The sequence below is a fragment of the Arthrobacter sp. AL05 genome (assembly GCF_029960715.1).
In the GTDB taxonomy this organism is placed as follows: domain Bacteria; phylum Actinomycetota; class Actinomycetes; order Actinomycetales; family Micrococcaceae; genus Arthrobacter.
The window spans coordinates 1-56,511 of record NZ_JASBRC010000015.1 but is presented as its reverse complement, the minus strand read 5'-3'; the positions used below and the strand labels follow the sequence as shown (position 1 = coordinate 56,511).

General features: G+C 62.3%; 56 protein-coding genes. 27 read left to right on the top strand and 29 right to left on the bottom strand.

Features of this window, described 5'->3' with window-relative positions:
* Positions 1–222: 222 nt before the first annotated feature.
* Positions 223–522, bottom strand: coding sequence for a hypothetical protein (locus QK287_RS16005; RefSeq protein ID WP_282360761.1), 300 nt, complete (start codon positions 520–522; stop codon positions 223–225).
* A 223-nt stretch (positions 523–745) separates the two neighbouring features.
* Between QK287_RS16005 and QK287_RS16000 the strand changes: the two genes are divergently transcribed.
* From QK287_RS16000 to QK287_RS15990, 3 genes are read left to right on the top strand one after another with little or no spacing between them, the layout of a single operon-like run.
* Positions 746–1,141 (top strand): MobC family plasmid mobilization relaxosome protein, encoded by a 396-nt coding sequence (locus QK287_RS16000; protein ID WP_282360760.1) that lies wholly within the window; start codon positions 746–748, stop codon positions 1,139–1,141.
* Entirely contained in the window at positions 1,141–2,781 is a 1,641-nt protein-coding gene (locus QK287_RS15995; RefSeq protein WP_282360759.1) for a relaxase/mobilization nuclease domain-containing protein, read from the top strand. Before QK287_RS16000 ends, QK287_RS15995 begins: the two co-directional genes overlap by 1 nt.
* Positions 2,782–2,811: 30 nt before the next feature.
* Positions 2,812–4,044 (top strand): hypothetical protein, encoded by a 1,233-nt coding sequence (locus tag QK287_RS15990; RefSeq protein WP_282360758.1) that lies wholly within the window; start codon positions 2,812–2,814, stop codon positions 4,042–4,044.
* Between the two features lie 108 nt (positions 4,045–4,152).
* Here QK287_RS15990 and QK287_RS15985 read toward each other — a convergent pair whose 3' ends face one another.
* The 12 genes from QK287_RS15985 to QK287_RS15930 all read right to left on the bottom strand — a co-directional run bounded on the left by QK287_RS15985 (position 4,153) and on the right by QK287_RS15930 (position 16,816).
* Entirely contained in the window at positions 4,153–5,247 is a 1,095-nt protein-coding gene (locus QK287_RS15985) for a pentapeptide repeat-containing protein (RefSeq protein WP_282360756.1), read from the bottom strand.
* Positions 5,248–5,423: 176 nt separating this feature from the next.
* Complete coding sequence (locus QK287_RS15980) at positions 5,424–5,879, bottom strand: DUF4913 domain-containing protein (protein ID WP_282360754.1); 456 nt, start codon at positions 5,877–5,879, stop codon at positions 5,424–5,426.
* Positions 5,880–5,890: 11 nt separating this feature from the next.
* Entirely contained in the window at positions 5,891–7,660 is a 1,770-nt protein-coding gene (locus QK287_RS15975; RefSeq protein ID WP_282360753.1) for a type IV secretory system conjugative DNA transfer family protein, read from the bottom strand.
* A complete protein-coding gene (locus QK287_RS15970) occupies positions 7,657–9,255 on the bottom strand; it encodes an ATP/GTP-binding protein (RefSeq protein ID WP_282360752.1) in 1,599 nt (532 codons plus the stop codon). The genes QK287_RS15975 and QK287_RS15970 overlap by 4 nt, the downstream gene beginning before the upstream one ends.
* Positions 9,255–10,763 (bottom strand): SCO6880 family protein, encoded by a 1,509-nt coding sequence (locus QK287_RS15965; RefSeq protein WP_282360751.1) that lies wholly within the window; start codon positions 10,761–10,763, stop codon positions 9,255–9,257. Before QK287_RS15965 ends, QK287_RS15970 begins: the two co-directional genes overlap by 1 nt.
* Positions 10,750–12,039 carry a hypothetical protein gene (locus QK287_RS15960; protein WP_282360750.1) on the bottom strand — a complete coding sequence of 430 codons (1,290 nt, stop codon included), beginning with the start codon at positions 12,037–12,039 and terminating at the stop codon, positions 10,750–10,752. The genes QK287_RS15965 and QK287_RS15960 overlap by 14 nt, the downstream gene beginning before the upstream one ends.
* 1 nt (position 12,040) lies before the next feature.
* Positions 12,041–12,790, bottom strand: a complete 750-nt coding sequence (locus tag QK287_RS15955; RefSeq protein ID WP_282360749.1) for a hypothetical protein — start codon at positions 12,788–12,790, stop codon at positions 12,041–12,043.
* Positions 12,791–12,817: 27 nt separating this feature from the next.
* Positions 12,818–13,087 carry a hypothetical protein gene (locus QK287_RS15950; RefSeq protein WP_282360748.1) on the bottom strand — a complete coding sequence of 90 codons (270 nt, stop codon included), beginning with the start codon at positions 13,085–13,087 and terminating at the stop codon, positions 12,818–12,820.
* A 13-nt stretch (positions 13,088–13,100) separates the two neighbouring features.
* Complete coding sequence (locus QK287_RS15945; protein WP_282360747.1) at positions 13,101–13,706, bottom strand: DUF6668 family protein; 606 nt, start codon at positions 13,704–13,706, stop codon at positions 13,101–13,103.
* A gap of 34 nt (positions 13,707–13,740) precedes the next feature.
* The gene (locus QK287_RS15940; RefSeq protein WP_282360746.1) at positions 13,741–15,177 is read right to left on the bottom strand and encodes a chromosome partitioning protein ParA; all 1,437 of its coding nucleotides are present in this window, start codon (positions 15,175–15,177) and stop codon (positions 13,741–13,743) included.
* 41 nt (positions 15,178–15,218) lie between these two features.
* A complete protein-coding gene (locus tag QK287_RS15935; RefSeq protein ID WP_282360745.1) occupies positions 15,219–15,740 on the bottom strand; it encodes a hypothetical protein in 522 nt (173 codons plus the stop codon).
* Positions 15,737–16,816, bottom strand: coding sequence for a CHAP domain-containing protein (locus QK287_RS15930; RefSeq protein WP_282360744.1), 1,080 nt, complete (start codon positions 16,814–16,816; stop codon positions 15,737–15,739). The genes QK287_RS15935 and QK287_RS15930 overlap by 4 nt, the downstream gene beginning before the upstream one ends.
* Before the next feature lie 177 nt (positions 16,817–16,993).
* Here QK287_RS15930 and QK287_RS15925 point away from each other — a divergent pair, with 177 nt between their 5' ends.
* On the top strand, positions 16,994–18,145 hold the full coding sequence (locus tag QK287_RS15925) for an alpha/beta fold hydrolase (RefSeq protein WP_282360743.1): 1,152 nt from the start codon (positions 16,994–16,996) through the stop codon (positions 18,143–18,145).
* Here the strand turns inward: QK287_RS15925 and QK287_RS15920 are convergent.
* Genes QK287_RS15920 through QK287_RS15910 form a run of 3 tightly spaced genes read right to left on the bottom strand, consistent with a single transcriptional unit; the run spans position 18,142 to position 19,968 of the window.
* Positions 18,142–19,056, bottom strand: a complete 915-nt coding sequence (locus tag QK287_RS15920) for a hypothetical protein (RefSeq protein ID WP_282360742.1) — start codon at positions 19,054–19,056, stop codon at positions 18,142–18,144. The genes QK287_RS15925 and QK287_RS15920 overlap by 4 nt on opposite strands.
* A 3-nt stretch (positions 19,057–19,059) precedes the next feature.
* The gene (locus tag QK287_RS15915) at positions 19,060–19,509 is read right to left on the bottom strand and encodes a hypothetical protein (RefSeq protein ID WP_282360741.1); all 450 of its coding nucleotides are present in this window, start codon (positions 19,507–19,509) and stop codon (positions 19,060–19,062) included.
* Positions 19,510–19,968, bottom strand: coding sequence for a hypothetical protein (locus tag QK287_RS15910; RefSeq protein ID WP_282360740.1), 459 nt, complete (start codon positions 19,966–19,968; stop codon positions 19,510–19,512).
* 239 nt (positions 19,969–20,207) lie between these two features.
* Here QK287_RS15910 and QK287_RS15905 point away from each other — a divergent pair, with 239 nt between their 5' ends.
* The 5 genes from QK287_RS15905 (at position 20,208) to QK287_RS15885 (ending at position 24,240) form a co-directional block, all read left to right on the top strand.
* Entirely contained in the window at positions 20,208–20,411 is a 204-nt protein-coding gene (locus tag QK287_RS15905; protein ID WP_282360739.1) for a hypothetical protein, read from the top strand.
* Between the two features lie 86 nt (positions 20,412–20,497).
* Positions 20,498–20,725 carry a hypothetical protein gene (locus tag QK287_RS15900; protein WP_226761981.1) on the top strand — a complete coding sequence of 76 codons (228 nt, stop codon included), beginning with the start codon at positions 20,498–20,500 and terminating at the stop codon, positions 20,723–20,725.
* 375 nt (positions 20,726–21,100) lie between these two features.
* Entirely contained in the window at positions 21,101–22,717 is a 1,617-nt protein-coding gene (locus tag QK287_RS15895; protein WP_282360738.1) for a hypothetical protein, read from the top strand.
* Positions 22,718–22,960: 243 nt separating this feature from the next.
* Positions 22,961–23,875, top strand: coding sequence for a ParA family protein (locus QK287_RS15890; RefSeq protein WP_282360737.1), 915 nt, complete (start codon positions 22,961–22,963; stop codon positions 23,873–23,875).
* Positions 23,872–24,240 (top strand): hypothetical protein, encoded by a 369-nt coding sequence (locus QK287_RS15885; protein WP_282360736.1) that lies wholly within the window; start codon positions 23,872–23,874, stop codon positions 24,238–24,240. The genes QK287_RS15890 and QK287_RS15885 overlap by 4 nt, the downstream gene beginning before the upstream one ends.
* 110 nt (positions 24,241–24,350) lie before the next feature.
* Here the strand turns inward: QK287_RS15885 and QK287_RS15880 are convergent, their stop codons facing one another.
* Together QK287_RS15880 and QK287_RS15875 are read right to left on the bottom strand one after the other, a co-directional pair.
* A complete protein-coding gene (locus tag QK287_RS15880; protein ID WP_282360735.1) occupies positions 24,351–24,662 on the bottom strand; it encodes an Lsr2 family protein in 312 nt (103 codons plus the stop codon).
* Positions 24,663–24,939: 277 nt separating this feature from the next.
* Complete coding sequence (locus QK287_RS15875; RefSeq protein WP_282360734.1) at positions 24,940–25,524, bottom strand: hypothetical protein; 585 nt, start codon at positions 25,522–25,524, stop codon at positions 24,940–24,942.
* 315 nt (positions 25,525–25,839) lie between these two features.
* Between QK287_RS15875 and QK287_RS15870 the strand changes: the two genes are divergently transcribed.
* The 7 genes from QK287_RS15870 to QK287_RS15840 all read left to right on the top strand — a co-directional run bounded on the left by QK287_RS15870 (position 25,840) and on the right by QK287_RS15840 (position 35,297).
* Positions 25,840–26,745, top strand: a complete 906-nt coding sequence (locus QK287_RS15870; RefSeq protein ID WP_282360733.1) for a GIY-YIG nuclease family protein — start codon at positions 25,840–25,842, stop codon at positions 26,743–26,745.
* Positions 26,746–27,387: 642 nt separating this feature from the next.
* The gene (locus tag QK287_RS15865; protein ID WP_282360732.1) at positions 27,388–29,415 is read left to right on the top strand and encodes a site-specific DNA-methyltransferase; all 2,028 of its coding nucleotides are present in this window, start codon (positions 27,388–27,390) and stop codon (positions 29,413–29,415) included.
* Between the two features lie 3 nt (positions 29,416–29,418).
* Positions 29,419–32,034: a DEAD/DEAH box helicase family protein gene (locus QK287_RS15860; RefSeq protein WP_282360731.1), complete on the top strand. Its 2,616-nt coding sequence runs from the start codon at positions 29,419–29,421 to the stop codon at positions 32,032–32,034.
* Positions 32,035–32,239: 205 nt separating this feature from the next.
* A complete protein-coding gene (locus QK287_RS15855; protein WP_282360729.1) occupies positions 32,240–32,488 on the top strand; it encodes a hypothetical protein in 249 nt (82 codons plus the stop codon).
* A gap of 197 nt (positions 32,489–32,685) precedes the next feature.
* Complete coding sequence (locus QK287_RS15850; RefSeq protein ID WP_282360728.1) at positions 32,686–33,297, top strand: recombinase family protein; 612 nt, start codon at positions 32,686–32,688, stop codon at positions 33,295–33,297.
* 417 nt (positions 33,298–33,714) lie between these two features.
* Entirely contained in the window at positions 33,715–34,311 is a 597-nt protein-coding gene (locus tag QK287_RS15845) for a hypothetical protein (protein ID WP_282360727.1), read from the top strand.
* Between the two features lie 170 nt (positions 34,312–34,481).
* The gene (locus QK287_RS15840) at positions 34,482–35,297 is read left to right on the top strand and encodes a hypothetical protein (RefSeq protein ID WP_282360726.1); all 816 of its coding nucleotides are present in this window, start codon (positions 34,482–34,484) and stop codon (positions 35,295–35,297) included.
* A 224-nt stretch (positions 35,298–35,521) separates the two neighbouring features.
* Here the strand turns inward: QK287_RS15840 and QK287_RS15835 are convergent, their stop codons facing one another.
* Together QK287_RS15835 and QK287_RS15830 are read right to left on the bottom strand one after the other, a co-directional pair.
* On the bottom strand, positions 35,522–36,367 hold the full coding sequence (locus tag QK287_RS15835) for a hypothetical protein (protein WP_282360725.1): 846 nt from the start codon (positions 36,365–36,367) through the stop codon (positions 35,522–35,524).
* 72 nt (positions 36,368–36,439) lie between these two features.
* Complete coding sequence (locus QK287_RS15830) at positions 36,440–37,165, bottom strand: hypothetical protein (protein ID WP_282360724.1); 726 nt, start codon at positions 37,163–37,165, stop codon at positions 36,440–36,442.
* An 863-nt stretch (positions 37,166–38,028) separates the two neighbouring features.
* Between QK287_RS15830 and QK287_RS15825 the strand changes: the two genes are divergently transcribed.
* Positions 38,029–39,252, top strand: coding sequence for a Shedu immune nuclease family protein (locus tag QK287_RS15825; protein WP_282360723.1), 1,224 nt, complete (start codon positions 38,029–38,031; stop codon positions 39,250–39,252).
* Positions 39,253–39,409: 157 nt separating this feature from the next.
* Complete coding sequence (locus QK287_RS15820) at positions 39,410–39,589, top strand: hypothetical protein (RefSeq protein ID WP_282360722.1); 180 nt, start codon at positions 39,410–39,412, stop codon at positions 39,587–39,589.
* Between the two features lie 258 nt (positions 39,590–39,847).
* Here the strand turns inward: QK287_RS15820 and QK287_RS15815 are convergent, their stop codons facing one another.
* The 4 genes from QK287_RS15815 to QK287_RS15800 all read right to left on the bottom strand — a co-directional run bounded on the left by QK287_RS15815 (position 39,848) and on the right by QK287_RS15800 (position 42,959).
* Positions 39,848–40,162: a hypothetical protein gene (locus tag QK287_RS15815; protein ID WP_282360720.1), complete on the bottom strand. Its 315-nt coding sequence runs from the start codon at positions 40,160–40,162 to the stop codon at positions 39,848–39,850.
* A gap of 50 nt (positions 40,163–40,212) precedes the next feature.
* Positions 40,213–41,493 (bottom strand): Y-family DNA polymerase, encoded by a 1,281-nt coding sequence (locus QK287_RS15810; protein WP_282360719.1) that lies wholly within the window; start codon positions 41,491–41,493, stop codon positions 40,213–40,215.
* A 29-nt stretch (positions 41,494–41,522) separates the two neighbouring features.
* Complete coding sequence (gene umuD, locus QK287_RS15805) at positions 41,523–41,954, bottom strand: translesion error-prone DNA polymerase V autoproteolytic subunit (RefSeq protein ID WP_282360718.1); 432 nt, start codon at positions 41,952–41,954, stop codon at positions 41,523–41,525.
* A gap of 354 nt (positions 41,955–42,308) precedes the next feature.
* The gene (locus QK287_RS15800; RefSeq protein ID WP_282360717.1) at positions 42,309–42,959 is read right to left on the bottom strand and encodes a helicase associated domain-containing protein; all 651 of its coding nucleotides are present in this window, start codon (positions 42,957–42,959) and stop codon (positions 42,309–42,311) included.
* Positions 42,960–43,168: 209 nt separating this feature from the next.
* Here QK287_RS15800 and QK287_RS15795 point away from each other — a divergent pair, with 209 nt between their 5' ends.
* Together QK287_RS15795 and QK287_RS15790 are read left to right on the top strand one after the other, a co-directional pair.
* A complete protein-coding gene (locus tag QK287_RS15795; protein WP_282360716.1) occupies positions 43,169–43,771 on the top strand; it encodes a DNA-binding protein in 603 nt (200 codons plus the stop codon).
* A gap of 1,214 nt (positions 43,772–44,985) precedes the next feature.
* The gene (locus QK287_RS15790) at positions 44,986–46,092 is read left to right on the top strand and encodes an IS110 family transposase (protein WP_282360768.1); all 1,107 of its coding nucleotides are present in this window, start codon (positions 44,986–44,988) and stop codon (positions 46,090–46,092) included.
* Between the two features lie 69 nt (positions 46,093–46,161).
* Here the strand turns inward: QK287_RS15790 and QK287_RS15785 are convergent, their stop codons facing one another.
* The 3 genes from QK287_RS15785 to QK287_RS15775 all read right to left on the bottom strand — a co-directional run bounded on the left by QK287_RS15785 (position 46,162) and on the right by QK287_RS15775 (position 48,101).
* The gene (locus QK287_RS15785) at positions 46,162–46,755 is read right to left on the bottom strand and encodes a uridine kinase (RefSeq protein WP_282360715.1); all 594 of its coding nucleotides are present in this window, start codon (positions 46,753–46,755) and stop codon (positions 46,162–46,164) included.
* Positions 46,756–46,967: 212 nt separating this feature from the next.
* A complete protein-coding gene (locus QK287_RS15780; RefSeq protein WP_282360714.1) occupies positions 46,968–47,486 on the bottom strand; it encodes a GNAT family N-acetyltransferase in 519 nt (172 codons plus the stop codon).
* A 153-nt stretch (positions 47,487–47,639) separates the two neighbouring features.
* Positions 47,640–48,101 (bottom strand): hypothetical protein, encoded by a 462-nt coding sequence (locus QK287_RS15775; RefSeq protein WP_282360713.1) that lies wholly within the window; start codon positions 48,099–48,101, stop codon positions 47,640–47,642.
* 305 nt (positions 48,102–48,406) lie between these two features.
* On the opposite strand from QK287_RS15775, the gene QK287_RS15770 reads away from it, so the two are divergent.
* Positions 48,407–48,883, top strand: coding sequence for a hypothetical protein (locus tag QK287_RS15770; protein WP_282360711.1), 477 nt, complete (start codon positions 48,407–48,409; stop codon positions 48,881–48,883).
* A gap of 51 nt (positions 48,884–48,934) precedes the next feature.
* Positions 48,935–49,366 carry an NUDIX domain-containing protein gene (locus tag QK287_RS15765; RefSeq protein ID WP_282360710.1) on the top strand — a complete coding sequence of 144 codons (432 nt, stop codon included), beginning with the start codon at positions 48,935–48,937 and terminating at the stop codon, positions 49,364–49,366.
* A 353-nt stretch (positions 49,367–49,719) separates the two neighbouring features.
* Here QK287_RS15765 and QK287_RS15760 read toward each other — a convergent pair whose 3' ends face one another.
* Together QK287_RS15760 and QK287_RS15755 are read right to left on the bottom strand one after the other, a co-directional pair.
* Positions 49,720–50,127 (bottom strand): DUF1801 domain-containing protein, encoded by a 408-nt coding sequence (locus tag QK287_RS15760; RefSeq protein WP_282360709.1) that lies wholly within the window; start codon positions 50,125–50,127, stop codon positions 49,720–49,722.
* Positions 50,127–50,945 (bottom strand): SMP-30/gluconolactonase/LRE family protein, encoded by an 819-nt coding sequence (locus QK287_RS15755; RefSeq protein WP_282360708.1) that lies wholly within the window; start codon positions 50,943–50,945, stop codon positions 50,127–50,129. Before QK287_RS15755 ends, QK287_RS15760 begins: the two co-directional genes overlap by 1 nt.
* A gap of 411 nt (positions 50,946–51,356) precedes the next feature.
* Here QK287_RS15755 and QK287_RS15750 point away from each other — a divergent pair, with 411 nt between their 5' ends.
* From QK287_RS15750 to QK287_RS15730, 5 genes are all read left to right on the top strand, one after another.
* The gene (locus QK287_RS15750) at positions 51,357–51,923 is read left to right on the top strand and encodes a recombinase family protein (protein WP_348774718.1); all 567 of its coding nucleotides are present in this window, start codon (positions 51,357–51,359) and stop codon (positions 51,921–51,923) included.
* Positions 51,924–52,359: 436 nt separating this feature from the next.
* Positions 52,360–53,268 (top strand): DNA-processing protein DprA, encoded by a 909-nt coding sequence (dprA, locus tag QK287_RS15745; RefSeq protein ID WP_282360706.1) that lies wholly within the window; start codon positions 52,360–52,362, stop codon positions 53,266–53,268.
* Between the two features lie 520 nt (positions 53,269–53,788).
* Positions 53,789–54,814, top strand: a complete 1,026-nt coding sequence (locus QK287_RS15740) for a DUF4192 domain-containing protein (RefSeq protein ID WP_282360705.1) — start codon at positions 53,789–53,791, stop codon at positions 54,812–54,814.
* A gap of 506 nt (positions 54,815–55,320) precedes the next feature.
* Complete coding sequence (locus tag QK287_RS15735; RefSeq protein WP_282360704.1) at positions 55,321–55,473, top strand: hypothetical protein; 153 nt, start codon at positions 55,321–55,323, stop codon at positions 55,471–55,473.
* 509 nt (positions 55,474–55,982) lie between these two features.
* Positions 55,983–56,411 carry a hypothetical protein gene (locus QK287_RS15730; protein WP_282360703.1) on the top strand — a complete coding sequence of 143 codons (429 nt, stop codon included), beginning with the start codon at positions 55,983–55,985 and terminating at the stop codon, positions 56,409–56,411.
* The last annotated feature ends 100 nt before the right edge of the window (positions 56,412–56,511 follow it).

Sequence of the window (56,511 nt, the reverse complement as noted above, 5' to 3'; positions counted from 1 at the left end):
GCACACACTCGGAACGCGGAAGTCTGGTCTTCAAATCTTTCCGACCCGGCCCGCTCCTTAAGGAGACTGTGCACAGCCATCGCTTACCCAGGGTGACGTGCGCTGGGGAGGGTGACGTGGTGGTTGTGTGCAGGCGGTCAGGTGGGTCCCGTCGTCCAGATGTGTGCGGGAAAAGCAGCGGAGCGATTGGGCTTTTGCCGTGCCCATCTGGGCGAGGGGTTACTACTCCGAGACGCCAGCCACGGGAGCTGGCTCCTGCGAGGCCTTCCGGCCCCGCGGACGCCCGCCGGCCTTCTTAGTCGGTGCGTCCAGACCGAAGCCGCGCAGGTCGGATTCGGTCCAGTCCGCGCGCAGGGCGCCCTGGTAGTCTCTGGCGTATTTCTGTTCTGCCGCGGCGAGCACCTGGGCTGCCTCCTGGACCTCGACACCGCTGGCAGCGGCCCTCTTCACGGCGTTCACTTTGGTGTCCCGGGCGGCGTCGATCTTGGCGGCGGCTTTCGCGGCGATGTCGTTGATATCCATACCCAAACCCTACCGGCCTGGACTGACACCAGAAGTCAGGTTTTCGGAGACCACACACACGAGGCGAAAAACCCATCAGGCCCGACCGTCCGGAGCAAGCTATAGACTTACACGGGTGTAAGTGGCTTGGCGCGCTCGACACTGGCGTTCGAGTGCGGCACACTGGTCGGTGTGGTCCCCGGTTCCGGGGTCGCTGCGCTGGGCCTTTGAAGGAGGTTTGGAGATGAGTGAAGTGGAAGGCTCTGCCCGTTCCAAGCTTTTTCGCCGGCGGCGTGAGAACACTCCGGCGGGTACAAAGAAGCGTCGTGATGTGTGGGTCACGGTGGAGGAAGAGGCGGCTCTCGTTGCGAGAGCTGAACGCGAGAAGGTTACTGTTCCCAACCTTTTGATTTCTTCGGCACTGTCGGAGAGGACGGATTCCCCGACGGAGCGGCGGGCGATCATTGCGGAAATGATGCAGCTGCATAATCTTCTGGCTCGTTCTTCGAGCAACATCAACCAGATTGCCAGGCACGCGAACGCCACCAGCGAAGTCCCTGCGGAAGCGCGGGAAGCCATGAAACATTTGCGCTCGGTTGCCATGCGTATCGACCAGGCCATTGACGGGCTGATTCCGTAGTGATCCCCAACATCACACGTGGTTCGCGGATGGGCGGGCTCATGGTTTACCTGGCCTCCACCGACGCCAATATGACGAAGAACGCCCACAGTGATCCACACCTTGTTGCTGGGGATGCTGCGATCATGTCGTGGTACGACGACGGTGTCCTGGACCGTGAAGATGCGCTTGCTATTGCCAAGCATCTAGACCGCCCGCGCAAGTTGTTCGGTGTGTCGGTTCAGATCAAGGACATGCAGTGGGATGCGGCCAAGAAGGAACGCGTCCACGTCGGGTACAAGGACGCCAGCGTGTGGCACTGCTCGTTGAGTTTGCGTGCCGAAGAGGGCGCGTTGACGGATCAGCAGTGGGGCGATATCGCGAACGATTTCGTGGATTCCATGGGATTCACCGAAGCCAGCGGAAAGGCGCAATGCCGGTGGGCTGCGGTCAACCACGGCACGTCCGAGAACGGCAATCACCACATCCACCTGGCCGTCTCCCTCGTCCGCGAGGACGGCACGAAAGCCTCCACGCACGGTGACTACAAGAAGGCGCAGCAGACCTGCCGTGAGCTGGAGGTCAAGTACGGGCTTGAAGAGCTCTCCACCGTGCACGCCACCCGCGGCTACGACCAGGCGGAGAAGGCCACCGCCGTCCGCGACGAACGGGAAATGCACCGCTCATCGCTGGCACGGAAGGTCCGCGCCAGCGCCAGCTCCTCCGCAACCGAAGGTGAGTTCGTGCGGCGTGCCCGCGACACCGGCATGCTGGTCCGTCCCCGCTACGCGAAGAACACCACCGACGTCATTGTCGGGTACTCCGTAGCGGAACGCCCGAAGCAGGGCGAGCGGCCCATCTGGTTCGGCGGCGGCACCCTCGCCTCCGATCTCAAGCTCGGTGCTTTGCGTGAAGAGTGGATGGACTCACCGCACCTTGCAACGGAAGCTGCAGCGGAGTGGAACGCGGCGGCCCGCAACAAACGCACCGTGTCCAGGACCGGCCCCGAGAACGCAACACCGCCGGCGGAAATGTGGGTTCAGTACACCCGCAACGCGACCGCGCTGGCGGATCAGCTGCGCACCATTCCGCGTGATGATCACGCGACGTGGGCGAAAGCGGCCCGGGAAGTATCCGGGGCGTTCGCGGCGTGGTCCTACCGGCTGGAACCGACACCGGGACCGCTGGCGGCCACCGCCGCCGAACTATCCCGCACCGCCCAGCTCCGCGCACCACGACAGCACAGCAAACCCGTCGCGCTACCGTCGATTGCCGGGACAGCCATGTTGTTCATGGCAGCGTCCAGCAAAAACAAAACGGCAGCCCAAACAGCACTCATGGTGCAGCTGATCAACACCGCCTTCGCCGTCTATGAAATGCATCAGCAGTCCGGACGGACAAGGGAGGCGCAGCGCATCCGAGCAGTGGTCGAGCAACAGCTTGCCCCGTTCACCGGCACCATGCCCAAGGCCGTGCTGGTGGGTGCAGAACAGCAGTCGGCTACGGAAGCAGCAGTGCCGCCCAGGTCAATCGACATCGCCCGGCGCGGCATGGTCCCCATCCGCCCGGGATCAGCAGTGCCCGCAACGCCAACACCGGCGACGCCGGCCAAGACCTACCAGCCCAGCCGACGCGATTCCGGGCCGGGCCTGGACCGATAAGACTCACACCACTAGTGCAAGGGGAACACGATGAGTGAAGCAGATGGAATGGACGATGTTGTGGACGGCGGGCTACGGCAGTCGCTGATGATCGCCTCACGCATTGCCGAGACTCTGGCCCGCCGCCGGCAGGAATCCCAGCGGCAGAATGAACACCAAGACGCCCAGATGGCGCACGAAGCACAGGCACGTCTCGCCGCCGAACGCAGCGCAGCCCACGCAGCGCTCGCTCCTGTGGAAAAGGACCAGTGGTGGGACAAAGCCCAACCCCACGACATTGCCACGGCCCACGCCGTCGCTGAAGGCTGGAAAGACCACGACCCCACCGCACTCGCCGCATCCGAAAAGATCCGTCAGGAAGTCTTCACGCGCTACGGCATCGACACCCGCGACGTCGGCACTGACGCCGCCTACCTGGAATCAGGGATCCAGTCCATCACCACGGAAAAGGCGCGTCAGGACGAGCTGGCCCGCAGCCAGGAAGAGACACGCAAGGCCGCAGCCGAACACGAGAAAGCAATGCGCCTGCTCGCCGCTGCCCGCGCAGAAGAAATCCGCGCACAGGCCGCCGAGCTGGCCCCCGAAATGGAGCGCCACCAGGTGCCCGCGGAGTACCTGGCCAACCCCGAGCTGGCCCAGGCACTGCAGACCGCGCACAGTGCGAAGACCCCCGCAGCAGTGGCGGCCGCCGACGCCACCGTGCAGGAACGCCTGTTCCTCATCGGCAAGGACGGCATCAACGGCCCCGACATCGACCAGCTGCGCAAAGAAACCACCGCAAACATTAACGGAGCCGGAGATTCCCACTTCGAGGATCCCGAATTCGTGAAAGCCGCCAAGGACCTGCACGAAGCCAAACTCCTGGCAGAGGGCGGCTTCACCGGGTCCGAAAGGACGCCCGTGGAGCAGCGGTACGAACGAGCCGAAAAAGAACTCTTCGCCCGCATGGAAAGCGTCGGCCGCGAGATCGAGAACCGTGTCACCGGCAACGACAGCCGCTGGCTCACAGATCAGGGCCTCAAAACAGAAACCGCGTCGGCCGCCGGGTACGGGTCAGCCGCACAGCACGAAAAGTTTGCTGAGTCCTTGGAGAACAGCGGAGCCACAGGGAACCAGATTCGAGGTCGGCTGGCCGCAGCGCGCAGCGAAGGAACACACCCGATCGCGGCGGTGACACAGGGTAGGGGTGCAGCTAAGGCCCGGAAATCCAGTGCAGGCGCAGCCAAGGGCGCTGAACGTGGCAAAAGCGGTCCCACGCGCTAGCAGGACAAACTCTTAATGCGTGGGCTCAAGTGGTTTTCGTAATGGCGTAAGTTGGATATATTCCGTAAGGCGTGGCGTTGGACAAGATCCAAGTGGGGCCCGGAGCCGCTAGCCAACCAAAGAGGCGCGGCTTTGGGGCGGATGGAAATTGTCCGGCCATGACGTGTTCGAGTCATAGAAAATATTGCCCAGCTGGCTCTCAAGAAGATTAGCGCCCGCTAAGTTGGTGCCAGTTAGGTTGGCGCCCGTTAGGTTAGCGCCCGTTAGGTCAGCGCGAGTGAGATCGGCGCCGGACAGATTTGCATTGGTGAGGTTGGTCCCCTTTATGAGGGCCCTGCTGAGGTTTGCGTTCTGAAGGTTAGCGTACTCGAGGACTGCATCCGTCAGGTTCGCCTCATAGAGGTCGGCGCGGTCGAGACGAGCCTCCGTCAGGTCCGCATGAGTCATGTCGGACGACCCGAGGTGAGCATCCATGAGGTAGACGATCATTGTGCGAAAGCCCCCGTACTTGGATTTAAGGACCGCTTTTACGTGACGAAGGTCGGCGCGCTCTAAGCGCGCACCTTCGAGGTGGGTCTCGTGCATTCTGGCGCCAGCCATTTTTGCGCCATACAGGTCCGCCGACTCTGCATGGGCAACCGAGAGATCGGCGTTCTCCATGTTGGCGTTTAAAAGCTCTGCACCACGTAGGTTTGCGCGTAGCAATTGGGAGGAATTGAGATTCACTGAAGCCATCTTGGCGCCACCTAGATCGATATCGCTCAGGTCTGCAGAACCAAGATCAGCGTTGTCGAGGCGCGCGTTTGCCAGCTTCAAACCCATTAGCGGTTCTCCATGCAGATCTATGCTCGAAAAAGGCCTGTCAAGTTGCGCAGAGCTCGAAAATGAACGAATGAAACGAAGATTCTCGAGGCGGGTGGCTTGCTTAGCTTGCTCGGAAGCCAGTGCCCTTTCGCGAGATGCACGATCGTCGTTAATTTTTGACTGCTCCTTGGTGATGATCTCACCCGAGACAACGCCCGCCGACGCGCCTACGATGAGGGCGATCGCAACATTCCGCAGGATGAATGCCCGGACCCCTTCTGGAAACCATAGCCGTGATGGCGCAAGGACACTGCCGGTCGGGAGCGTCTCCTGGTTTCGGCGTCTCGCTGTTCGCAAGCTTCGTCCCACGCGTAGACCCCAAAGCGGCGGTTTGGCCATCGTCTTAGGATAGGCAAAGATGGCCGTTCTCAACAGTCTTGGCACGGTTTTGCACTGCTCGTCCACTGACTGTCTTGAGCTGAACCCAGCGTGTTTTACGCCGCGTTCGAGAATGGGCACAGGTAGAAAGCCCACGAGACAGGGGACAAATACACTCGACCCGATCCAATTCGGCGTCAAAGTCCGGGAGAGCCAGACGACCGCGCGAAATCCAGACGAACATCGTGAAACCAGCCTGCCGGGGCCTTCTTGGGTTCGAGGTGTTCCGGGTCGCGGTGCTTTTGCATGTCGCATTTGTAGAACGGGCCGCGTGGGTCAAGCATCACGCTCATGTGGTGGTCCGCGTGGTCCTTGAACCAGACACTGATGCCCGTGGCTCCGTCCAGCCTGAGGTGTTCCCAGGCCCGCCACAGAGCTTCTACCCGGGTGACTGCTTCCGGGTGGTAGTACCACTCGATGCACCACTTCGCGGCGCGGCCGTCGACGTCGCGGACGTACGTTGGCAGCAGCTGTTCGTGCAGGAACTCTTCGGCTGAGCCGTAGACCAGTTCAGAAGGCTTCTGCTCTTCTGCCGGGGCGTCTGCGGGTGTCTCGGCGTCGTTTGAGCTGAAGCGGCCGATGTCGGTAGTCATCTCGGAACCTCCTAGCCCGTGACCCAGGGATTAGCGACCGAAGCGGCAGGTACCGGGACAGCCTCTTCTTCGGGTCGCGGGCTGTACTTCTTGATGGACGCCTCCACAGCGTCCTTATGCGGGCCGGTGTACCAGGGCATGGTGCGGACCAGCGTGGCGGGTGCACCGGAGGCGAGGACGACGGCGCGGCCGCGGTCCAGTTCCGCGAGGTTGGAGACGTCGAAGATGCGTTCCTTGCCCTCCTGGCGGGAGCGGCTGGAGCCGGACTTTCCGGAGGAGACGGAGACGTTGGTGTAGCTGTAGTCCCCGATCAGGTCCGAGAGTGCCCGGAGGAACCCTTCTTCGGCGACGCCGCCGCCGTAGACCTTGACGTTCGCGGCCGACCAGATTTTCCGCATGTTCGCCTCGCCCCACAGTTCGACGCCCTGGGACCAGGACTGCAGGATGCCCATGACGATCAGGCCTTTGGAGCCGTAGTGGCTGAACTGATCCGGCAGGGCTGCCCAGCGGACTACGTTGGCCAGCTCATCGAGGGCGAACAGCGCAGGTTTGGGCAGGCGGCCGCCGCTGCGTTCGGCCCGTTCCTCCATGGCCTCAGCGATCGCCACCGTCAACGCTGTGGTGAGCGGGGAAGCTGAGCCGGCCCCTTCCTTGGAGAGAATGTAGATCGTCTCCTGTGAGGCCGCGAACGCGTGCGGGTTGAACTGCCGCCGGGCATCCGTGGCGACCGTCGCGCCGCCTATCGGGGCGACCCAGCGCAGCGTGTTCCTGGACTTGAGGCACTGGATCATCTTCTCGGCGGTGCCGAAAATACCGTCGCGCTGCTTGTCGGCCAGCTTCAGCGTGGACTCCAGGCCCTTGTACTGCAGCTCGTAGTCATGCTCTTTCAGGATTTCGATAGGTTCCTGGCTGACCTGCTCCGTCACCCACAGGTAGACCTGCGTGATGGGAAGCTCCCCCAGCGCGGCCGCGAGGAAGTACGAGGAGAGGATGTCTTCGGCCTTCGGGTCGAAGTAGGCATCCGGCTTGGACCCCGGGACGCGTGAGCCGACGGAAAAGTGCTGGGTGAGCTTGTAGGCCTTCTCCTCGTCGGTGACGTAGGAGAGCGGGTTCCACCACCAGTCCGGTTCCTCCTGCGCGATCTTCTGCGGATCAAAGACCCAGACCGGGGCCGTTGCCTCGCGGACGCCGCGGGTGCCGTCCACGACGTCGCGCTTGTTCGAGGTCGACACCACAGCACCCGGTGCGTCCAGGATCGCGGGCATGACCCGGGAAGTCGACTTACCGGTACGGGGACCCCAGATATCGAGGCTGAGGTCTTCCCAGGACTGAATGAACTTCTGGCCGGTGGAAACCACCTTGCCCACCACGATGCCCGGGGTATCTGTCACGCCCAGCCGCTCGGCCGTGGCCTTTGCGCCCTTCTCGGAGAACGCGGCGAGGGATTTACCCCGGCCCAGGTACCGGGCGGCCTTATCGACGCGGGCACGTTTGGACGCGCCCTTCCTCCAGGCCACGAGCACGACGATGGTCAGGACCATGACGACGCCGGCCATGATGGCCGCGGCGACGGTGGACTGGACGGGCCAGGGTACCCGGCCCTTGATGAGCCCGGCGATCAAGTCAATCGGATGGGCGGGAGGTGCTTTGATGCCGGCCATCCATGAGCCCAGGTGTGCGGCTGCGTAGGTCCCGCCGCCGAAGATGATGATGAAGCCGATGGCCATCCAGACCAGCAGGGCATCGCCGAGGCCCATACCTTTACGGTTCGGTGCACTCACAGCGTGCCTCCTTCGACGGGTACGTCAAGGGTCATTGGCTCGAGGAGGGTGTCCGGGGTTTCACGCCACTTACCCTCGGTGTCGTTGACTCCGTCCGGGCCCTGCTCAATGGATGTCAGTCCGACCAGGACCGGGATTCCGGGCCGGCCGCCGACCTTGATCAGGAACTTCCCCCGGCCCGGGGGTTCGACGTCGACGCCGCGGGAGTCCCAGGCGGGGGGGTCCTGCCAGGAGATGAGCTTCTGCTGTTCCTGCCGGGAGAGTGGAATGGCCGAGGTCAGCAACGGCATTTCCGAGGCCGGGAGGCCGCCGCAGATCACCATGCCGGAACGTTCCACGAAGCCGCGGGCCTTCATCCGGTCCTCTTCTGCCGGCAGTGCCAGCAGGTCGGACATGGTGTGGGAAATCATGATCTGCCCAACGCCGACGGAGCGGTTCAACCGGGTCAGGGCATCCACCCGGTCCACCATGCCTTTACCGGCGCGCAGCGCCCGCCACAGCTCATCGAGAACCACGAAGTAGTTCCGGCGCGGTTCCAGCCCGGCGTCGGCCAGGGCGTTGGCGACGTTGACCGTGCCGAAGCCATAGGACCAGCACGCGAGCAGGATTGCTGCCTGGAGGTCCGTTTCGGTCTCGTCAATGCTGGAGACATCGAAGACCACGGCGCGGTCGCGCATCATGGGGTTGGTGGTGTGCCGGGAGAAGATTTCTCCAAGCTTCCCGCCACCGGTCAGGCCCAGCAGGGTTGCTTCCAGTGCCCGGGTTTCCTGCAGGTAGACGGTCATGTCGCCGCGGTCCAGTGCGACCTGCCGCAGCTCATCGGGTGCGGAAACAATGACGTCCAGGAGATCTTTCAGGACCGGTACACCGTCGAACCGGTCATCGAGCACGCGTAGGGCACGGTCCAGGATCGTCTGTTCCTGATCGGTGGGCGGGTTGTTCCGGCTGATCGTGATCAGGGAGACGACCATCGTCAGGCGGCGGCCGTGCGCGTCGGCGCGGACCCGGGCGGCGTCCTCATGGTGGCCGCTGTATTCGAGCAGCTGCGCCGCTTCGACGGCCTGGCCGGGATCAAGAATGTTCAGGTATCCGACGCCGCGGCCGAGCTTGATGACCTGCCCGCCGAGGGCCTGGACCGCTTTGACGTGCTCACCCTTCAAATCCCCCAGGATCAGGGGGTGGACGCCCTGAGCGGAGAGACCAATAAACATCCGCCGCACCACGGTGGACTTTCCCAGCCCGGGCTTGCCGAGGATGAACGCCGACGGATTAGAAATCAGGCGTGCGCGCTGGAACCAGCTGATCGGGTCGCAGCAGACCGTGGCCTGGGTTTCCTCGTGGCGGCCCAGCGGCACGCCGATCATGGGTGAGGACGCACCGGAGGAAAACGGCCACAGTCCGCAGACCTGGACTGTGGTTCCCCGGTATTCCTTCACGGACGGGACGAGCTGGGCCATGCCGCCGCCGCGTCCGGTCCAGCCCCGGGCAGATGGCCCGGGCTGGCGGGGTTCCTTCTCCGTCTTCTTCTTCGGCGCGGCCTTGACCGGCGCTGTGACCTTTGTGGCGGGGCGGGTGAAGAGTTTCATGCGGGCCATTACAGGGCATCCTTGATTTCGGAGGGCAGGAGGCTGTGCTTGGGAAGGACCAGACCCAGGGGCAGGGACGCGGCGAACGCGGTGTCCTGGGCGCCGTAGGCGCGGCGCAGCAGCACCCGGGCGGTCCCGGAGGTCTGTTCCACGGCGGCCACGGCGTCGGGGAGGCGGTCCTTGTCGGTCACGGTGGCCGTGACGACCATGCCGAAGTTCACCAGCCCGGCACCCTGGGCCTCTTCCTGTGCCGTCTGCACGGCGGAGCGGGCATCGACCAGGGCGCGGGCGGAGGGTCGGTTCCCGGAGGTGATGCGGACGTTGGCGTTGTTCTGGTCCCGCTCCACCACGGCGGCGGCACGGGCGGAATCCATCGGCCGGTACAGCAACGAGATCCGCTTCCGGTCAATGTCCCCATGCGGGGCCAGCAACCGGGACAACACCGAAGAGTTGACGGACCCGCGCGGGGCACCTGTCATCGTCCAGGACGCCGAGAACGCGCCGTCATGCCGGTAATCATCCCAGCTCGCCTGCGTCGCGGTGGGGCCGACTTCGCCCCACGTCAGGGACACCGGGGACCCGGCGGCGTGGGCTTCATCAATGATCAGGGCAGCCGGCGGGTCATAGGCGATCCGTACGACCTCGCAGAGTTCCTGCGCGGACATCGGCCGGGCTATCCCGGCGCCGGTGGACTGCAACCGCGCCGACAAGCCCGGGATCCGGGAGGCAACGTCGCGGGCCACGTCCTCGGGTGTGCGCTTCTTCGATCCGGCCCGCAGGGAGGCGTTGAAGGTCAGGGATACCCAGGCCCGGACCGTGGCCGAACCTTCCGGATACGTGTCGACGACCTCGTTGAGGACGTTCCTGGCAAACTCCGGTGCATTCGGGTCAATATTCATCGTGACCTCATTGCGGAGCCGGTAGCCGGAGTCCGGGGCGGTCTCGACCGTCACGGCGGCGGCGTCCAGGCCCGCCTCGTCTCCGAGGCCGGCGAGCCAGCCGCCCCAGTTCGCGACCCACGCATCGACCTGCTCCGGGTCCACAAGGGACGCACCGTCGGGTTCGGTGGAGAAGATCACGGTGTAGTGGCTGGTGGTCGGCACATGCAGGAGAGCGAACGGGCGCTTGTAGGAGTCGGTGAATTCGTACAGGGTCGACTTCGCGGCCAGGCCGGGCAGCTGGTACATGCCCCAGGCCGTCACACCAAGGGGGCCGGAACGGTAGAGGTTCGTTCCGGAGGACTTGGAGAGCCGGAAGCTCATCCGGGTGCCGAAGCGGTCAACAACGGACTGGCCGTGCTTGTCCTTGACCGTCAGCAACAGGGCGCTGGCCCCGGCCACGGCCAGGACCCCCAAGCCCGGGAACAGACCCCAGATCGCGAAGCTGATGATGCCCAGCAACAACCCGGCCATGACAATGCCAGTGCCAATCGCGCCCAGGTTACCCAGGCCCGCTGAGCGCGGGACACGCCAGTTGCCGTAGGACGGTTCCTTGTATTCGGTATTAATTGCTGCCACTGGGGCCCTCCCCGGTCGAATCCTGCGCGGTCTGTTGTGCGGCCTGGGAAACCCTGGACGCTGCTTGTGCTCCTACGGCGACGGCCATACCAGCCGGACCCGCAGCTGACGCTGCTCCCGACGCGGCACCGGCGGTGCCGGTAGCAGCCCCTGCCCCGGCGGCGCCGGTGGTGCCGGCTGCACCGGCTGTTGCGGCGCTGGCCGCCCCACCCGGACCGGTGGCCCCGGGTGTCGGCTGGCCGCCATTTCCCCTGGGGCCGGTTGTTCCGTTGCTGCCCTTCGGAGATGCGCCCGACTGGGTGCTCTGTGTACTTGCTGGAGTCGGGGAGGCGTTGCCTTTACCGCTGCCGCCACGGCCCATGGACACGGCGCCGGTGGCCATGGCTCCGACCGCTGCCCCGGCCCCCGCTCCACCGCCGGAAGCGACGGCACCCACCATCGGCGTCACGAACCGCATCAGCGCCGGCAAAGCGAACAGAGCGACGACCATCAGCGTGAAGCCCGTGATGGAGCTGATCAAGGCGTTCTGGCCCTTGCTGCCCATGAGGAGGAAAGCGACCGAGTAGACAATGGCCGCAGCCGGTTTGTAGAGGATGAACGCGATAGTCCAGCCGATTGCTTTCTGAAACCACTGCCTCCCCATCTCCGTGTTCGTGAAAGCGGCAGTCGTGGGCAGAATGCCCGCCAGGATCACCAACATGCCGCTGCGCACGACCATCAAGACGATCTGAACGAGGGAGGCAATCAGGCCAATCAGGCCCAGAACGATGAGGATAAACACCCCGACCCCGGTCTGGTTGGTCATGACCAGGATGCTCATTGCATCGGCGAAGCCCTTGCCGTTCGTGGAGCGGTCGATGATCGCGGCCGAAAAAGCATCCGCCGCGATCACCAGGATCGAGATAACGCCCAGACCCAGACCCGACACCAAGGTCAAAGTGACCAGGGACCGCAAAAGGTCCTTCAGCGGCGCCCCGCGCTGCTCCCAGATCATCCGGATACCACCGACAATCACCGCCAAGACCGCCAGCGCCAGCGTCCAAGGCAACAACTCGCTATTGACCGCAGAAACAACGGGGCTCGGCGTCGCACCGTCCGCACTGGCAAGGTTTACCGTGGGCATGGACACCCAGAAAGTCGACAGAGTCGTCACCATCTGACTCATGCCCTCCATGATGGCTTTGGCCATATTGCCCATGGCATCATCGGCGAGCCCTGAGACCCAGTTGCCGACTGCACATCCGGCATCAATAGCTCCGCATGCTTTTTCTGCCACGTCAGGCTCCCGACCACGCGATGAAGCCGCTGAGGTCTCGAATTTGGGCTATTTCATTGATCAATTGACCGGAGTCGGCAATTGCCAGTTTCCAGTCCCCATCGGCCCATAGCAAAGGAAGGACCGCGTGCCCAAGCATCCCTTTGTCGGTCTGAAAGGCGATGTCAACGTTCGCTGCGGTGGGTGAATAGCTCTTGATTACGAAGCCGCGAAATTGAACGGTTGAGTTCGACGTGGGCTTTGACGAGGAGTCTGCCCTGGCGATATCCCGGCCCGGCCCGGGCATCAAGAGCTTGTCCGTTGCTTTCTGACTGAGGACAGGATCTCCAGACGAGCCCATAGCCAAGATGTTCGCGGCCGCATATAGGGCGCCGGTGGGGGACTTTGCGAAGCATGATCTTAAGCCATCTTCGTCTGTCATGCCCGGACCGAAGGTCTTGGGGTCGGTGGGCGCGGCAATCTTTCCTACAAGTTCCCACTTGGACTTCGGCGCTGTTCCCAAGGCTGTTTCCGTGCTTGAGGGAAGCCCGCAAACACTTTTGCCGGCCGCGTCTGCTGACTTCGTAGGTGCTGCTGCGGTGGTGCTGTCCGGCGATGCGGCGGGGGCAACCTGGGCGGTGTCCTGGCCTTTGGGTAGCAGGAAGATGACGACGGCTGCTGCTATCAGCGCGACCACCAGCGCGGCAGCAATGATGAAACCGGGTTTGGTGAACGGATTGCTTTCGGTGGTGCTCTCTGTTGACTGGCTCATGGTGAACCTCCCGTTGTTGGTGCTGGTTTAGACGAAGGCGCGGACGATGCCGGCGGCGCCGGTGATGATGATGCAGCCCATCAGGACCCAGCCGAGTTTGCCGATGGCTTGGGCTCCTTCGCCGCGCTGGAGCTGGATGACCATGCCGATGCCGACGATGATCACGCCCAGGACGCCGAGGACCAGACCGATACCGGAAGCCCAGTTCAGGACGGTGAGAAGACCGCCGGCTTCTGCCGGGACGACCGGGGTGGGGTTGGGGATGACGGACGCTGCAACTGCGGAGAAGGAGTTCATGGTGAGAGACCTTTCAATTGGTGGTGCTGGGTGTGGTAGCCAAGGCGGCTAAGTCAGTGATGAAGCGTTGGTATTCGCGGGCCGGCGGGGTGGTGGCGCTCCCGTGCCGCCAGGACTCGACCCAGGGCAGGGTCCAGAGGCGGGGCGCTCCCCCGCCGATGATGGCGGCGAAGTCACGCAACGGTTTGGGAGTCTTCCCGGGTGCGTCCGCGAGGACGGCAAGGCCGAGCAGGTCAACCGCGGGTGCCGCGCCTGATGCCCATTGGGTTAGTGCGCTCTGTGCAGCTGTCAGGCCGCGCATGTCGGCGCGGCAGACCAGCAGCACCCGGGGCTTGGTGCCGTCCTGGAGGACAGGCCAGCAGTGACCGGTGGGGCGTGCCCCGTCGATCAGGTCTGCGATGCGGCTTTCCCCGGACCCGCCGTGGGAACCGGTGACCCACAGCGCTGCGGAGCCTGTCACGGTGCGTCGGGCCAGACGGTCTGCGGCGTCGGGTTCAACCATTCCCCGCAGAGGCACATTGATCACGGCCGCCGGTGGCACATACGCGTCCTGTACTGCCGTGTCTGCGCCGTCGGCGGGGGCCGGATGGGTGATCCAGGGGTTCAGGGACTGTTGCACGATTGCCTCCTTTCAAAGTCCGTTGGTGAGTGTCTTAGAAGCCGGCGGCGACGGCGGCCGCGGCCGCGAGCCATGCCCGCCGGGTGGCGGGCTGAAGGGCTTCATAGCGGATAGGTCCGTTGACCAGGGCCGGATCGTAAGGAATCCGGACAACCGCGCGGACGAACGGTTCGAAGCCGTCAGCGATCCGCTGCGCTTCGTCCTTGGCCCGCTTCAGCGCATCCCCGCTCATGCTGCGCTTGGCGTCGGTGGACTCAGAGACGATGACCACGGCGTTGCGTGCCAGCTCGGCATCGTGCCCGCCCCGGGATTCCAGGGTCTGCAGCGTCAGGCGGGCCGCTTCGGCGCGGTCCTCAATGGCCGTCACCGGGACGACCAGCTGGTTCGTGTGGTCGATCATCCGCCGCCAGTTCGCAGCCCGGGCCGTGTTGCCCGAATCCATCACCACAAGCCGGTAGTACCGGGTGAGGACCTGGTGGGCGATGTCGACTTCCTCGGCGGTCACTTCGTGATCGCCTTCCTCGTTCTCGTCCGAGCGCAGGACATCGAACTTATCCGCCGTCTGGTGATGGACGAACTTGGCAATTTCCGCCGCGTTCGTTGACGGGGACAGCAGCTCGGTAGAGGAATCAATCAGATCCAGGACGCTCCGGTCGTGGGAGCCCTTTTCCGTCCGCCACCCCAGGGTCCCCTGGGACTCGTTGTTATCCCACGCGACCGAGGCCGCACCGCTGTAGCGGGCGAGGATGGCTGAAAGCATCACCACGGTGGGGGTCTTGTTCGCCCCGCCCTTGCGGTTCACCACAGCGATGGTTCGCGGGCCTGGCCAGTGCTGGCTGACCGTCCGGACGTCCTGCCGTTCGGAGAGTTCTTCTTCCGAGGGGTCCATCCGGAATCCGAGGCGCGTGAGCGTTCCGCGCCAGCCCTGAGTGGCCGGTTCCAGCACCGGGGCGCTGACCAGGAACGAGGTTTCCTTCAAGCTGCGCCGCGTCGGAACCGCTTCCTCAGCAACGACAGCTGTCTGCGGATCCGGGTTAGCCGGCGCGTGGTCGGCGTCGGCTGCAGGGGCAGGAACCGGGGCGGGCTCTACCGGCGAGGTTATGGGCTCCGGCGCGGGAGCGGGGACGGTCTCAATGATCGCGGGGGCGACGGTCCGGGGTGTGGTTGCAGGGGCCTCTGCCCGGCGGCGGCTCTGGTGGGGGTCATAGGAGACGGATTCGATCTTGTTGTCCGGATGCACGATGAGTTCGCCCTGGCCGTCGGGGTCCTCGATCTGGACCCGGACGGGGCGCTGGAGCGTCTGTGCCTCGCCCACGATGAGGGCCAGGGCGTTGTTGCGCAGTTCCTGCACGGAGTCTCCGGCGGCGACGACGCGGGAGTTACCCGCGACGACGACTTCGGCGGTCCCGTTCTCGCGGACGATGGCGCGGATGTTGGGAAAGGCCAGAACTTGCGTTGGTGTAGTACCCATGAGCTTCTTCCTTACGTGGGTGTGGGATGGACTGTGGCGCTTCAGGACGCGGGGGGGGGGGTGAGCCGCTTGACCTTCCACGGGGCGTCCTTGCCCGTGCGGAGCAGCTGCACCGTGTAGGTCCCGGCGTTCGTCGGGACCGAGGCCGTGACGCCGAAGCCGTTGGTTTCATCGACGCTCAACGTGGCGGGGCCGGTGACGCGGGATGCCGGGATGTTGGCCGGGTCCACGGCCGAGTAGTCAGCGGTCGCCTGTGGAGTCAGCCACCGGGCCAGATCATTGGCCCACTGCTTGTCCTCCACCGTGGGGCGGGCGAAGTCCGCCATGGCCTTCCCGGCGACGTCCACAGCCTCATCCTTGCTGGCCTGATCCCAGCTGATGCCGATCGTGGCGGGGATAGTGCCGCCCGGTGCCTGGGGTCCGCTGTTGGCGCTCAGGGAGACCGGCGCGGACGAGGTGGGGCTGGCGGCCGCTGATGCCGACGGCGCTGCCGCGGTGATGCCTGCCGGTGCGCAGGACACGCAGAGCAGCGCCACGCCAACCAGGGTCAGGGGCTTTTTCACTTCTTCTCCTCTTGGGTGGGCAGGTACAGGAAAGCCGAGGGGACAGTGTTGGCCACTGTCCGGGTGTAGTAGCTGTGGTCCGCCGGGGCCGGGTTGCCGTTGTAGCCCTCCTCGACGTAGGTCCCGTTGTCCTTGACTTCCTTGACCACCGCGACGTGGCCGAAGCTCGGGTCCGCTCCCCCGGCTCCGGGCGCGTACCAGACGACGGCACCGACCCGGGGTGTGCTGCCGGAGGCCCAGCCCCTGGCGTCCCAGCCGGCCTTCCAGGTCAGGGCCGAGCCGAGGCCCTGCCCGTCCGGACGAAAGGAGCCGTTGAGGAACTTGAACGGTGCGCTGGTTGACCCCATCTGCTGGTTCACCCGCCACAGGGCGAAGTCCACACACTCGCGGTAGTACATGCCGAGAGGTGAGGTGCTGGCCGAGTTTGCGCCGACCTGCAACCAGGTCGGGGAGTTCTTCCACGGGTAGTCATCCCCCGCGCCCGACTGTCCCGGGATGGCGCAGTCGCTGCCCTGCAGGGAGAACTTCGAGTTCGAGAGCGCCTGGACGAGCTTCACTGCCTCGGGCCAGTACCTCTGGTAGTGGTACGGGTCGGCGTTGCGCTGGACCCTGTTGCCGGCAATGGTCGGTTCCAACAGCTCCCAGCCGGCCACGCCTTTCAGTGCTTTGATGAAGTTGGTTGCGCTCGTGGTGGGGTCCATGCGGTCTGCGTAAGAGCCCCACGCGCCGTTGTCGCGCTGTTGGAACAACCCCCGCGAGTCCGGGCCGGCGCCGTCGCCGGTATCCAGGACCCGCAACCCCGACTCCCCCAGGGAAACCATGACGCTGATCATCTGCCCTTTCACGGACAGGTCCAGTGCCTTACCGGCACCCATGATCGCCGCGGCGTTCTTCAACTGCTCCTCGGTGTAGCCCTCGACCTTGGCGTCATCATCGATGACAACAGAGGCGGCCGGACCGCAGGTGGCGGCAGCTGGCTTCGCGGGGGCGAGAAGCAGAAGCATGGAGAAGATCAGTCCGAAGAACAGCCCGGGGATGGCAATGATGGCCACTAGGCCAAGCGATGTGCGCTGCATTAGATTCGCCCCTCCCCCTTGGACGTCGACTGGCTCAACCAAAAGATTACACGCCTGTAGTGAACATGTACAACGCCTGTAGTGGGCATGCATTGTTCAGATATGAGGGATTCAGGCGACGTTACGATGATTGGGTGCCGTTCCTCTTCCTGGTTCGGCGCTGGAGGGTGAGACCTAATGCTGACGACACGGCGCGGCCTGGCCTGCCTCGCGTTCCTTGTACCGGCGGCCGCACTATCTGGATTCGCGGTTGTCATGGCCCGCAAGATCGTTAAACGGGGACCAAAGGACTACCGTCGTGCCGAACTGACAGATGATGGCCGTAGAGTCCGCATCGACTTGGACGACTACACCAAAGCCCCGGGCGACTTTGGCGTGTTCGACCCAGCGACAGAGAAGTACACGAGAGTCGGCGAGGTCACGCTGATCAATGAGGATCAAAAGTACGTAGAACGGCGGATTGATCCTCTTGGGTCCGCGCCGGGACGTCTGGGGCCAATCGTCGATTGGACTCCGGACGTGTTTTTCGAGCCCTCTGGTGTCGGCGGACGGTTCGAAGAGGTGGACGTCCCCACCGCGTACGGTGCGGCGCCTGCATGGCTATTTGAAGCTGAGAACACGGACGTATGGGTGATCCATATCCATGGCAGCTGGACCGACCGCTCGATCATGTTGCGGGACGTCCACGCATTCAGTTCTTTAGGATTCACCTCCTTGGTCCCCACATTTCGCAGCGACCCGGAGGTCAGCCCACCACAGGCCGAATCGAGCCACCTTGGGCAAACGGAGTGGCGTGATGTGGAAAGCGCTGTGTCCTACGCCGTCGCTCGTGGAGCCAGACGCATCATCCTCTCCGGCTGGTCAATGGGTGGGACCATTGCGCTGCTGACAGCGGAGCGCAGCGCCCATCGGGACCGGATCGTCGGAGTCGTCCTGGTAGGGCCGGTCACGAGCTGGCGCAAGACCATCACGGCGGGGGCGGTGCGGGCTGGCGTGCCGGCGATTGGTGCCGGCCTTGTCATGTACCTGTTGCAGGCTCCCCCGTTCGCGAGGATGCTCGGGTTGGAGGAACCGATCGATTTCGATGCACTTGATTGGGTCGATGTACCTAACCGGGTGGCAGTCCCGACGCTGGTCCTGCACTCCTACACAGATCAAGAGGTTCCCTGGGAGATCTCAGCGGCGTTCCAACGCGCGAATCCTGACACCGTCACCCTGATTCCCCTACCTGAGGCGCATCATACCCAGGAGTGGAATGCCTCGCCTTGTACCTTCTCCAACGAACTGACGGCTTGGGTCAGCAAGACGATCTTGGCTGAGCAGGGCTAGGTCTGTGCGTCTAGCTTGGCCTCAATTTTGCTGATTTTGCCCTCAACAGACTCCGGGAACATCGTCATATTCCCCCGCTGGTAGTTGTGCAGAACGATGAGGCTTTTGTAGACCCCGTTTTCGAGCGTTTCATTGAAAAGGTCCCACGCCGGACTGACTCGGGATTGATCTGCATTTACACGGATCCTCAACGCCGTAAGCCAGAGTGCATCGATCATCCAGAGCCGCAATTTCGGGAGCTGCTTGGACAGGAATAGAATCAGCCACCCCGCCGCCGTCACCGAGAGTCCTACATAGAAAAGGCGGTCAAACCAGGATCCGATCGCTTGGGCGAAGGCATCCCAGGGCGAGAAATGGAACAGCACCACGTACATAATGTGGCACGAACAAGCCGCCGCAACCACGAGCAGGCCCGCTGAGAATGTTGCATACGGGCCCCGCGCCTTGTGCCGAAGCATGTAGATGATCCTGAGCACGGTGAACAACAACGCGAGCATGTACGTGCCGCTGTACGTGGCAGTTGCGAGCTGGTCCATGCGGGTATCAATGAAGTCCGCAGATGTTGGAGCTTTGTCCTTAATCAGGGCGAAGCTGACAACCATGATGGGAATACTCAGCAACGGGGCGTAGTAGGTCCATCTGACAATGGGTACGTTCGCTAAACGCCGCACGCTGTCGTTGAAGAAGAAGATCGCCAGCAGCGCGAAGATGGCTTGAAGCAGGTTCGTCACGTTGATGCCACCGAGGTAGCTGTCGATGACCTCTAGCGGTGTAACCGTCCCCAGGACATAGAGCGCCGTCAGACCGAACATCGATGCCAGCCACGACGCCCGGGATTCCGCCACCTTCACCACCGAGGGGATCCGAAGGAGGCACAGGGCACTCAGGAGCGCAAAGAGCAAAAGTTTCATGGTCTAGCTGAGGAAAGGATCAGGATCGGACGAGCCGCGTCCACGGGTCTTCTTCGACATCTCGAAAGCGAAATCCTCCACCCACCGTTCGACAGGATGATTCGGAACCGACCGGCAGGTAACGCTAATCGCGTCCGCGGTTTCCCTCAGCATCTCTTCAGAGAGATCCGGCAGAGCCAAGGAAATCCGAAAGCTCTCCAAGTAGATGTGTCCGAGTTCGTGATAGATGCAGTGAAGTTTGTATTGCCGCGACTTCTGCGGGGGGAAATAGACGTTGATGCGATCTTCAAATTCGGCTTTGAAGGCCGTCAGCGCACCCCAGGACTCCTTGTACTCGATCAGATTGATCGGCTTCTCACAGATCACACTCAAGCGGTCGACAACTTCCTTCATCGATGTCGTGCCGTCTCCGCATAACTCCCGAACCTTTTCCGGGACCAGCGGGAGCGCCATTCACTCGTCGTCTTTCTCGTCGGCTTGCATCGATGCATCGATGATCCTGGTGATCGTCCTCAGTGTTTCTGGCGAGGTGGCCCCCAGGTTTCTCGCGGCAAAGTTCTTCACCTTGAGCTTCCGCATCTGCACAAGGAATTCCATGCGCGCTTCTACCTCGGGAGGAGTCTCGCTGTTGAGATCACACAGATAACTGGGTGGTACGGCAAAAACGAACTCTGCTATGCCCTTCAGCAGTTCTTGATCCGTCACCAGGCTGCCAGTGCCATTGATCAAGTAGGACCACCGTGTCCGCGACAGGTGGATTCCGTGGGCGGAAAGTGCTTCTTCGACATGAGGGTAAGTGAGCGCAGTGTTGTTATCTGCCTCCCAGATATCCACTAGGATGCCCATGCGATCCGCTAGCCGCTCTTTCTTCTGTTGCTGCGTAAGAAACACGCTGCGGCCCCCATTTGCCATCTATACAGCTCCTTAGCCAAGCTCAGCCACTTGTGTAGGCCGGCCACACAGGGCGGGCGGGCAGCTGACACAAGAGATATTACCCGATGCCTACCGCAGGGTGCAGGCAGTGAGTTGTGCATGTGCGGAGCATGTATGTAGTCTTTCGTTGGCTTGGTCTTTTTGAAGGAGCACTAGGCGCCACCGCGACAGGACCTGTAGACCTACAGGTTCTCTTAACCCGAAGTGAGGGTGACGACATGGAGGAATACCGCCCACCCAAACTGATCGGTAAGAAGGCACCCCTGAACTGCCTTGTGCTCCCAGATCAGCATTACACCGCCTGGAAGGCGATGCAGCGGTACAACATGTCCTTCGGTGAGTATGTGGGCGCTTTGATAGACCGCGCGGAAGGGCGTCCCAACAAGCTTGATGGGATGCAACGAGGGGGCATCGGCAATTGAAGAGTCTTAGGACACCAAAAAGCCAAAGAGCGACACGCCGCGATGACCTGCGCGGTTTCGTTTATCAAAACCGCTTAGATGGCACTATGGCAATTCAGAAGCTTGCTCAAGGGGGCCGCCCGTCAAAGGGACCGCGGCACACGTTCGTGGTGAAGCCCGATCTTGCACGGGCCGAGAAACTGCGAGCAATCATGGAGATTCTTGGTACGAACGCAGTCGACTACCTGACTCCGCTGGTTGCCGCCCACATAGATTCCATCAACCTTGATGAACTGCGCAACCAGGAGATTTTGCCTATACCAAAGGCCAGTTAAGGACTGAAGGCCCGCACTAGGCGGGCCTTCAAAAAGTATGCGTTCAGATCCGAATCTTGGCGGAGGACGATCTGAACTTTTTACAAGCTCCCCGTGAGGGGCGCTCCATTTGCTATACCCCGAAGGGACTAGCTGTTGTCTATGGTACCTGCAGTGCCCGTGCCGTCAATAACTGACGCGCTGCAATCCGCGGGTCAAGTCACTCCCGCGATGGCATGGGCTCTCGCTCCGTTGATCGCCGGTGCGCCGACTTATCGTCCAGGACGTTGGATAAAAGGCCGGTTTCAGTACCCCCGGCCGCTTGACCCGCCCCGGATCACCGCTTCCCTGCCGAAGCAGCCGGCGGCCGTTCCCATTCATGGAGCAGATGGCTCTGTGGCGACTCTCTGTCTTGATCTGGACACTTCTAAAGCGCTGCAGGGCGTCGTCGATGAGGATGCCCGACGTCTCGGGGTCCTTCTGGAAAGCTGCGGTGTCCGCTACGTCGCGGACTACTCCCCCAGTGGCGGACGCCACCTCTACATTCCCCTGGCCGAGCGCATGGAAGCACCAGCGGCCCGTGAGCTGATCGAAGCCCTCGCACGGACGGCGGCCAGCCTTGACCCCAGCCCGCACCAGAACGTCACCGACGGCTGTATCCGGGTCCCGGGAAGTGCCCACAAACGTGGCGGCCACCAGATACTCGTCACGCCCCTGAACGAGGCATACGACGTGCTGCGCCGCCGCAACCCTGTCCAGGTTGTGGCGGCCCTTCGACGAGCTCTGGCACCGGAGCTCAAACGTGAACGCGAGCTAAAGGCCCGCGCCGCCAAGATGGCAGTACAGGCGACGGCGACTGGCGTTCGTCCGGTTCCCTTTGGCGGGAGCCAGTCCCCCCTGCGCCTGGCGGCCCGAACCGGCCTGTACGACACCGCCCGTTACGCCAGCCCGTCAGAAGCCCGCATGGCAGTGCTGAACCACTTCGCCGCCTGTGGCTGGACCCTGGATCAGGTCCGCCTCGAGCTGGGCGGCCAGTTCCCCGGCCTCGCAGCCCTCTACTCCGACACCGACCGACAGGAACGCCTCCTCGATAAAGAGTGGGCTGAGGCCTGCCGCTGGATCCAGAAAACGGGAACCCTGGCACCGGGCAAAAGGACTGCCCGTATTAACGACACAAGCCCCCCATTACCCACAGGGGGGGCCGGCAGAACCAGCAGCAAAGCTGCTGCCCACCAGCTCGTAAACGATCTTGAAAATGTCCTGTACGCAGTCCTTGACCACAGATTCAAAGAACGCGGCCGCGAAGGCCTCAGCCTGCGTTTGCTGCTGCGCGCAGTGCTCGGCTACATGCGAACCATGGAAACTGACCTGCTGGATGTAGGTTGCCGTACCTTCGCCACTGCACTGGGCAAGCACCACGGCACTATCTCCAGGCTGCTCCCGACGCTCGAACAAGCCTCAGACGGCATCCTGACCAAAATTGCCGATGCCCGCGGCCGCAACGCCGACACCTACGTGATCCAACTCCCCCAGCACTTTGAACAACTTGCACGGGAGCTCTCCTGGCGCAGCGGAAAGATTCATGGCATCCGACCTGTATTCCGGGCCCTGGGCGACGTCGCTGCCCTCGTCTACGAATCCATCGAACGCGGACGCCTCTCCCCCACCACGGCAGTAATCGTCAGGTCCACTGGACTTAGCCGCACAGCCGTGGAAACAGCCTTGGCCGCCATGAGCAGCTACAACATGATCGAACGCCGGCACGGGCACTGGAGCATCACGGCCGGGACCAGCCTGACAGCCCTGGCCCGGCGGCTCGGGGCACTTGACGACGCCGCAGAGCAGATCAGCACCCACCGAAAGCAACGCGCAGCCTGGCACGCATGGCTGGACAGGAACCTCGCACCCGAACTCGCGGAACAAGAAGTGAACGAACGTGACTCTGATCTCTACTGGATCCCACCCTCGGAAACCGAACTGGACCTGATCGGAGCGCTGTGGCGAGCTGCGTAGAGCGCCGGCGTTGGTAGTCGGTATGGATCCCCCAGACCACGTTGGTAAGTGTTCGCTTGTTTCGCCAGTTTCACAAGTGAAAAAAGCCAATACAGGGATGCGGGTAGATACAGCAAAACAACTGAACACACGTCTGCTTGTTTCCCCGGTTTCACAAGTGAAAAAAGCGAAGACACGGAAACAAGCTTCACAAGTAAAGCCAGTATTACTGGATACGCTTGGATCACTCTGGAAGGGGATTTGATGAAACACGATCTAGACCGCGGTGCCCTAAGCCGCGTTATCGCGGTAATCAACGGCAAAGGCGGGGTCTTCAAGACCAGCCTGGTGGCCAACGTAGGCGGACTCCTCGCCGAGGGCGGATCGCGTGTGCTCCTCGTGGATCTCGACCCTCAAGGAAACCTCGCCGAAGATCTCGGCTACGCCGACCAGGGTGACGGCGGCAGAAGTCTGGCGGCCTCGCTCTGCTTCGGGGGAGAACCCGACATGCTGACCAGTGTCCGACCCAACCTCGATGTCATTGCCGGTGGACCCCATCTCGACGATGCCGCGGCATTCCTTGGAGCCAAAGCCCAGAAGGACCGTGATGCTGCTCAACTCGCCCTGGCCAAACTGCTTGCCGGCGTCGCGGGGGAGTACGATCTGGTCCTACTGGACTGCCCACCCGGAAATGAGCCCCTGCAGGCCGCCGCGGTAGCTGCCGCCCGCTACGCTCTGGTACCGCTGAAAACGGACATGTCCAGCCGTAAGGGTGTCGCCGCCGTCGCGGCACGCATGGACAGCGTCGTCGGCCTCAATCCCTCCCTGGACCTATTGGGCGTCGTTCTGGTTGGTACGGGTACGAATTCCAAGCAGGTGCACAAGGTCACCCGAGACCACCTCATCGCCGATTTTGGCACCGACGAAGTGCTGTTCCCGATGAGCATCCGCCACGCGGAGGCCACCGCCCAGGCATGCCGTGAGCGAGGGCTGCTGGCCCACGAGCTCGAGCGGGAGCTCAGCAAGGGACCGAAATGGTGGGAAGTCCTGCGCGGTGAAGCGAAAGCCGGCAACGCCGGTCCAAAATCGGCTTCCAGCGTGGCCGAAGACCTCCACGCTGTCGCCATGGAAGTGACCCGCCGCATCGCCGTCGCAGAATCACAGGAGATCAACGCGTGAGCGCCGAACCGACACCCAACCGCCCCGCACTCGGGTTGCCCCCACGACGCACAGCCGCGCCGGCCGCCGAGGCGCCGCTGGCAAGGATGCTCCCCGGACACCGCCCGGAGACACCAAAGAAGTCAGAACCCAAAGGGGCCGACACAGCAAACATGACGGTGAGTATCCCCGCCGCGCTGCGGAACCGTGCCCGGGCCGCATACCGGGCGACCAGCTACGCCGAAGGGGATAACACCTGGAGCCACTTCGTGGCGAAAGCCATCGAAGCAGAAACCGCACGCCGCGAAGCCGAACACAACGACGGTGCGATGTACCCGTCATGGGGTGTCAATCTCCCCGGCGGTAGGCGACTCAAAGATGGCTGAAAGCGCGGACGGAACCTTGAGGCGGCCGCCCGCCGGGAGGAGACAGGGATCCTGTGCTTTTGACCCAGCCGCTATCAACAGGGCTGAACTCCGAGTCTGGGGGTCTGCCCTCAGTGCGCGGCTTCGTACTTTTCCATGATGTCAGCCTGGGTACGGCCACGGGTATTGACCGGCAAGCCTTGTTCGGCCGCCCACAGCCGGACCTCGCGGGCATTGGAGGAAGCTGGACGCGTTGTCCGTGCCCGTCCGCCAGTCTTTCGGGCTGCTTTGGTGTATCGGCTGAACGCTTCACGCAGCTCGAGTGCGTGAGCATCATTGAGATCGATTGCGTATTCGACGCCGTCAAGGGCAAACGAAAGTGTCTCACTTGCCTTCGAGCCGTCGAAGTCATCTTCTAGAAGGGTTACTACTCTTTGTGCCATAGGAAAAGTTTAAGGCTTTGTAATCGCGCCGGATGACTGTTCTCTGCTATCGAAGACCAATGGAATGCCAAGGGGATCCTTTCGCCGTAAATGCCGCTATCCATCACGTAGGTATTTTTCGGAGCGGCAGGCTGCTCAGTCACTCCGCGGTCTCCTGTTGTTACGCGCGACTGTCCCAGAGATGTCCCAGATTGAAAGTAGTGGGATTGAGGAGTTATCCACGCGCCGCGCGGGAGCAGCACATCGATCCAGCTACGGGTCGAGCTGGGCCAATAAGTTATCCGGCCGCTGCGGTAGCCTCGCGTCGTCGCAGCCAGGCGTCGAAGTTTAGGATTGGCGTCTTGTTGGCCGCGTGCGGGTTGTCGTACCAAAGGGAAAAGCGATTGATCAGGTAGCTGAGGTAGGAGTCAGCATTTTCCCACCAGATCGGATCATGTTTCGAGAGCTCAAAATCGGCGTCTTCGGGAAAGAGATTGGACCATCCCACAGCACCAAAATGCTCTCCTAAAGCGGCAGCAACGCTATGTCTCGCATGACGCCCAGGAGACGGCAGGCGTGTCACGTATTTGCGATAGACGGTCTCCCATGAGGAGACCGCTTCCGAGATTTCCTGGGGTTGAACGGATTCAACGCCGGAGCGCTCGACGACCCGGCGAATATCCTGCAAAGCTTGGGTCAGGGCAGATGCCGCTTCACGCTGAACTGCCCTCTGGTCTGCTCGGTTTTCGCGGAGCAGGGTCAATCGGTGAATCAAAACTACGGATATAAGAAGTCCGGTTACTGAAACGCCAGCTGCAATAACTGGACCTGAAAGCAGCTCGCTCAAATCTCCCCGTCCGTATGCAAATTTTTCGTAAAGCATACCGATAAGCATGACCTAGCTGCCCTAAGCATCACCCATCCGGCGCACGTGCGTTTGCGCGATGCCTTGGTCGCAGTGCAGGCAGAACTCCGACGGCGAGGCCCGGCGGAATGAACGGGCCGATTCTCACGGGCGGTAGCCGGACTGGTCCGCTGATGCCGCAGGAACGGCGTGCACACGACTGATAGTGACTACATCGAGTGCCTCCATGTCCGGAGCCGCCCAGACCAGCGCTCGATCCTTCGTGCCGAAATGGCGGGGCTCCCGTACCACGAATGAACAACTTCCTTACCCCCGCTGTGGAAGGATCTACGCATGCTTCGGAATAGGGCGCTACCCCAGACAATTCAGATCTACCTGCCGCAGGGTGACCCTGCCGGCATCCGCATGGCTGAGATCACCACGCGAACGGTGCGCGTATTTGAGGTGCCGCGCCCTTTGCTCCGCGATTTCCGCGAAATGCGTGAATCCAAGCAGGTGGGCGTCTACTTTCTGTTCGGATCATCGCCCTCGGGCAGGCCGTCCTGCTACATAGGCCAGAGCGGAAACATCGGCGACAGGCTAAAGCAGCACTCGGACAAGAAGGACTTTTGGGACCACGCTCTGGTCGCAGTGTCTCTCACCAATGCCTGGACGAATACACACACGGGATACATGGAATGGCAAGCCATAAGAAGGGCCACGGAAGCCGGGCGCTACGAACTGCACAATGCCAATGACGCCTCAAACCCGCATACGCCGGCGCCTCTCGAATCGGACTGCCGCGAGTATCTGGAGACTATCTCCGTTCTCCTAACAACCCTCGGCTACCCAATTCTTGAGCCTGTCCGGGAGATCCGGTTGGCCGGCCCCAGCGACGGCGGCAACGATGCGGCCGAGATGCTGCTCTTCCGAGAAGGCGGGACTGAAGCCCGGGCACGGCCAACGACGGAAGGTCTTCTTGTTCTCGCTGGGTCGGCGGGCAAGGCTGTGGCTCGCCCCTCGCTGCCGGCCTCACTCCTGCGCCGGCGCCTTGACCTAGTTGAGCAGGGCGTTGTCGATATTCGCGGTGATGATTACGTCTTCGTTAAGGACCAGCTGTTTAGCAGTCCTAGCACCGCTGGCGCGGTGGTTTTAGGCGGCAGCATCAACGGAAGGATTACCTGGAAGACCGCGAAGGGCCGGACCTTCCAGCAGCTCGAGGATGAGGCACTGAATGACGATTCACCGGAATCAGCCTAGTGTCGCCTGATCTGTTGCAACGGGTCCAAAGGCTGTGCGGCCGGCTACCGCCCGGATTAACGTCATCGTGCCACATGTTTACTCTCGCCCCCGGACGCAGCAAGAGACTGGCCGACCGCAACGGCTGACCAGTCTCTCGGGGACTGCTAGGCCAACGGGCTGGTGAATAGCCTTGACGGTGGTGTTGTGCGGTGCAATTTATCTAAACCTGGGTGGGTTGAATCCGTCAATTTCTGGGTGCTCTGCCTGGGAAAAATACTCGCCATCGCGGCGCTCGGGTCTTTCACGAGATCCTTGCCGAGAACAGGAGAGACCGAGATCAAGTGAACCTGCCCCTGGGTCTCGGTACCGAGGGAGAAGGTCTGACCCCTAAGACGGATAGGATGCTTGGCAGGCGGATCGCGATTCCATGAACTGCTCGACTCAATCAACGCCGCGGCCTCGTTGGCTGCTGCCTTCCGCGCGACTCGAAGCGACTGGCGCGTGTCTCCTCAGGAGCATGTCTCGCACGGTCCACCTTGCGGGGCTTGCATCATCGCCCGACGAGCCGCGGAGACAGACTATTTAGGGCGAGATCAACGCCCGCAGATACGATCTCTCGGTATCCGTAAATTTCGGGAGATTGAGAATGAAAGGAAGACGGTGAGCAACGAACTGAGATCACTCCTCGCGCGGGTGGAGGACAACGACCCCGACACCGCCAAGGAACTCCGCCGGCACATCGATGTGCTACAGAATCGGCGGCAGTTCGGTCTCACCTTCGAACGGCACACTCCCGAGTCCGTTGCGCTCACAGGCCGACCAATCTCTATCGGAGACAAGGTTCGTTTCCTGCCGCCCCGCGGCGGGACAGAGGCCGGGTCGCACGCGACCTGGATCGTCACCGACATCTCCGGACCGAAGAGTAGCCGAGCCGCCAGCCTCATCGACCCCAGGACCAAAGATGAGGCTTCTCGTGCCATCGAGGACCTCGTGTTCGTTGCTGACTTCCGCGACCCGATCTACCCGGGCCTGACACCCTTCGGCGAGCCAGTCCTGCGCGGCGGTGACCAGCCGTTCCACACAGTCATCAACGCCGAGAATTACCACGCGCTCGAAGCAATGTTGTTTACGTACCAGGGCAAGGTTGACTGCATATACATTGATCCGCCATACAACACTGGTGGCAAGTCGTCTTGGCTCTACAACGACGACTACGTCGATGGCGACGACGCCTACAAACATTCGAAGTGGCTTGCGTTCATGGAGCGCAGGTTGAAGTTGGCCAAGCGGTTGCTGGCTGATACGGGCGTTCTGTTTGTCAGCATCGACGATGCTGAGACTCATCGACTACGGATGCTCTTGGACCAGGTGTTCGGGGAGGAAAACTTCGTCGATACGCTTGCTGTCGAAATGTCGACGACATCGGGACCTAAGACGGTTAACGCCCAGCAAGGGACGATCGTAAAGAACGTCGAGTACGTCCACATTTACAGGAGATCTGCGGCCTTTGACCGAGTCAAGCACACTCCGCTTCTGGATGGGATTGATGCATACGACACGCACTACTCGCTGTGGCTGAACGAGGACGGCACGATCGGGTCACTCGCCCAACAGATGATGGCCGACGACGTGGTCCGAGGCGAAATCGAAAAGTACGACCTGGTCGCGCGAGGCAGGTTCAGCATGAATACGATGGACAAGCTCCTGGCTGTCTCTGAGCCGGCAAGACTGTTTATTGTCGGCAACTTGTCGAGAATTGCATCGGCCGATCGTCCACCTGTTTCGGCAGAAGGACAAACGACGCCAGTGGGGCATTGGGTTGAGTTCAAAACCGATCATCGAACTTACCTCCTTACCACGCTTGCCACGGGGACTCTTCGATCATTGATGCCCTTGTCGATGAATTACCGGATGTCCGACGACTACAAGCCCCGGTTCGGTCGAACGGTGATCCGAGGCGACCTGTGGAAGGGCTTCCATCAGGACATGGGGAATGTCGCCAAGGAAGGCGGCGTCGCGTTCTCGAACGGAAAGAAGCCCGTTCGTCTCATAAAACAGCTGATCCGATGGGCGAATAACTCTCCGGATGCGCTGATCGTTGACTTCTTCGGCGGTTCAGGCACCACGGCCCATGCTGTGATGGCGATGAACGCCGAGGACGAGGGGCGTCGTCGTGCCGTCCTCGTCACGAACAACGAAGTCAATCACGAGTCCGCGAAAAAGCTGCGGAAAAAGGGTCTTCGACCGGGGGACTCCGACTGGGAAGCTGTCGGGGTCTGCGAAGCAGTCACGACGCCGCGCCTGATAAACGCGGCGACAGCGATGGATGCCAACATGGAGTTCCTTCGACTGACCTATGAGAACCCCGCCCTAGTTGAGCTCGACTTGGCATTCGAGCGGATCGCTCCGCTTCTCTGGATGCGGGCGGGTTCCGATGGTCGTCGCATCGCCGAGAAGACAGACACCTACGAAGTGGCGGAGGCCTACGCCGTGCTGTTCAGCGTGGACGCCTCGAAGCCATTTCTGACGGCCGTGGAGAAGGCCGAGGGTCTTCGGGTCGTATATGTCGTCACGGACGACGAGACCCAGTACCAGGCCGTTGCCGGTCAGCTGCCCGAGGGGGTGGAATCGGTGCGGCTCTACGAGAGCTACTTGCATACATTCCAAATCAATACGGGAAGGGCCTGATCGATGCGCTTCACGCTGAAGGACTACCAGACTGAGGCAGCCGCGAAGATCCTCACCACGCTCGGCTACGCCCGTGAGGACTGGCACAAACGGGAGCGACGGACGGCGTTCGCTCTGTCGTCGACGACGGGCTCGGGCAAGACAGTGATCGCGGCCTCGGTCATTGAGGCTCTGCTGCATGGCAGCGACGAGTTCGATGTCGAGGCTGATCCGTCGGCGGTCGTGCTGTGGGTCTCCAAGGACCCTTCTCTCAACGCACAGACGAAGAGTCGTTTCATCGAGTGCGCCGACCGCATTCCGGTTGGGGACCTGGTGCTCCTCGATAAGACTTATGCCGAGGAATCGTTGCAGACCGGGGCCGTGTACTTCATCAACCCGGACAAACTGGGCAAGAACGCCGACTTCGTCAAGCACACCGATGACAGGCACGTCACCTTCTGGGAGATCCTCACCAACACGATCCAGGACGAGGAAAAAACCCTCTACATGGTCCTCGACGAAGCACACGAGGGCATGAAGGATCAATCGAGTGGCGATCAGACGATCGTCCAGAAGATCATCAACGGCAACGGCGTCAATCCGGCAGTTCCTGTCGTCTGGGGCATTTCGGCCACCGTCAAACGTTTCGATCAGGCCATGGAAAGGGCCGACGCTTTCACGAAAGAAAAGAATGTCGTCATCGACCCGAAAGACGTGCAGAACTCGGGGCTGCTGAAAAACGCTCTCACTCTCGATATACCCGACGAGGACGGCGATTTCTCGACCACGATGGTCCGGGAGGCCACGCTCGACTTTGTCGAGGTGTGCGAGCGTTGGGACGCTTACTGCGACGAACAGGGCATCGACCCCGTCGTGCCGCTCATGGTCGCCCAGATCCCGAACAAGATGGCGGGTGAGAAGGACACCGAGAAGGGGCGCAGGGAAGAGGACGAGCTTATCCGCCTTGTCCTGGAAACCATCCGGAAGCACTGGCCGGACATGCCGACCGACTCCGTCGCACACGTCCTCGGCGACCGGGCGACCATCGAAATCGGTGCCTACGAAATCCCGAAGGTCGCGCCGCAAGACGTCCAACACACCCACGGGATCCGCGTCCTGCTGGCCAAAGACGCCGTCTCGACCGGTTGGGACTGCCCGCGGGCGGAGGTCCTCGTGTCCCTTCGTCCGGCAAGGGAGGACACCTATGTCACCCAGCTGCTCGGGCGCATGGTGCGAACGCCCTTGGCCCAAGAGACCAGTGTCGAACGCCTCAACGCCGCCTCGTGCTATCTTCCACATTTCGACAAGGAAACAGCGAAACGCGTCGCCGAGGAGATCATGGGCATGCGCGAGCCCCGCTCGGGCGAGCGCGGCGCAGCAGTCAACAAAGTGATGTTGAAGCCGATCACGCTGCAGCGCAACCAGGACGTGCATCATGAGGTGTTCCAACTTATCCAGGGGATACCTTCATTCGCGAAGCCCGCTGCAGCACCGCGGCCCGTGAAACGCATCCTCAAGGCCGCGCAGGCACTCGCCCAGGATGAACTGATTCCGGATGCGGACAAGATCGCGCACGAGGCGATGTTCGACGTGCTGGACATTATCACCGAAGCCAACAAAGTCGCCCTGGCGGCACAGGCGAAGAAGATCGTGAGCGCCGACGTCAGGCGGATCCTGGTCGAGCGCGGCGAGGATGAAGCAACGGACTCGACGGATACCCGGGACGCCGATGCTGCCACGGTCGATGACGCTCTTCGCCACCTCCGCCGGCTCATCACGGCGTCGGCCGTCAACCGATACCTGTCACGTAACATGCAAGCGGCCATTAACGAGGCATACAAAGAGGCCGAGGATCCGGCGGCCGTCGATATCACCGCCATCCGTGCGCGCGTCGCCGCCCTGGCCTTCATCGACACGGAGGTGCAGAAGCCCGTGGAGGACGCAGCCGATTCCCTCACGCAGTTCTGGCTGACGACCAAGGCCAAGGATATTGCAAGCCTGCCCGACTCGCGCAGACCGACATACGAGGCGATCCAGGACATGGCCCGGGAGCCGGAGCAGGTCGCAATTGAGATCAAGACCGATGAGCGCGTCGATTCGGTCGACACGGACCTCAAGCCCTTGCCGACGGAAAAGAAGCACCTGCTCGCTACAGCCAACGGCGACTACCCCCTTGAGCTGAAGATGGCGAAGAACCGCTGGGAGCGGGCCACGATTCAGCACGAGAGAGAACTGGGCACCCTCGAGGGCTGGTACCGGAACCCGTCAGCGGCCGGGAAGAACTCGCTGCGGATCGCTCACAAATCCGGGAACGCATGGAAATCGGTGCAGCCGGACTTCGTGTTCGCACACAGCAAGGACGGTGAGCTTCTACCCTCGCTCGTCGACCCGCACGGTGCGCACTTGGGGGACTCAGCACCGAAGCTAAAGGCGCTGGCCGAATACGCCGACGAGCACGGCGACAAATTCGACCGGATCATCGCCGTCGGTATCGAGAAGGACAACGTTCTCTATGGACTCGACTTGAAGAGCTCGAAGATTCGTCGCGCTGTCTATGAGTCGGCTGCGGATAGCGACTCGATTAGGCGTCTGTACGGGGCGTACGGGACGAAGTACGCAACCGTCCCGGCGGACTTCTGACCGTCGCGCCCAAGTGGGAGCACGATCAGGACGTCTAGGAATCGGCCGAAGGGCGTTCGGGTCGAGTACGCAGCCGTGGTGGCCGTCGAGCACTCGGTAGTCGCCATTCCAGGGCCTGCCCAGAGCTCCAAAGCCTCGATTTTTCATGATGCTCGTTGATGTCCGCTGATTTGTGGCCGCGGATGATGGGTGTTTTCCGTTTTCGATGAACCCGGGCGGGATAACCTCAGACTTCATCCCAGCGGACTTCATCGCCCCTCCCAGGGCCATCGGTGGCTGGGACGGACTAAGCACCGACGCCCAAGGCAAGCCGATCATCTCCGGGCCGTCCGATCACGTCGGCGGACACTTCGTCCCGCACCTCACGGAATGCGTTGTCGAAGAAATCGTCAGCGTCATTCCCGGAGCAGCAGATATCTGCAGCAAGCTCGGGATTCCTTCACCGGCGAAGTAGTCCCCAGATGTTGACGACAGCCTATGATGCCACCGTGACTCGTTCGATCGCTAACGGCGTTCCAGTTCCTAGGAAGTGGAACGCCGTGAGGAGGTCATTCAAAAAATTGCGCCACGCCACGAAAATTCGTTCCACAACTATGTTCCCGTCGGCGTCCCGCGCCGAGCGTGCAGGATAAGTATCGGTACAGTGGTTCCATGGATATTGGGTACGCACGCGTCTCGACCGCGAAACAGGACCTCGACCGGCAGATTGATGCACTGCGCGGCGAGGGCATCCCCGCCAAACATATCTACGTAGACAAAAAATCCGGATCCACGACAAACCGGCCCGGACTGCATGAAGCCCTCGACCAGGCCCGCGAAGGAGACGTGATCGTCGTGCACACCCTGGACCGGCTGGGCCGCACCGTTCGGGACACCCTGAATCTCATCCACGACCTAGCGGGCCGCGGCGTCGGAGTCCGGAACCTGGCTGACCCGATCCGGGTTGATTCCGCCAACCCAGAGGATCCCATGTCGCAGCTGGCGGTTGTAATGCTTGCGCTCTTCGGCCAAATGGAACGAACCTACGCGATCGAACGCGCAGCCCACGCGCGCGCCGTCGCTGTTACTAAAGGTAAAAGGATCGGCCGGCCCAGCGTGATCGATCCAGCGAAACTCGCCTACGCCGCACACCTTCGCGACCAGGAAAATCAGTCCATCTCCGAGATCGTCGAAGCCACCGGTATCACCCGCTCCAGCCTCTACCGCTACCTGCCGCCCCGTCCACCGGAAACGCTGACCGCGGAGACCCAGCCGAGCGCCTAATAATCCCGGAGGTCGGTGGCGTTTCGTGCAGGTGACTTCGGACAGAATGGCGGTTGGTGCACACGACTTCCGACAAAACGACGGTTGGTGCAGACGACTGCGAACGCCGCCGTGTCAGGAGTCTTCTGCACTCACCCCGTACTTCCGCGGGATCCAGTGCAGACGACGTCTGAAACTGACAAGTGTCCCACCGAAGGTGTCCCGGTTCCAAGGATGTGGAACTGCCACGTACAGCGAGGTTCCAAGCAGGGCCAGGTCACCACTGAGGCTTCGAGACAAAGAGTTGGCTGCATACTAAGGAATGGGCTCCTGAGCAATGAACCGGTGTCCAGAAAACTGACACCAGATGTCGCGCCGCCGGACGGGTAGGTCTGTGACCTCGGCCTTACTGTCGTACCCGCCTGTCAAGATGGTTGGGTGCTTCGGAAACTCGCCAAGGAAATGGCTCTCACAGTCTCATTCAATATGCAGCTCGCGAAACTCCAGCTCAATGGCTACGGCCGGCGGCGGTTCCGGGCAGGATTCGACTCCGGATACAGCGTCGGGCACGATCATGGTGTTCGAGGATTGACGAAGCCGGCAAGGTCCGGCCTCCCCGATCATCCTCAGACAGAGGTCGACGGCGTTGAAGTCGACCATCTAATGGCGCCCCTGCTTCGAGCGCTGTGGGATTTAGGCCTAGAGACGCAGTTTTCATGCCAAGGAGACCCTGAGCACTACACCGCCCATGAACCGTTGCTTAACTTCAACCGCGCTCAGATCGTGTTTGCGGATTTCGACCAGGCCTGCAAATTTGTGCGGAAAACCATGGAGCTTCTAGACGGTGCCGCCTTCAGCGAGGGCGGAATAGACATCACGACGATGGATCCGACGGACGATACCTCTTTTCGGGCAAGCGTCTGGTTTCCGCCGGAGCTTCTGGCGACCATCACGCGGCTCTGGGTGGAATTCGAAACCACAGTTCCACCGGCGGCGGGGCAACTGCCGCAAGACGAAACGGCTCTCCAAGGATAGTGCGCATGCCTTGCAGGTATCCGTGTACCGTTACCTGAGCATGGAGCGGGCAACAGCCGGAATGACTCTGTTCGGGCGGCGAGGACAAGGGGACCATGACGCCTACGAGAATTGCCATCGATAGGGCAACCATTGAACCTTGGGTAGCAGTGGGTCAATCAGCGCGGTTGATGACCGACATCCTTTCGCAGGTAGGGGAGCCGCTGAAGGGCTCCAACTTCGAGACCATCAACGACCACTATCCTCCAGAGCGTTCGTCTGATTGGTGTCGCGAATTCCTGGCTGCAGGGCTTGAGCACATGGTGCTTTGGGCGGATCACGTAGCTCCTCTTCGGTTTCATGAGGAGGCTGTCGTGACGCACACGTTCCGGCCGGTGCAAACTTTGTCTCGTGCTGCCATCGAATCTGCCGCACAGGCGGTATGGGTGATGGATGGCGGTTCCGCGCGAGAATGCGCCCGACGCCACATCTGCCTTTTACTTGAGGATCTTGATGAGCAGCGTAAAGCCGCGACGGGAGACGAACGCAAAGGCCGCCTGAAGCGGGCTCGTCAGATCGTTCTGGATCGTCTTAGCCCGTATGTCGAAGAGAACGACTTTGGTCAGTTCCCGGGATACATGTATGTCGTGAAAAAGGCCGCTGCCACGTTAGCCGTCAAGGGATCGGCAGACGCCGACTTGGTGGATCCAGCGGTTGTTGAACGCCTGTGGCGAGCCTCGGCTGGGTCGGCCCACGGCAAGCGTTGGCCCTCATTGGAGCTTCAGATCGTGGATCCTGGAAGAGAGATTTCCCCAGGTCAATTCGAAGCTCACAGAGCTCCTGATCCGGTTGCTATTACAAAGATCCTCGATCTCGCGAATTCAATTCTTACCTACGGGGTCCTCCGCTTCGCTGACTTCTCAGGCTATGAACCTCAGCTACCGGTGATGATGGGTGAGGCCCAGAAGAGGCTTTCGGACCGCATTCCCAAGCGAACCGATTTGTAGTCTTGTGGTTCCCTATTCACGGCGACAGCTGACGTGGGAAAGAGAGAAGGCTGCCCCTGAGGCTCGCAGTCCTGCCGGACAGGCTTCAGCCGGGTCCCATCAAGGCAGTCTCAGTTCTAAGGAACTGGAACTCTATGGCCATTACGGATTGAAGCATACGCTTATCGACGCCCAGTTCAGTCTGGACCAAGGAGACGCGGGCGGTTACTGGGCCGTTAGTCTTGCTAAATGAGGTCGGACGAAATGCGGCGCATGATGTTGACCAGCTGGATCACGCTATCGGCGGCGATGCCGGCATCCCTTCTGGAACCGGTCCCTCGATGTTTAACCGCCTGGGCAAACTCAATGGTGGCTCTAGCAAGTTTGCGGAGCTCGGCGTTAGTCGCACCCTCAAGCTCCACCTCGACGTAGCGATCGAGCCTTTGCTTTGTGTTGCTGACCGGTGGCTCGGCTTCACCGTTGCGGAGGTGTCTGTTCGAGTCGTAGACGGTCGCGCTCAGGGATTCGAGAACAATGACGCAGTCATTGCCGACGTTGCGGAAGTCTTGCTCGGAGCGGGCTTGGCTGAAGTGTCGGCGCAGTTCGGCTAGTTCTTCATCGACTCGGGGCCACCCGGTCGTTCCTCGGGGAGAGATTGGGTTACTGAGCGTTGACTCAATCTTTGAGAGTTCCAGCTCGACCAAGCGTTCGTGGATGTCGTCAAACAGGCGGCTCAGGATGTCCCGTCGGGCTTGGTAGCTGTTTGCGGCTCCCTCCCTGATCCAGAATTGACGGAATGTCCGGAAATCTCTGAACGGCGGAGCAAACTCAATTCGGAGGCGCTTTAAAACCTGTCGCAGCGCGAGCAATGCCCGGGCGGAATCGTCATCATCCATTCGCTCGTCAGCGTAGGGATTGCCACCGGTTCCGAATGTCTCGAACTCATCATGCACAAGACGAGCCAGGGCAACCGCTGCGTCGACGTCCGTTATCCGATCCAGGGACCCTGTCAGGACACCTTCGATCATTTCCCGGTTCAGGTTCCGGGATCCCTCCAAAGAGTTGTCAATCCAAAATTCATCTGCGCGCATTGAATCAGACTATTTCGCTTGGAACTAACCCGGCGTTTGCTATCGCACAGTCAGGGCCCGTGTTGTAGCCGGTCATGTGCGATGAGGTCTGGTGGAACGGGAATGAATGTCAAGGCCCTCCTGCAGATCGCGTTTCCGCAGGCGCTCAACACCTTCCCAAGGAGCTGCTACCCGGCCGAGAAACTCATCCCGCACAAATTGCTGATAGCCGCCTTCCTCAAGGTGACCGTAGTGAACTTCCCAGCTGTCCCCGCGAGAGGGCGATAGCTGCCCGAACGGTAAGCCGGTACTCCTCCAGACGACCGTAAGTGCCGGATCGTAGAGGCTCTCATGGGTAGTGATCTTCCCGTAATTCACCTGTCCGGGCACTCCACTGGGTCTACCCTTCGGCGGGCCGGCTTCAGCTTGGTTCTTTGCCCTATCTCGTTCCCTTTGATCCAACAACCGGTCGAGATGATCCTGGCTCACAAGCACCAAACCGAACAGACTAACGCCTGCTCTTAGTAACTTGCCGAAAGGTATCCAGACCTTGAGACGCCACCTATGGGAAAAGAGGGAGAGCAAAATGGCAACCGCAGTCACTCCGGCAATCCAAACCGCAGACCCGAGAAGGGCAAACTCCATCTGCTGCTGCCAAGTCAGTGACTTCCACCATCCGTCGTCGGCGAACAGATGACTCTGCTCAATTAGAGGGGTCACAGAGCCGAGCGGAATCAGTAGGGGGAGGCAAAGCGCCCAAAAGAAGCGTTTGACGTGGGGTTTGAGCGCAAGCTCGTCTTGGTGTCCATCAGATTGCACCGTCAAAGCTTATAGGCGGCGAGGCAGGGTAGTGGCGGGCAACCGGAGCATCCTGAAAATCAGTGAGCCTCCCGCACTGCGTTCCCGACGGAGCCCTTTGGCAGACGGTGCCAGCTCGCCAAAAGGAGCCGAAGTGACGTGCTGAAATTGATCATGGACCGCAACACCTTAGAGCGAATGGGTTTCCGAGAATTTCAAACCATGCTGGCTATGGACCCTATGGCCCCGCCGCTGAGTTACGGGGCATACGTTGTCCTTCGCCCTTCTTCGGACGAGCCCCGGTTTCTAACAGAGAGTCGAGGGGGTCGCTTTAAGGGGCAGGACCGAACCGTGCGCCCTGCTGACGCTCTCAGGCGAAGCTGGGTGCCGCATACGCCTGTCCTCTATATCGGAGGTGCCGGCATGAGGGCCGGTCAGAGCACGCATCTGCTTGGCCGCATAGATTCGTATCGGCAATACGGTCTTGGCCTCCCGAAGTCCCACGCCGGCGGATGTCGGGTCTGGCAACTGGCCGATTGTGAGGAACTCCTGATTACGTGGAAGGAGACCCCTGGAGTCCCAGGCTTAGTCTTGGAACAAGGTTTGAGGAAGCTATTTGCCGACGACCACGACGGAGCAAGACCCTTCGCAAACGGACCTTTAAAAAGAAGGTAGCGCCGGTAACTAGTCGTTGCTGCCGCCCCATGTTTCTCGAAAGACGGTGACACGCGGTGAATGTAATTCCGGGTGTTCCGCTTCCAAGGAACTGGGACGTTTTTGGCCGTGATCCAAAATTGTGAAGGGACCGCGCGGATGAATGGCGAATCTGTGTCATCAGGGCGGGGTAGTCTGACGCCAGTCGAGATTTGCAGCGGGGGTCACTTGTGTCAGGTGCAGAATGGGAGTTCGCTTCCTCGTCCTATGAGCCAGAAACGGAGACTGAGTATGCACAGGCCAGAATGCCTGGTCGCCTATACACCTCCAAAACGTTCGCCAACCGCAACTCAAACTCATCTGACTACGGTGAACCGAGCCGCTTTGTTTACCAAGTGTTCGACGACGATGGCACGGCCTCGTCATTGCAACGAGAAGGTGAAGAGTGGGCAGTCACCCCGATTGCTGGCACCCGCTCACAGATCAAGGTTCTGATCTCGAGAGAAAAGGGATCCATCGTGGATCTCTGGATCCAACGTGTGCCGGTCGTAGGCTCTGGATCGGTAGTCAAAGAAGTCCTGCGAGTCCGGCGTGAGGATGCCATTCGATTGGCGGAGTTCTTTCGCCGTCTCATGCTCATTGAGCCCAACGGCGCCGGGACTGCTACAAAACTCGACGAAGAAACTCTCTCCACGCTGCTGAACAACCCCGAATCGGCCAGCCGGGTGTACGAGTCGCAGGCGCCAGCGGTTCGCGCCCTAATCGCCGACGATGCCCAGGCGCAGGATGTCGTTGCTCTTGCTGGCAGACGGGCCGCCCTTGAGCGGTTTCGAAGAATGCTTGAAGACGATGCCTTCTTCGACTCGCAGATTGAAGAGAACAAGGGAATGGAATCGGTTTGGCAGAAATTCTTCGAGACCAACCCTTGGGTCTTGGGCGTCGGTCTCGGTACACAGCTGTTCACATCGTGGTCAGAAGAGAAGCTTGAGCAGATCGTGAGAGGGCACTCAATCGCGGGTGATGGCAAGCGTGCGGACGCGGTGCTACGAACAAGCGGACTTGTTCAATCAATGGTGTTCGCGGAGATCAAGCACCACCGGACGCGTCTATTGAAGGACGAATATCGTCCGAGCGTTTGGTCTATGTCGAAGGAACTTGCTGGCGGTATCAGCCAGGCCCAGGTGACAGTCCACCAGGCTGTCGCAAACGTGGGAGAACGAGTGGCTCGGCGTGGTGACGATGGCTTCGAAACTGCCGACTTGACCTACTTAATCCGCCCACGTTCCTTCTTAATTATCGGAAAACTTTCCGAGTTCAAGAACGAACAGGGACAACACCACCCTGAAAAAATTCGTTCATTTGAATTAGCGCGGCGCCACCTTCAAGAACCCGAAGTCGTGACTTTTGATGAGCTTCTAGCAAGGGCGGAATGGATAGTGAGTAACTCTGCCTGAACTAGATCTTCGTCTCAGACGAGCCGCGGCGCAGGGCGTGTCCCACCAAAGGTGTCGCGGTTCCAAGGTAGTGGGACACATTTGTCCGATCATCCGTTGAGCCTTTCCAGCAGCGGTTCGCAACAGAAATGTCAGTTCGTCGGCTCATACTGTCCGCATGATCGAAATACGTCCGCTCTTCCCGCGCGGCTGGGAGCCCTCTGAGCCCCTCGTCGCGTACAACAACGCAGACGGGCAGGTTGTCGCCGCGGAGGCGATGAGCCGCGGGAACGGCTCGTACTACGACCTCTACGGGTACCAGGGCTCCAAGGACATCGTGTGCATCGACTGCAAGTAGGTCGGCCGCAATGTTCCGCTCCATCGCTCTGCGGAAGAGTGCTGTGACGGTTGGTTGGAGCTGCCCGCCGGGGAGGAACTGGAAGCCCGGGCAGAAGGTCCCGTCGTCGATGACCCGGACGAGCTGGCGCATGACCGGTTCGGGGTCGTCCATGAGCTCGGAGAGCCGGCGGCGCATCTGCGGGAGGTCCGGCAGTGTGAACTCGGTCCGGATCCCGGCCCAGGTCTGATCGCTGATGGTTTGAGGAGTCACTATTGCCTAGTCGCTGATGTTTTCCAGCAGCCACTGGGTGGAGAGCGGGTCCCGGCGGAGCGTAACGGTCCGAAGATCCGAGGTGGTGCCGGAGCGGACCTGGACCCGCCAGAATTCGATGCTGACCAGGTCGCCGCTGCCGACGGCGGCTGTGCGGCGGGTGTCCCACCACGCGTCCCGTCCGTACCAGTGCTGGGAATCGGTGTCGGGATCGACAAGCCAAATTTGCCCGTCGTGGCGGATGGCGAGGGGTTTGCCCGAAGTGTTGGTCCGGACCTGCAGGTCGTGGGTCTTGGGGGCGGTGTCGGTGATGGTGCTCATGGGGTGGTGGTTCTTTCGTGGTTCTTTCGTGGTTCTGTCGTGCAGGTGGTTTAGGCGGCTTTGACGAGGGGGAGTTCGTCCCAGTGGGTGGTGTAGCGGGGGGAGAGCATGTCCCGTTTCATGGTCCAGTCCGGCCCGCCGCGGATGCCGCCGTGGCCCAGGCCGATGGAGCCCCGCCCGTACCGGCGGGTGATGTCTTCGAGGAGGGTTCCGATGTGGCGTTCCTCGTGCGGGTTTTCGAACAGGGACAGGGGTGCCTGGTTGCCGGTGGGCCGGAGGTCGGTGACGATGATGCCGGCCCTGGCGTACCGGATGCCCTCCACAATGCGGGGCAGCAGGGCGTGGGCTGCTTTGGTGAGGATCACCGGGTCTGCGGTGGGCATGGGCAAGGCCACGCTGACGGTGGGGTAGGAGGTGTCGTTGGGGTTGGAGTGTGAGGTGCCGGCGAAGGCGGTGAGGACTTTGGCCTGGAGGCCGTGTTTGGCCAGCCGCGCGGAGGCCTGCTGGCCGTAGACGCTCATGACTTGCTTGATCCCGGCTGTGGTGGTGATGGGGGTGGCGAAGGAGCGGGAGAAGATGAGCTGGTCCCGGCCGATCCGTTCTTCCTCCATCGGGATGCAGGGGGTGCCCTGCAGTTCCAGGACGGTGCGCATCATGACGACGGAGAAGCGGTCCCGGATCATGACCGGATCGGCCCGGGACAGGTCAAGGATTGAATGGATCCCGAGGGCGTTGAGGCGTTTGGTCAGCCGCGTGGCGACACCCCAGATCTCGATGACCGACAGGCGCCGCATCAGACCTTCCCTGTCCGTAGCGGGCACGGAGTCCCAGTGGCAGACCCCGCCGAAGGCAGGGTTGTTCTTGGCCCACTTGTTGGCCAGTTTCGCCAGGGTTTTCGTGGGTGCGATGCCGACGCAGACCGGCACCCCGACGTTGCGCCTGACGGTCGCCTTGATCGTCCGGCCCAGGGTCAGGAGGTCGTCGGGGGTGCCTTTTACGCCGAGGAAGGCCTCGTCGATGCTGTAGACCTCGAGCCAGGCCGAGTACCGGCCGAGGAGCTCCATTACGCGGGCGCTGATGTCGCCGTAGAGCTCGTAGTTGCTCGAGAGGGCAACGAGTCCCCATTCCTTGGCCCGGGGTGCGATTTTGAACCACGGCTCACCCATGGCGATGCCGAGGGCTTTGGCTTCGGGGGAGCGGGTGACGGCGCAGCCGTCGTTGTTCGAGAGGACGATGACGGGTCGGCCCTCCAGGGTGGGGTTGAAGGCCCGTTCGGCCGAGGCGTAGAAGCAGTTCACGTCGATGTGCGCGATCTGTGGCAGCTGCCGCATGACCGCAGGTTTGGACACGGTCCGGGCCCTTAAAGGTGGTGCAGGCATCGGGTGGCAATGCCCCACACGACCAGCTCGGACAGGGACGGTACCCGGATGTCCGGGTACGCGGGGTTCTCTGCCTGCAGCACGACCCCGGCGGCCGTGATCCGGAACCGTTTGATGGTCAGTTCCCCGTCCAGGACCGCGACGACCACGGACCCGTCCACCGGCTCCAGGGCACGGTTGACGATCAATTCGTCACCATCGCTGATCCCGGCCCCGGTCATGGAGTCCCCGGACACCCGCACCACATAGGTGGAGGTGACGTCCTTGATCAGGTGCTCATTCAGGTCGATCCGCCCGTCAAAGTAGTCCTGCGCGGGCGAGGGATACCCGGCCGCGACAGCGACCGGAGAGATCAGCACCGACAACAACGACGCACCCGCATCTATCACGCGGGGACCAATAAGAACGCCCACAACACACCTTTTATTCGAATATATCTTCGAATAATCATAGCTCCTGGCCCCGACAAAAAAGTGCCGAACGCCGGGATCGGCCTCCGGCCGGGGGCCGGGTTGAACGCCAGTGGGGACAGCTTCGAGCTGTGCGGAGGGCTCCACCTGCCCCCAATGGGCACAACCCGGCAAGCGGCACGCTGTACGGAGGGAAAGTCGGGACGCGGGCCTTGGGCGGGGCATGAGGAAGCCTCCACGCGAATCAAGGACTCAAACGTGGAGGCTCCCGGTTCTCCAAGCTGGGGGGACTGGAGAACCAAAAGTAACTCTACTGGCCACCCTGCCGTCACGCCGCTGGGAAACGGGAGCTTCCCGTCACACCCTGGGGCGGCGGCCCCGAGTCCGCCCGGTCTGCCACCCGGGGACAGCGGCTTCCAGAAGCGCGGCCTTTTCAGGGTCGAGGTCGCCGCGACGGTGTTTGAACCGCTGGGTGTGGATCCACACCCCAAGGGTGTGCTCCCGTTCCGAGACGTAGTCGTGGTGGCGGGGCCAGTCGTTGTCCTCGGCGCGGAAGTCCACCAGCTGGGCGAGCCGGTCATGCCACCGAGCCTCATCCGCTGCCGCCCTGGGGTTCCCTTCCCACCGGGGGACCCGGGCGAGGCCGTCCCGGTATGCCGGGTCCAGCGTGCCGTCGGCTGCTTCGCGCCGGCGCTCCGAGAGCCACCGCGCCATCGACTGCTCATTTTTGTCCCCGGACCGTTCGCGGGGGAACCCGCCCTCGGCGGTGATCCAGGCGATGATCTCCTCCATGCGGGCAACGTCCGCGGGGGAGGGGCCGGCCGTGGTCGCGGCCGCGGCGTGGTGTGCTGGTTCGAGGCCCGGGTCCTGGCGGCGGGCGATGACCAGGTGGTAGCCGACGGTGGCCGGTTCGGCGCGCACCAGGTCGGCGATGCGTTGCCGACTCAGTCCGAGCCGGTACATCAACACCCATTCCGCGTCCGGAGCGCGCCGTAACCGCCTGTCCATGATGGAGCCCATCCTGCCACGCCCCCCGCCAGGCAGGCCGGCGACGTGGGCGGCCACCGCCGCAGCGCAGCCGGGAACCCGGCCGGGCCCCCGGAGCTCCCGGCGGAGCGGAGAGGGCCCGCCGGGCCGGGGAATTCGGCGCGGTATTGCCATCAAGTAGTAGGAGTAGTAGTTTTGTTACTACTACTACTACTACCGAGGTTGTCGCCGTGGCGTTGAGTGTGAAAGACCGTGTGTTTGCTGCTGCGGAGCAGATCAGTGCCGAGCGCCGGCCGACCGTCTCGACGGTGCGGGCCGCGGCGGGTGTGAGCAACGCCGACGCCACCCGATACCTGAAGGAATGGGTGGAGGAGAAACAGGCCGCGGGCGGCCAGGTCGCCGCGACGCCGGCAACAGTGCTGGAACAGGCCGCGCGCCTGGCCGGGGCATGCTGGGCCGAAGCGTCCACCGTGGCCAATGAGCGGCACGCCGCCGCGGAAGCGGTCTGGGCGCAGGAGAAGAAGGACCTGGGCCAGGAGATCTCCGAGCTCGTCGCCGACCTGGACAAGGTCACGGGCGAGAAAGACGCCGCCGTCACCGAACTCACCGCCCGGGTCAACGCACTGAAAACCCAAGCCGCAGAGATGACGGCGCAGCTAGAGCAGGCACGCGCCGCCGAACAGCAGGCCAGCGCCGCAGCCGCCGATGCAGCGGCGAGGGTGGCCGCGGCCGAGGCCCGGGCAGAGACCCTGCAAAAGGCCCACGACGCGCTCCTGCAGCGCATCGTGCCGGAAACCCCGGACAAGAACGACCGGGACCAAAAGAACCAATAGAGGAATCCCCCGGCGTTGAGCTGCGCGGGAGGGGCACGACCTGACTCCTTGAGTCGGGGACAGAAGGCCCGTCAGGGAACCGCTGACTCTCGTGACCTTCGTGCTGTCCCTGACCGCGCTGGCGAGCCTCGACTGGCCTCTTGTGGGGCCGTATCCGGGGCCCGGATCTGGCAGGACTCTTAGACCGCCGGCGCAGGCCGTGCCCGCCCCGCCGCTACCTTGGAGGCTGGGCTTCCGCGACCGGGAACTCCCGCAGCGTTGCCGCTACTGCTCTGACTGCTGCCGGGTCTTCTGTCCAGGGCCGGCCCGTGCGGGTGCAGGCATGGAAGTTTGTCAGTTCCGATGCCTCCTGGGCCGCCGCCAGCTCGGCCCACGCCTCTTCGAGGTCCATGAGCTGTTCGGCCGTCGGCGGCTCCCTCGTTTCCAGGGCGCCCGCCTCGGGCGTTGACTTACCGGTGCCGGCGGTTCTCGGGCGTTTCCCGAAAAGACTCCGTAACCCCATGTGCTGCCCCTTTTGATTGGAATGGCCGGCCAGGAGGTGCTGCTCGGGAGAGAAGCGCCTGCCACTGACGGGACCCGTCCACCCCTAGCAAGACCCTGATTTCCGCTTCGCTCCAACCAGGTTTTGGGCGTCCGCTGGCGCGGCCGGCTGTTGGGTCCAGTGCCTCCGTCGCAGCGCTCCGGTGACCCTGGCCCGCATCTCACGTCTGCGACGTTTTTGTGTTGCTGTCCTGCGGATTCTAGGCGTCCGCTCCAGCCCGTCCAGCCCCTCCTTCGTCGGGGCCTGCGGTGCAGGGAATGTCCCTCCGGCGCTCCTTCGTCGCTGATTTCCTTCAGGAATTTCCTCCCCCTTGCCAAGGTGGACAGGCCTCCGTCGGCCGCCGAGCAAGCGAGCTTGCCAGCAACAAAAAACAACTGTGAGTCTTTACGTGGTTGGTCTGGGACTAGCTGGCAGTGTTGATGCCGGTCGTTCTGCCTGGCGCGTGACTCGAAAAAACAATTGCCCCCAAGGAGGGTGCGTTTCCCCCGACTTGTCCGCGCTGGGTGGAGCGGCCGGCGTTGACCTGTCCCACGTCGGTGGCTTGATTAGAAGCTTGCCCAGCCCCTGGAGGTTGTGGCTCATCACAGTATTGCCTCGAAGTGACATCTCCCAGGTTCAATGCCGGTCGTGATGCGACCAGTCTTGCCCGTTCGAAAGGAAGGAAGTGGCCGCGTTGACTATCGTTGCGCAGACCCGCCCATTTGTAATTGGTGTGGACTGCCACGCCCGCACACACACCTACGCCATCATCGATGCCAGTACCAAGCGACAGATCGCGTGCGAGCAGTTCCCGACCACCGCGGCAGGGATTTCCCGCGCACTTACCTGGGCTGGCCGACGGACAGACGGCGATATGGGCTGTCTATGGGCCGTTGAGGGTATCGGCTCTTACGGGGCACGCCTGGCCAGGGCAGTAACGGACGCCGGCTACGACGTCGCCGAAGCACCACGAATGAACGCCCGACGTCGCCGGGGGATCGGCAAATCCGACCCCCTGGACGCCGCCGCCATCGGAACCGCAGTCCTGGCCATAGAGGAGTCCCAGCTTCGAGCCCCGCGCCGGGACGAAGGAACCCGTGCCGGACTCAGGATCCTGAGCGCAGCCCGGGATCAGTTGACCCGGGACCGAACAATGAACGTCAATGCACTCATCGCCTTACTCCGGGCACACGATCTGGGAATCGACGCTCGTAAACCTCTGGTTCCCGCCCAGATCACCACAATCACCAGATGGCGGGAACGACAGGAGCCGATCGAACTATCGATCGCGCGCGAGGAAGCAATCCGGTTGGCGCGCCGCGTTCTCGAAGTGACCACTCAGCTGACTGCGAACCACAAGCGCATGACAGAGCTGATTCAGCAAAGCCCCGCTGCGCCGCTGTTGGAGATGGTGGGCGCCGGGGCTGTCACCGTCGCTGCTGTCCTGACAGCCTGGTCGCATCCAGGAAGGGTTCGCAGCGAAGCTGCCTTCGCCTCACTGGCAGGGGTGAATCCCTTGCCAGCCTCAAGCGGTAACACTATCCGGCACAGGCTCAACCGGGGCGGTGATAGGCGCCTCAACCGAGCCTTGCACACCATCACGATGACCCGGATGGTCCACGACCCCGGAACACGGGACTACGTCACCAAACGCACCGAAGAAGGCCGCAGCTACCGTGAAATCCGCAGGTCCCTCAAGCGTTACATCGCCCGAACGCTCTACCGCCAGCTCAATACCCTTTACGCCACCGTGGAACCCGCTCGATCCTCCACGTTGCCGGGGCAGACCCTTGCGCAATAGGGGGCACCGGTTGAGCATGCCGGACTTCGGCTTGATTTATGGTTCAGGTGGTGTTCGGTGGAGGAACCTTCACCGGACAGTTGAAACCATGTCGGGACGGATGGTCCTCGGTGAGGTGAAATCCGAGTTGTCCACGACGATCGTGGCACGTTCCCAGGGTCGTGCAGCATCGAAGTAGAGACGCTGTCCTCCGATGTAGCGGCGCATCGTTGGGTGCTCCGGGTCGGGGTTGCTGCCGTTCCGTACTGCCATTCGTGCCGCGGTTACGGTGAACGGAACGTCCAGGAATACCGATGCATCCCAGTAGGAGGTGACTTCATCGCGGTGCAGGAACATACCTTCTACAACGACCAGCGCATCTAATGGGGCGCGAACGAATTCCGCTTGTTTCATTCGGTCGGTCGCTGAGTCATAGGAAGCCGGCGAGTACCAGCCGTCCCCCTTTGGGCCGAGTGGAGCGAGCAACTGATCCTGTAGGGCCGCGTAGTTGTAGGTATCCTTCCAGAATCCTTCGGGTGAAGTACATCCCTTGGCATGCCTCACGGGCGAGGGGTTCAGAAAGTCGTCGGAGTGGATGACGATCACGGGTCGATTCTGGATCTCGAATGCCAGGTTTGCGGCGAAGGATGTCTTGCCACTGCCGTCCACGCCGTCGACTGCCACTAACCGGCGCCCTGGACCGACGGCGCTGAGAATGTCAGTGGCCAGTAATCGCATGAACTGCTTCATATCGCCATTTTCCTATAAGCGGCCCCTAGCCAGCGTCCGCACGCGGATCCCTTAGCGGAGCGCGCCGCAAAGGTGCGTTTAACGAGACCCGAGAATGACGACAGGCGCCGGCGTGGAACTTTGGCCGGGATAAGGACCACTAAGGGTTAGAGGGCGTCGAGCCAGTACCGGCGCTTTCCGCCTCGGCTGTCCTCGTAAATGCCGCCGTTCTTTTCGATCGTCGCCCGCGAGCCGGCGTTATCCTCGTCGCACGTAACCAAGACCCGGGAGATTCCCAGCTCCCGGGCCATTGGCAGGGCATCACTCAACGCCTTGGCGGCGTAACCGCGCCGACGCGCAGACGGCCGCACGCTGTATCCGATGTGTCCACCTTCGTTGAGGAGGAAGTCGTTCAGCTCATGTCGGATGGCCAGAGAGCCAAGGAAAGTGTCGCCGTCCACAATCCACAAATACGTGCACGGCACATATCCGGGCTTCCGCGGGCTCTCCGTCAATGCGTCGTTGACGAGTGCGTCCACGAAGCGCCGGAATGAAGCAGCATCTCTGAGATCCTCAAGCGACCAGTCTTCACCGCCGCCACCGTCCCGGTGGGCTCCATCAAATTCGGCGGACCCCTCCAACCAGGAAGAGTGATAACTCGTGTTCGGAGTGATAAGGGTAGCCATCACACGATCGTATTCGAACGCTTGGCTTTCAGCCCGCACCTGCATCCGGACCTTGCGCCCGCAAGCCGATCCCTCACCGGACATCTCTCACTCGTCCTTCTCAGCTTCAGCATGACTGTGCAATGAGGGGCTCGGCCCGCCCGTCTGCTCCGGCTAGGAGGGGATGATCGAGGCCTCTTCCACGGATAGGAGCCGGGCGTAGTTCAAGCACATGCTGAGGCTTTCGTTTGCAGGGACACGGGCACCGTTCAGGGAAACCGACACACCCTCGGACAGAGGCGAACTATCGGGAAGAACCAGCGACTCACCATCGAATTTTGTGCCTTCTGGAAAAACCAATGTGTAGTCATCACCGTCTTCGGCGCGGACGATAAAGCAACCAGCTCCGTCATTGCCGAGGCGTCCGGTGAGCTGTGCTTTTTCTCTCGGAGCGGACGACGGGCCAGAATGAACCACGGCCTTTTTGCCGCCATCACTGAGAAGTAACTCGGTTGGCAACTCCTGCTTCACCGAAGGAGAGACGCTGACAGTGGGAGATTCTTGGGCTGCCGCGGCGCAGGAGGCCAAGGAGAGAGCAATGACGCTCAAAGCGCCGAAGGAAAGTGCGTTCTTCATTTCTGTCCCCAATCAGAATTGTTGTGTTGCCTTAGCCTAAAGCTGTGGCGGAAACCGGGCATCAACTCGACTCTTACTGAAACGAAATTGGTACCAGGTTGTCTGTTGGAACATCTCTTCCGGTGTGATGCTGGGACGAGCAGCCAGTTGGAGCTTGAGGTCAGACGGTCAGCTTCTGCCTAGCGGACGCGAGCCTGGGCAGCGACGACGACCTCTAGCCACAGCCGCCCTGTAGAGGATCCCCTATCGGTCGGCCGCATCCTCGGCGCGGGTGAGAACCTTTTGCGCATCGGTAGGCTAAGCCCATGTCATTGGGGGACGCGGGACAGCCGCAGGCAGTTCGGTCACGCAGAGTGGTCCTTGATGCGTATGCGCTCATCAAGGGCTGGCTCATCGCCACCACGCTCTGGGTGGGCGTGCTGCTGGTCCTGGTCGCAGCGGTCTATGGCGTGCCCGCCGCGCAGGATGGAGCCGACGGCTACGTGTGGGGCCTTTTGGGCATGGCGATTCTGTATCGCTTCGGAGTTTCCCTGGTAGTCGCGGCGCCACTGGCCTGGATGCTGGCCTATCTTTTGCGTCCGGTCCAGAATCAATGGGTCCACATCGGAGCCTTTTTCGCGGTGCCCACCATATTGTTCTGGCTGCTGGGAAGCGTCCTGGGCCTCGGCTGGCAACCCTGGCTACTGATCCCATGGGCCACCGTTGGTGCAGCGGCAGCCATCGGCCGTTGGGCAATCCGTAAAGACGTCAGTGCCTCGAATTCTGCAGCTAACCCGGCCTGAGCGTCCGCTGCACGACCCTTTACGGGACCGATCCGACCTAGGATCGAATCCATGCAATCGATTAGGAATATTGCCGTCGGGCTGCCTGTCCGCGATGGTCACGTCTTCGTGTCGGAAGGATCTGACTCGATAAGGCGCGAAGACTTTTACAGAGCCATTGGGGGTGGCATCGAGTTCGGGGAGCGGGCCGAGGCGGCCCTGCGACGGGAATTTGAAGAAGAACTTGGGGTGTCTCTGGAAACCGTGCAGCTGCTCGGTGTCCTAGAGAACATATTTGAGTACGAGCAGCTGGCCGGCCACGAAATTGTGCATGTCTTCGCCGTCGCTTCCAAGGATCTCGATCTCATCCCGATCGATGCCGAGCTCCACGTTCTTGATGAGGGCAGTCCTGCTGGCTGGAAGCGCCTCAGCAATATCGACCGACCGCTCTATCCCGCCGGCGCGCTGCAAATGGTCCTGAACCAGGCTCTGACTACCCTGTGACTAAAGCTGTGCGACTGACTCTGTCGCGACGAATGGGACTGCCCCGATTCTTGTTCACGCCTTGAACTAGCCCGTCTTTTGGCGAACGCGCCCGGTCAAGGATCCTCCACCGGGCATCTTGGCTTGTCCCAGACGCAAGAAGCACTCGGGACGGCGTCCGATAGCCGAACGTCCAGCGGGACGCCCACGGATGCTGCTGAAGAATGGGACGCACGGCGACTATTGTTCGCCCATGAGTTGCGAGGAAATCGAGAGTGTGCGTCCGATATTCCTCCAAGACCCAGTTGAGGTGGAGGGGGCCCGGCGGGATATGAGGAAGTATCGCGCGATTGGTCGACAAGGAGGTGTTGAACCTAACGCCCTGAGTCCATTGTCGGCTTGAGGCGTCGCCACCCGCCGGCGCGGTTATGTGTGATGACGGCACGAAACATCGCCAGCATGGCCGGCCTGTTGATCGTGTCGCCGCGGTAGATCTGGACGCTCTTAGCGGTGGCATTGCCTTGCCCCTGGTTGATGATACCGTGCGGGTCCGGCACCGTGGGGTCGTAAATGAAAACGTTGACATGGTCTTTCGCGGCAAGCAGGGCGCAGATGTTGCCTTCGAGCACGAAGTAGGGCTGCACGGACCGCTTGATGGTCTCCTCGACCTCGGGATCAGCTTCGTGGATTGCCGACCGCACCTGGCCGCAGATCGCTTGCTGCCACTCGGGCAACTGATCGATGTACTCATCGACGCGGGAGTCGAGGCGCCCGCTGCCCATCAGGCCGCGACCGGGACTTCGACCTGGACGGCGAGGACCTGCCCGGTGGGGGTGCGGAAGTCGTTAGGCCATGCCGCGGTGACGATGTAGAGCGTAGTGCCGTCGACTCCACCCAGCGCGCACGCGAAACAGCCCCGATCGGCATCGATAGTCTGCAGCACCTCCCCGCCTTCGCGCACCCGCACACAATGCCGGTTGCCGACGTCTGCGGCCCACACCGCGCCTTCTGCGTCCAGACAAATCCCGTCAGGATGGTCGTCCGGCAGGTCAGCCCACACGCGCCGGTTCGACAGGGCGCCGTCGTCGCCGATGCTGAACGCGGTCAGTCGGTTCCCGTATGACTCGGCGACGATCAGCGTCGCGTCATCGGGGGTGACCGCCATCCCGTTCGGGAACGCAAGGTCCTCGGCGACTGCGCGTGCGGTTCCGTCCGGGGCGACCACTGCCAGTATTCCCGGAGCGAACTCCCCTCCGGGGAAGTCGAAGCCGATACAGCCGACGAATGCGTTGCCCCGGCTGTCGACTGCGATGTCGTTCCACGGATGCGGGTCCAGGCTCCCCAGCTCGGCGTGGGTGACCAGAGTGCCGTCCGGCTCCCGGCGTAAGAGTCGATCGCCGGAGACCAGCAGCAATCGACTGTCCGGCAGCCAGTCGATGCAGCACGGGATCGAGGTAGTACGCTCGACAACCTCGCGGGTGCCGTCAACGTCCAGTGTGATCAGCTCGTGTGCGGCCCAGTCGGCTACCCACAGCTTCCCGTCGTGCCATCGCGGCGACTCGCCGAGGATGAGCCCGTCTGCGATCACCTTCAAAGTCACGATCGCCGCCGCCCGGGGAACGCCTTACCTTCAGACACGGGCACGCCTGGACGACGGCCCTCAGCGTACGAGCGGTAGAAGGCCGCAGCGAGGCGGAGCGTCCCGCCCAAGCCGGTCAGCCACGACCTCATTTCGCCTGGGCCCTCGGTCAGGACGCCGTCTGCGTTGCTCATCCAATCAGAGTGGCACCGCCAACCTAACTGCACAAGGGGCGATGGAGCAGAAACCTCCCGACCACCGGTGACCCTGACATTCTTGTCGAGACCGTCCCGTTGAACGGTCGATCACCGTGCCGCGGACGACCGCCGCCACGTTCCGCGCAGGTGCTGGCTCGGCCCATGTACGTAAGACCCGCACGGTGACATGCACGGTGACGGGGGGATTACTGCAACCATGTTTGTTATGACTGGAATGAAGATCGGCTATGCCCGTGTCTCGACAAACGATCAGGACCTGACCGCCCAACGAAACGCTCTCCTGGCCCTTGGTGTTGAAGAGAAGCAGATGTTCGTCGATCACGGACTGACGGGAGCTAACCGTGTGCGCCCTGGACTCCGTGAAGCGATGGCGGCATGCCGAGCCGGCGATACGCTCGTGGTGACCAAGCTGGACCGTTTGGCGCGGTCCCTTTCCGATGCCCGGGATATAGCCGATGAGCTGACGGCCAAAGGCGTAGTCCTCAGTCTCGGCGGCAGCACCCACGATCCGACTGATCCGGTAGGCCGCCTGCTGTTCAACGTTCTGGGAATGGTGGCCGAGTTTGAGGCGGATCTGATCCGGATGCGCACCCGCGAGGGCATGGCAGTCGCAAAAGCGAAGGGCCGACTGAAAGGCAAGCAGCCGAAATTGTCCAAGACGCAGCGGAAGCATCTTCTGACGCTGCACGATGCCGGCGAGCATACTCAGGCAGAACTGGCCGAACTGTTCCGGGTATCACGGACGACTGTGTACCGCGAGCTCCAAAGGCGCACCATCTGAAGACCGATGCGGCGCCAGCAGCAAGCCCGTGCTGCACGCGAGAGCAACACAACCCAGCCTAGAAACCACGCGCTGCGTGAAGACTCCGATTTCCGGGCCTCGCTCAGCTGACGCCCAGGTCTACTGCACGGACCTCGCTTCGCTCGGGCTGTAGAAGCGTTTTTCTGTTTTTGCTGCTGTCCTGTGGATCGTACGTGCCCGCTCCACCGGCTCAACCGTCCTGCGGACGGCAGCGCACCGGGTGCCTTGTGTCGGCGCTTCGCTGATTTCCTCCCACAACCCATCCTCTGCTTGCCCTCCGGGTTGCCCCGGCTCCGTCGGGCACAGCTACGCGCTGCTCCGCCAGCAGGCAAAAACAACCCGGGGGAGAGGGGACGCTGGCCGGTCACCTAAGCCGCCCCACCCGCCGGATCCTCAGCAAAGGACGAGAGAAACCATGAACGATCGCATTGCACGCGCAGCCCTGACCCGACTCTTCGAACCCGGCGACCGTGTCGGTCGGGCCCTCGTGGGCAGGCTCGGCGCGTACGCCGCGCTCAGGGTTGTCACCGGCGCGCAGCCCGTTCACGCCCTTTCGGATGCCACGGTCGAAGAACTGTCAGAAGCGTTGAGACGGTGGGCTCCGCGGGTTCCGGAGGTTGACCCGGAGAAGGACCTGGCCACCATCGAACGCCTGGGCGGCGGGTTCCTCATCCCAGGAGATGAGCGCTGGCCGGAGGGCTTGGACGATCTGCCCGACGCCCCGTACGGGCTTTGGTACCGGGGCAACATTGACAAAGGCATCCCAGCGCCTTCGAAGTGTGTGGCCCTGACCGGATCCCGGGACTCCACCAGCTACGGCGCCGCCGTGACAGGAGACATGGCATACGGGCTGGCCCAACGTGGAATATGCGTGATCTCAGGGCTGGCCTACGGCATCGATGCGCACGCGCACCGGGCCGCCCTCGCCGGAAGCCAGGGAGACGGACCGGCAACCCTCGCGGTACTGGCCGGCGGCCTTGACCGGGACTACCCGTCCGGTAACGCTGACCTCGCGGCCGCGATCCGCGGCAACGGCCTGACCCTCTCAGAGCTCCCGCCCGGTTCCGCCCCGACCCGGCACAGGTTCCTGCAGCGAAACCGCATCATCGCCGCCCTCGCCGGGGTGACCTGTGTCGTGGAAGCCCGATGGCGCTCAGGGGCGCTGAACACCGCCCACCACGCCGAAACCATTGCCCGACATGTCGCGGCCGTCCCCGGGAGCGTGCACAGCGCCAACTCCGCAGGATGCCACCGGCTCCTCAAAGAAGGCTCAGCCGTGCTGGTCTCCGACGCGGCCGAACTGGCCGAACTGCTCGCCGGCTGACTCCTTTCAGGTGGCCGTCCCGTTGCCGGGGCGGTCACCGGTGGCGGTCCGCCGTCGTGGCCGGCTTTCGCTGTGGGTCGGCGGCGGACCGCCATCCGCACACGAAGTGCCGGGCGACCGGGGGCGCGCGGCCGCCGATTGCCAGGGGAGCCGTAAGAAGACCCGGGGTGCTGATGGAAGGGTTCGCCGGGCTCACCCAGGAAAAGGGCGTCCGCTGGCGCGGCCGACTGTGGGTCCCGTGCCGGCTCCGCAGGGCTCCGCCGCCTCTGGCCCTGTTCTGTCTACGACGTTTTGGCTGCTGTCCTGTCGGATTGTACGTGTCCGCTCCGGCCTGTCTAGCCCCTCCTTCGTCGCTGATTTCCTTACAAAGATTTCCGCCCCTTGCCCTGCGGGTAGACAAGCCTCCGTCGGCCACAGCTCCGCAAGCTTCGCCAGCAGCCAAAACAACGGGGGGAGAGGGGAAGCTGGCCGGTCACCTAAGCCGCCCCGCCCACCTAATCCTCAGCAAAGGACTTTGAACATGAACGACGCAATCCGCATCTCCAGCCCCGCCGATATCCTCGGTTTCATCCCGCACACCCTCGGGTTCGTACCGCGGGAATCCTTTGTGTTCCTGACCATGCGGGGCGAGACCCTCGGCGCGACACTCCGCGTCGATGCCCCCGCCGCAGCCGAACCCTCCGGGTTCGCCCAGTCCATGGTGGAGTACCTGGCACTGGACACGCAGGCCACGGCGGTGCTGCTGGCCATCTACACAGCCAGCACCCCGCCGCCCGGGCAGCCCCGCCCCTTCCACGACCACGTCGAGGCCGTCATTGAGGCGTTAGAGGTTGCGGGTACCCCGCTGCAGGACGCGTGGCTAGTCACCCCGTCGCACTGGCAAAACCTGCTGTGCGACAGCGACGCCGGGTGCTGCCCACCCGAATCGCTGGAATCCATCACCGACGGCCAACTGAACGCAGAGCTGGTGTTCCGCGGCAGCAGCTACCAAAAGACACCCGGCACCAGCTACGCACCGTTCGCAGGCCCGGCAGACAGGGAGGAACAGATCCGCCACGCGCTCCCGGGAGTGCTCGGCGCCGAGCTGAATCCCGGACGGGAACTGTGGGCAGAGGCCCTGACCCGGGACGGCTGGACGGACCCGGCAACGGCGGTGGAGCTGCTGGCATGCTTCCAGCGCCCGGACCTGCGCGACGCCTTGTTCTGCAACGTGATCGACCCGGAACGGCCCGACGCCGAGGACAGCGGGAATCTGCTCGTGGGGGAGGGGATCGCCCCGGACTGGGACCGCGTGGACCGGGCCCAGGACACCGCCCGGGACCTCATCGACGCCGCGCCGGAAGGCTACCGGGCGCCCCTGCTGACTTTGATCGGCTGGCTGGCGTACCTCAAAGGTCAGTCGTCGGTAGCCGGAGACCACTTTGGGCTTGCTCTGGCTGATACATCGGGTTACCGGCTCGCGGCACTGATGGACCAGCTGGTGAGTCGGGGAACCATCGCCCCGGTCGCGAAGAACCAGGCAACGGCCTACAAGCGGCACCACTAAATGCAACGGGGGCCGGGCCGGGAAAACGGTCCGGCCCCTGCGTGCGGTGGCGGCCTCCCCCGCATGCGCTCCTCCGGCCGCCGATGGCGCGACAGTGGTGGCAATCAGGTATGGCGTGGCCGGCAAGTGGGAGCCTGCAAAAGAGGCCGCAGCCGCACGGAGTCGAAGCGCTTAGGCCACGGGTTCTGTCTCCCGGGCCTTATCCAGTTCATATGAACGCAACCCGTGCTTCACGCTGAGGCGAATGATCCAATACAGCGCGACTGCAGCTAGGACCACCGGCCCAGCGACCCAGACTACGCTGATGACTATCGAAAGCATCTCCAATGTATTTCCCCCAAATGTGAGTCTTTGTGCAAAGCCTCTCACGGCGGGTGTCTCTAGGAACATCTCCTCCGGGCCGCCGACCACGCTGCCGCGGGCGCAGCGCCACACGCAGTAAACGGCTGAACGCCCGGGCTACAGTGGAAGAGGACACGATCCACTAAGAGCCTAGGGGCCAGCAAATGAGCCACGAGTACATCCTGACGGACGAAGATGCAGCGCCTGCCGGTGCCACCCATGCCCAGGACGTTCTTGAGCTCTCGATGTTGACCATGCCGCAGCCAGGCGCCCCCATCGTTGATGTCTCCTGGGAGAAATCCCCGCTGGATCTGTAAGTTTCCTGCAGCGATGACGCTGCAGCACCGAGTTTCCTTTTGCTGAGGGAAAACTGAGGCCGGCCCCGTGGGGCCGGCCTCAGCCCTTTAAACGCTGAAAAGGGCCTCGCTTCGCTCGGGCTATAGAAGCGCTTTTTCTGTTTTGGCTACTGTCCTGACGGATTGTACGTGTCCGCTCCGGCCCGTATAGCCACTCCTCCGTCGGGGCCCGCGGGGCAGGAAATGTCCCTGCGGCGCTCCTGCGTCGCTGATTTCCTCCGGGAATTTCCGCCCCTTGCCCTGCGGGTAGACAGGCCTCCGTCGGCCACAGCTCCGCAAGCTTCGCCAGCAGCCAAAACAACGGGGGGAGAGGGGAAGCTGGCCGGTCACCAAAGCCGCCCCGCCATGGTCCGCGCCAGCACCCGATTCCACCCGCTTGACAGACATAGAAGCGTCGGGGGAGAGGGGAAGCTGGCCGGTCACCTGAGCCGCCCCACCCACCGGAAATCCTCTGCAAAAGGAGCAACACCATGAACGCAATCGCAACCAAGACCGTGACCACCAAGGACACCGGGGAAACCATCGACGGCGTGACCGTGCTGGGCGATTACCACGAGAACGGCGGCTACGACTGGATGGAACTCATCGGCGAACACGGCTGGGCCGTCATCCCCAGCTGGGGCAGTGACGGCTGGGACCTTGGCAACTGGCCCTACGTGATGGTCGCCGCGACCCGGACCGCTGACAGCATCGGGAACCTGTTCGGCGTCGCCACCTACTGCGAGGGAGACGTGAGCTGCACGTTCTACCGGACCAAGGCCCGCCAATGGGACGCGATCAGCGAACAGGCGTTCTTCCACTGGAGGAACGGACAGGCCCACGGCCCGGACGACCTGCCCGAAGCCGCCGCCGAGCTGCCCAGCCGCTACCGCATGCCGTACATGGCCAACGTCGCCTAAACCTGTTTGAGGACTTGCCGGGCGGAACCACCGCCCGGCAAGGTATGAGGTGTACTACTGATGTGAGACACAGTTTGAAAGGATTGTGCCCATGTCTTCC

Excerpts from the sequence above, each read along its gene's own strand:
- QK287_RS15740 (WP_282360705.1), top strand. The coding sequence starts at position 53,789 with ATGAACGACGCAATCCGCATCTCCAGCCCCGCCGATATCCTCGGTTTC.
- QK287_RS15985 (WP_282360756.1), bottom strand. The coding sequence starts at position 5,247 with ATGGCCAAACCGCCGCTTTGGGGTCTACGCGTGGGACGAAGCTTGCGA.
- QK287_RS15730 (WP_282360703.1), top strand. The coding sequence starts at position 55,983 with ATGAACGCAATCGCAACCAAGACCGTGACCACCAAGGACACCGGGGAA.
- QK287_RS15980 (WP_282360754.1), bottom strand. The coding sequence starts at position 5,879 with ATGACTACCGACATCGGCCGCTTCAGCTCAAACGACGCCGAGACACCC.
- QK287_RS15735 (WP_282360704.1), top strand. The coding sequence starts at position 55,321 with ATGAGCCACGAGTACATCCTGACGGACGAAGATGCAGCGCCTGCCGGT.
- QK287_RS15780 (WP_282360714.1), bottom strand. The coding sequence starts at position 47,486 with ATGGCTACCCTTATCACTCCGAACACGAGTTATCACTCTTCCTGGTTG.
- QK287_RS15835 (WP_282360725.1), bottom strand. The coding sequence starts at position 36,367 with ATGCGCGCAGATGAATTTTGGATTGACAACTCTTTGGAGGGATCCCGG.
- QK287_RS15770 (WP_282360711.1), top strand. The coding sequence starts at position 48,407 with ATGTCATTGGGGGACGCGGGACAGCCGCAGGCAGTTCGGTCACGCAGA.
- QK287_RS15940 (WP_282360746.1), bottom strand. The coding sequence starts at position 15,177 with ATGGGTACTACACCAACGCAAGTTCTGGCCTTTCCCAACATCCGCGCC.
- QK287_RS15850 (WP_282360728.1), top strand. The coding sequence starts at position 32,686 with ATGGATATTGGGTACGCACGCGTCTCGACCGCGAAACAGGACCTCGAC.
- QK287_RS16000 (WP_282360760.1), top strand. The coding sequence starts at position 746 with ATGAGTGAAGTGGAAGGCTCTGCCCGTTCCAAGCTTTTTCGCCGGCGG.
- QK287_RS15990 (WP_282360758.1), top strand. The coding sequence starts at position 2,812 with ATGAGTGAAGCAGATGGAATGGACGATGTTGTGGACGGCGGGCTACGG.
- QK287_RS15765 (WP_282360710.1), top strand. The coding sequence starts at position 48,935 with ATGCAATCGATTAGGAATATTGCCGTCGGGCTGCCTGTCCGCGATGGT.
- QK287_RS15840 (WP_282360726.1), top strand. The coding sequence starts at position 34,482 with ATGACCGACATCCTTTCGCAGGTAGGGGAGCCGCTGAAGGGCTCCAAC.
- QK287_RS15890 (WP_282360737.1), top strand. The coding sequence starts at position 22,961 with ATGAAACACGATCTAGACCGCGGTGCCCTAAGCCGCGTTATCGCGGTA.
- QK287_RS15820 (WP_282360722.1), top strand. The coding sequence starts at position 39,410 with ATGATCGAAATACGTCCGCTCTTCCCGCGCGGCTGGGAGCCCTCTGAG.
- QK287_RS15920 (WP_282360742.1), bottom strand. The coding sequence starts at position 19,056 with ATGAAACTTTTGCTCTTTGCGCTCCTGAGTGCCCTGTGCCTCCTTCGG.
- QK287_RS15950 (WP_282360748.1), bottom strand. The coding sequence starts at position 13,087 with ATGAACTCCTTCTCCGCAGTTGCAGCGTCCGTCATCCCCAACCCCACC.
- QK287_RS15905 (WP_282360739.1), top strand. The coding sequence starts at position 20,208 with ATGGAGGAATACCGCCCACCCAAACTGATCGGTAAGAAGGCACCCCTG.
- QK287_RS15970 (WP_282360752.1), bottom strand. The coding sequence starts at position 9,255 with ATGGCCCGCATGAAACTCTTCACCCGCCCCGCCACAAAGGTCACAGCG.
- QK287_RS15760 (WP_282360709.1), bottom strand. The coding sequence starts at position 50,127 with ATGGGCAGCGGGCGCCTCGACTCCCGCGTCGATGAGTACATCGATCAG.
- QK287_RS15910 (WP_282360740.1), bottom strand. The coding sequence starts at position 19,968 with ATGGCAAATGGGGGCCGCAGCGTGTTTCTTACGCAGCAACAGAAGAAA.
- QK287_RS15930 (WP_282360744.1), bottom strand. The coding sequence starts at position 16,816 with ATGCAGCGCACATCGCTTGGCCTAGTGGCCATCATTGCCATCCCCGGG.
- QK287_RS15815 (WP_282360720.1), bottom strand. The coding sequence starts at position 40,162 with ATGAGCACCATCACCGACACCGCCCCCAAGACCCACGACCTGCAGGTC.
- QK287_RS15775 (WP_282360713.1), bottom strand. The coding sequence starts at position 48,101 with ATGAAGAACGCACTTTCCTTCGGCGCTTTGAGCGTCATTGCTCTCTCC.
- dprA (WP_282360706.1), top strand. The coding sequence starts at position 52,360 with ATGAACGATCGCATTGCACGCGCAGCCCTGACCCGACTCTTCGAACCC.
- QK287_RS15870 (WP_282360733.1), top strand. The coding sequence starts at position 25,840 with ATGCTTCGGAATAGGGCGCTACCCCAGACAATTCAGATCTACCTGCCG.
- QK287_RS15810 (WP_282360719.1), bottom strand. The coding sequence starts at position 41,493 with ATGCGGCAGCTGCCACAGATCGCGCACATCGACGTGAACTGCTTCTAC.
- QK287_RS15855 (WP_282360729.1), top strand. The coding sequence starts at position 32,240 with ATGAACCCGGGCGGGATAACCTCAGACTTCATCCCAGCGGACTTCATC.
- QK287_RS15800 (WP_282360717.1), bottom strand. The coding sequence starts at position 42,959 with ATGGACAGGCGGTTACGGCGCGCTCCGGACGCGGAATGGGTGTTGATG.
- QK287_RS15880 (WP_282360735.1), bottom strand. The coding sequence starts at position 24,662 with ATGGCACAAAGAGTAGTAACCCTTCTAGAAGATGACTTCGACGGCTCG.
- QK287_RS15925 (WP_282360743.1), top strand. The coding sequence starts at position 16,994 with ATGCTGACGACACGGCGCGGCCTGGCCTGCCTCGCGTTCCTTGTACCG.
- QK287_RS15955 (WP_282360749.1), bottom strand. The coding sequence starts at position 12,790 with ATGAGCCAGTCAACAGAGAGCACCACCGAAAGCAATCCGTTCACCAAA.
- QK287_RS15875 (WP_282360734.1), bottom strand. The coding sequence starts at position 25,524 with ATGCTTTACGAAAAATTTGCATACGGACGGGGAGATTTGAGCGAGCTG.
- QK287_RS15900 (WP_226761981.1), top strand. The coding sequence starts at position 20,498 with ATGGCAATTCAGAAGCTTGCTCAAGGGGGCCGCCCGTCAAAGGGACCG.
- QK287_RS15915 (WP_282360741.1), bottom strand. The coding sequence starts at position 19,509 with ATGGCGCTCCCGCTGGTCCCGGAAAAGGTTCGGGAGTTATGCGGAGAC.
- QK287_RS15860 (WP_282360731.1), top strand. The coding sequence starts at position 29,419 with ATGCGCTTCACGCTGAAGGACTACCAGACTGAGGCAGCCGCGAAGATC.
- QK287_RS15750 (WP_348774718.1), top strand. The coding sequence starts at position 51,357 with ATGAAGATCGGCTATGCCCGTGTCTCGACAAACGATCAGGACCTGACC.
- QK287_RS16005 (WP_282360761.1), bottom strand. The coding sequence starts at position 522 with ATGGATATCAACGACATCGCCGCGAAAGCCGCCGCCAAGATCGACGCC.